General features: G+C 57.2%; 47 protein-coding genes (1 of these 47 running past the window's edge). 23 read left to right on the top strand and 24 right to left on the bottom strand.

Going from position 1 to position 57,671, the window contains the following annotated elements; translation table 11 throughout:
* The first annotated feature begins 27 nt into the window (after positions 1-27).
* Both mnmC2 and JM93_RS04765 read left to right on the top strand, forming a co-directional pair.
* Complete coding sequence (mnmC2, locus tag JM93_RS04770) at positions 28-786, top strand: tRNA (5-methylaminomethyl-2-thiouridine)(34)-methyltransferase MnmC2 (RefSeq protein ID WP_145340901.1); 759 nt, start codon at positions 28-30, stop codon at positions 784-786.
* Positions 787-901: 115 nt separating this feature from the next.
* A complete protein-coding gene (locus tag JM93_RS04765) occupies positions 902-1,708 on the top strand; it encodes a mechanosensitive ion channel family protein (protein ID WP_145340899.1) in 807 nt (268 codons plus the stop codon).
* Between the two features lie 22 nt (positions 1,709-1,730).
* On the opposite strand, the gene JM93_RS04760 is transcribed toward JM93_RS04765, so the two are convergent.
* The 3 genes from JM93_RS04760 to JM93_RS04750 all read right to left on the bottom strand — a co-directional run bounded on the left by JM93_RS04760 (position 1,731) and on the right by JM93_RS04750 (position 6,345).
* Complete coding sequence (locus JM93_RS04760) at positions 1,731-2,483, bottom strand: SDR family oxidoreductase (protein WP_145340897.1); 753 nt, start codon at positions 2,481-2,483, stop codon at positions 1,731-1,733.
* A complete protein-coding gene (locus JM93_RS04755; RefSeq protein ID WP_145340896.1) occupies positions 2,480-5,326 on the bottom strand; it encodes a cation:proton antiporter in 2,847 nt (948 codons plus the stop codon). The genes JM93_RS04760 and JM93_RS04755 overlap by 4 nt, the downstream gene beginning before the upstream one ends.
* 101 nt (positions 5,327-5,427) lie before the next feature.
* Positions 5,428-6,345 (bottom strand): DMT family transporter, encoded by a 918-nt coding sequence (locus JM93_RS04750; RefSeq protein ID WP_155197468.1) that lies wholly within the window; start codon positions 6,343-6,345, stop codon positions 5,428-5,430.
* A gap of 250 nt (positions 6,346-6,595) precedes the next feature.
* Between JM93_RS04750 and JM93_RS04745 the strand changes: the two genes are divergently transcribed.
* The 3 genes from JM93_RS04745 (at position 6,596) to JM93_RS04740 (ending at position 10,928) form a co-directional block, all read left to right on the top strand.
* Positions 6,596-8,758 (top strand): malate synthase G, encoded by a 2,163-nt coding sequence (locus tag JM93_RS04745; RefSeq protein ID WP_145340894.1) that lies wholly within the window; start codon positions 6,596-6,598, stop codon positions 8,756-8,758.
* 200 nt (positions 8,759-8,958) lie between these two features.
* The gene (locus JM93_RS21670) at positions 8,959-9,135 is read left to right on the top strand and encodes a hypothetical protein (protein ID WP_155197466.1); all 177 of its coding nucleotides are present in this window, start codon (positions 8,959-8,961) and stop codon (positions 9,133-9,135) included.
* Between the two features lie 308 nt (positions 9,136-9,443).
* Positions 9,444-10,928, top strand: coding sequence for a methyl-accepting chemotaxis protein (locus JM93_RS04740; RefSeq protein ID WP_482822441.1), 1,485 nt, complete (start codon positions 9,444-9,446; stop codon positions 10,926-10,928).
* Positions 10,929-11,095: 167 nt separating this feature from the next.
* Here JM93_RS04740 and JM93_RS04735 read toward each other — a convergent pair whose 3' ends face one another.
* The 5 genes from JM93_RS04735 to JM93_RS04715 form a co-directional block, all read right to left on the bottom strand.
* On the bottom strand, positions 11,096-13,999 hold the full coding sequence (locus tag JM93_RS04735; protein ID WP_145340890.1) for a hypothetical protein: 2,904 nt from the start codon (positions 13,997-13,999) through the stop codon (positions 11,096-11,098).
* Between the two features lie 732 nt (positions 14,000-14,731).
* Complete coding sequence (locus tag JM93_RS04730; RefSeq protein ID WP_145340888.1) at positions 14,732-15,871, bottom strand: adenine nucleotide alpha hydrolase family protein; 1,140 nt, start codon at positions 15,869-15,871, stop codon at positions 14,732-14,734.
* A 66-nt stretch (positions 15,872-15,937) separates the two neighbouring features.
* Positions 15,938-16,135 (bottom strand): hypothetical protein, encoded by a 198-nt coding sequence (locus JM93_RS04725; RefSeq protein ID WP_145340886.1) that lies wholly within the window; start codon positions 16,133-16,135, stop codon positions 15,938-15,940.
* Between the two features lie 16 nt (positions 16,136-16,151).
* On the bottom strand, positions 16,152-17,426 hold the full coding sequence (locus JM93_RS04720) for an MFS transporter (protein ID WP_145340884.1): 1,275 nt from the start codon (positions 17,424-17,426) through the stop codon (positions 16,152-16,154).
* Between the two features lie 291 nt (positions 17,427-17,717).
* On the bottom strand, positions 17,718-18,422 hold the full coding sequence (locus JM93_RS04715; protein WP_145340882.1) for an ArsR/SmtB family transcription factor: 705 nt from the start codon (positions 18,420-18,422) through the stop codon (positions 17,718-17,720).
* Between the two features lie 80 nt (positions 18,423-18,502).
* On the opposite strand from JM93_RS04715, the gene JM93_RS04710 reads away from it, so the two are divergent.
* The 5 genes from JM93_RS04710 to JM93_RS04690 all read left to right on the top strand — a co-directional run bounded on the left by JM93_RS04710 (position 18,503) and on the right by JM93_RS04690 (position 20,479).
* Positions 18,503-18,820, top strand: a complete 318-nt coding sequence (locus JM93_RS04710; RefSeq protein ID WP_145340880.1) for an NIPSNAP family protein — start codon at positions 18,503-18,505, stop codon at positions 18,818-18,820.
* Positions 18,821-18,825: 5 nt separating this feature from the next.
* Complete coding sequence (locus tag JM93_RS04705; RefSeq protein ID WP_145340878.1) at positions 18,826-19,173, top strand: antibiotic biosynthesis monooxygenase family protein; 348 nt, start codon at positions 18,826-18,828, stop codon at positions 19,171-19,173.
* A gap of 35 nt (positions 19,174-19,208) precedes the next feature.
* Entirely contained in the window at positions 19,209-19,604 is a 396-nt protein-coding gene (locus JM93_RS04700; protein WP_145340877.1) for a (R)-mandelonitrile lyase, read from the top strand.
* 22 nt (positions 19,605-19,626) lie between these two features.
* A complete protein-coding gene (locus tag JM93_RS04695; RefSeq protein ID WP_170230518.1) occupies positions 19,627-20,130 on the top strand; it encodes a GNAT family N-acetyltransferase in 504 nt (167 codons plus the stop codon).
* Positions 20,131-20,239: 109 nt separating this feature from the next.
* A complete protein-coding gene (locus JM93_RS04690) occupies positions 20,240-20,479 on the top strand; it encodes a CDGSH iron-sulfur domain-containing protein (RefSeq protein WP_145340873.1) in 240 nt (79 codons plus the stop codon).
* Between the two features lie 64 nt (positions 20,480-20,543).
* On the opposite strand, the gene JM93_RS04685 is transcribed toward JM93_RS04690, so the two are convergent.
* The gene (locus JM93_RS04685; protein ID WP_145340871.1) at positions 20,544-21,104 is read right to left on the bottom strand and encodes a hypothetical protein; all 561 of its coding nucleotides are present in this window, start codon (positions 21,102-21,104) and stop codon (positions 20,544-20,546) included.
* 626 nt (positions 21,105-21,730) lie between these two features.
* Between JM93_RS04685 and JM93_RS04680 the strand changes: the two genes are divergently transcribed.
* The 3 genes from JM93_RS04680 (at position 21,731) to JM93_RS04670 (ending at position 25,406) form a co-directional block, all read left to right on the top strand.
* Entirely contained in the window at positions 21,731-23,359 is a 1,629-nt protein-coding gene (locus JM93_RS04680) for an arylsulfatase (protein WP_155197464.1), read from the top strand.
* A gap of 70 nt (positions 23,360-23,429) precedes the next feature.
* Positions 23,430-24,419: an HAD family hydrolase gene (locus tag JM93_RS04675; protein ID WP_145340869.1), complete on the top strand. Its 990-nt coding sequence runs from the start codon at positions 23,430-23,432 to the stop codon at positions 24,417-24,419.
* Positions 24,420-24,425: 6 nt separating this feature from the next.
* A complete protein-coding gene (locus JM93_RS04670) occupies positions 24,426-25,406 on the top strand; it encodes a formylglycine-generating enzyme family protein (RefSeq protein WP_145340867.1) in 981 nt (326 codons plus the stop codon).
* A 57-nt stretch (positions 25,407-25,463) separates the two neighbouring features.
* On the opposite strand, the gene JM93_RS04665 is transcribed toward JM93_RS04670, so the two are convergent.
* From JM93_RS04665 to JM93_RS04655, 3 genes are all read right to left on the bottom strand, one after another.
* Positions 25,464-25,889 (bottom strand): hypothetical protein, encoded by a 426-nt coding sequence (locus tag JM93_RS04665; protein ID WP_145340865.1) that lies wholly within the window; start codon positions 25,887-25,889, stop codon positions 25,464-25,466.
* Between the two features lie 216 nt (positions 25,890-26,105).
* A complete protein-coding gene (locus JM93_RS04660; RefSeq protein WP_145340863.1) occupies positions 26,106-27,545 on the bottom strand; it encodes an ATP-binding protein in 1,440 nt (479 codons plus the stop codon).
* On the bottom strand, positions 27,546-28,271 hold the full coding sequence (locus JM93_RS04655) for a response regulator (RefSeq protein ID WP_145340861.1): 726 nt from the start codon (positions 28,269-28,271) through the stop codon (positions 27,546-27,548). It abuts the gene before it with no gap.
* A 237-nt stretch (positions 28,272-28,508) separates the two neighbouring features.
* Between JM93_RS04655 and JM93_RS04650 the strand changes: the two genes are divergently transcribed.
* The 6 genes from JM93_RS04650 to JM93_RS04625 all read left to right on the top strand — a co-directional run bounded on the left by JM93_RS04650 (position 28,509) and on the right by JM93_RS04625 (position 33,386).
* On the top strand, positions 28,509-29,510 hold the full coding sequence (locus JM93_RS04650; RefSeq protein WP_145340859.1) for an EF-hand domain-containing protein: 1,002 nt from the start codon (positions 28,509-28,511) through the stop codon (positions 29,508-29,510).
* Between the two features lie 208 nt (positions 29,511-29,718).
* On the top strand, positions 29,719-30,711 hold the full coding sequence (locus tag JM93_RS04645; RefSeq protein ID WP_145340857.1) for a hypothetical protein: 993 nt from the start codon (positions 29,719-29,721) through the stop codon (positions 30,709-30,711).
* Positions 30,712-30,903: 192 nt separating this feature from the next.
* Positions 30,904-31,233 (top strand): hypothetical protein, encoded by a 330-nt coding sequence (locus JM93_RS04640; RefSeq protein ID WP_145340855.1) that lies wholly within the window; start codon positions 30,904-30,906, stop codon positions 31,231-31,233.
* Between the two features lie 89 nt (positions 31,234-31,322).
* Positions 31,323-31,622: a hypothetical protein gene (locus JM93_RS04635; RefSeq protein ID WP_145340853.1), complete on the top strand. Its 300-nt coding sequence runs from the start codon at positions 31,323-31,325 to the stop codon at positions 31,620-31,622.
* A gap of 90 nt (positions 31,623-31,712) precedes the next feature.
* Entirely contained in the window at positions 31,713-32,525 is an 813-nt protein-coding gene (locus tag JM93_RS04630; RefSeq protein WP_145340851.1) for an SDR family NAD(P)-dependent oxidoreductase, read from the top strand.
* A 117-nt stretch (positions 32,526-32,642) separates the two neighbouring features.
* Positions 32,643-33,386 carry an HAD-IA family hydrolase gene (locus JM93_RS04625; RefSeq protein ID WP_145340850.1) on the top strand — a complete coding sequence of 248 codons (744 nt, stop codon included), beginning with the start codon at positions 32,643-32,645 and terminating at the stop codon, positions 33,384-33,386.
* A gap of 319 nt (positions 33,387-33,705) precedes the next feature.
* On the opposite strand, the gene JM93_RS04620 is transcribed toward JM93_RS04625, so the two are convergent.
* Positions 33,706-35,448, bottom strand: coding sequence for a hypothetical protein (locus tag JM93_RS04620; protein ID WP_145340849.1), 1,743 nt, complete (start codon positions 35,446-35,448; stop codon positions 33,706-33,708).
* Positions 35,449-36,192: 744 nt separating this feature from the next.
* Between JM93_RS04620 and JM93_RS04615 the strand changes: the two genes are divergently transcribed.
* The 3 genes from JM93_RS04615 (at position 36,193) to JM93_RS04605 (ending at position 39,807) form a co-directional block, all read left to right on the top strand.
* A complete protein-coding gene (locus tag JM93_RS04615) occupies positions 36,193-37,323 on the top strand; it encodes a type III PLP-dependent enzyme (RefSeq protein ID WP_145340848.1) in 1,131 nt (376 codons plus the stop codon).
* A gap of 15 nt (positions 37,324-37,338) precedes the next feature.
* Complete coding sequence (locus tag JM93_RS04610; RefSeq protein WP_145340847.1) at positions 37,339-37,890, top strand: GNAT family N-acetyltransferase; 552 nt, start codon at positions 37,339-37,341, stop codon at positions 37,888-37,890.
* Positions 37,891-38,421: 531 nt separating this feature from the next.
* Positions 38,422-39,807 carry a homospermidine synthase gene (locus JM93_RS04605; protein ID WP_145341070.1) on the top strand — a complete coding sequence of 462 codons (1,386 nt, stop codon included), beginning with the start codon at positions 38,422-38,424 and terminating at the stop codon, positions 39,805-39,807.
* A 76-nt stretch (positions 39,808-39,883) separates the two neighbouring features.
* Here JM93_RS04605 and JM93_RS04600 read toward each other — a convergent pair whose 3' ends face one another.
* A complete protein-coding gene (locus tag JM93_RS04600) occupies positions 39,884-40,630 on the bottom strand; it encodes a hypothetical protein (protein ID WP_145340846.1) in 747 nt (248 codons plus the stop codon).
* A 42-nt stretch (positions 40,631-40,672) separates the two neighbouring features.
* Complete coding sequence (locus JM93_RS04595; RefSeq protein ID WP_145340845.1) at positions 40,673-41,320, bottom strand: hypothetical protein; 648 nt, start codon at positions 41,318-41,320, stop codon at positions 40,673-40,675.
* A 346-nt stretch (positions 41,321-41,666) separates the two neighbouring features.
* On the opposite strand from JM93_RS04595, the gene JM93_RS04590 reads away from it, so the two are divergent.
* Complete coding sequence (locus JM93_RS04590; protein ID WP_145340844.1) at positions 41,667-43,943, top strand: calcium-binding protein; 2,277 nt, start codon at positions 41,667-41,669, stop codon at positions 43,941-43,943.
* A 52-nt stretch (positions 43,944-43,995) separates the two neighbouring features.
* On the opposite strand, the gene JM93_RS04585 is transcribed toward JM93_RS04590, so the two are convergent.
* The 9 genes from JM93_RS04585 to JM93_RS04545 form a co-directional block, all read right to left on the bottom strand.
* Positions 43,996-44,907 carry a DMT family transporter gene (locus JM93_RS04585; protein WP_145340843.1) on the bottom strand — a complete coding sequence of 304 codons (912 nt, stop codon included), beginning with the start codon at positions 44,905-44,907 and terminating at the stop codon, positions 43,996-43,998.
* Between the two features lie 37 nt (positions 44,908-44,944).
* Entirely contained in the window at positions 44,945-45,742 is a 798-nt protein-coding gene (locus tag JM93_RS04580; RefSeq protein ID WP_145340842.1) for a Stf0 family sulfotransferase, read from the bottom strand.
* A 243-nt stretch (positions 45,743-45,985) separates the two neighbouring features.
* Positions 45,986-47,197, bottom strand: coding sequence for a hypothetical protein (locus tag JM93_RS04575; RefSeq protein ID WP_145340841.1), 1,212 nt, complete (start codon positions 47,195-47,197; stop codon positions 45,986-45,988).
* 478 nt (positions 47,198-47,675) lie between these two features.
* Positions 47,676-51,452 (bottom strand): hypothetical protein, encoded by a 3,777-nt coding sequence (locus JM93_RS04570; RefSeq protein WP_145340840.1) that lies wholly within the window; start codon positions 51,450-51,452, stop codon positions 47,676-47,678.
* Positions 51,453-51,691: 239 nt separating this feature from the next.
* Complete coding sequence (locus tag JM93_RS04565) at positions 51,692-51,892, bottom strand: hypothetical protein (RefSeq protein WP_145340839.1); 201 nt, start codon at positions 51,890-51,892, stop codon at positions 51,692-51,694.
* Positions 51,893-51,959: 67 nt separating this feature from the next.
* On the bottom strand, positions 51,960-53,819 hold the full coding sequence (locus JM93_RS04560; RefSeq protein WP_145340838.1) for an adenylate/guanylate cyclase domain-containing protein: 1,860 nt from the start codon (positions 53,817-53,819) through the stop codon (positions 51,960-51,962).
* Positions 53,820-53,932: 113 nt separating this feature from the next.
* Positions 53,933-55,513, bottom strand: a complete 1,581-nt coding sequence (locus tag JM93_RS04555; protein WP_145340837.1) for a SulP family inorganic anion transporter — start codon at positions 55,511-55,513, stop codon at positions 53,933-53,935.
* Between the two features lie 312 nt (positions 55,514-55,825).
* Positions 55,826-56,359: a hypothetical protein gene (locus JM93_RS04550; protein ID WP_145340836.1), complete on the bottom strand. Its 534-nt coding sequence runs from the start codon at positions 56,357-56,359 to the stop codon at positions 55,826-55,828.
* A gap of 357 nt (positions 56,360-56,716) precedes the next feature.
* Positions 56,717-57,671 carry the 3' portion of a hypothetical protein gene (locus JM93_RS04545; protein WP_145340835.1) on the bottom strand. 176 nt of this gene lie beyond the right edge of the window, so the window shows 955 of its 1,131 coding nt (coding positions 177-1,131); its start codon lies off the right edge, out of view; it ends in the stop codon at positions 56,717-56,719.

Below are 57,671 nucleotides of genomic sequence, written 5' to 3'. Positions count from 1 at the left end.
TGGCAAACGATTTTGGATCAAAATGAAATGAATCTGCCTGACCATCCCAAGTCTTTTTCAACACCTGATCTGGATTGGCTCGAAGATGGGGTGCCAAAAGCAAGCCGGTTTGATGATACGTATTTCTCACGAGCCGGGGGATTAAGCGAAACGCGCCATGTGTTCTTGGCCGGCAACGGATTGCCGGACCGGTGGTCCGATCGTGCCTGTTTCACAATCGGTGAACTGGGCTTCGGAACCGGGCTGAATTTTCTCGCTGTCCACAAGGAAAAGCAAAAATCTCATCCGGATCTCAAGCTGGTTTACGTCAGTTTCGAGCTTTATCCAATGTCGAAGGAACAGTTGGCAAAGGCCCTTGGCGCGTTTCCGGATCTCGAAGATGAGGCCGCGCAACTCTGCGCGCGCTGGGCGCCGGCCTTAGGCTGGCAGGTGCTTGAATTTGCAAACACCCGGCTCGTTCTCGGCATCGGTGACGCCCGTCAGCTGATCAACAACCTCAAGACTGCATCAGATGGCAGCGCGCAACTGGAACCCAATGTGATTCCGCACATCGACGCCTGGTTTCTCGACGGGTTCAGTCCGGCGAAGAACCCGGAATTGTGGGAGGAAGACCTGCTTCGAACTGCAGCCAGCCTGACAGCGCCGGATGGGACCTGCGCCAGTTATACGTCGGCTGGCTGGGTCCGCCGGAACCTTGCCGCAGCAGGGTTTGAGGTGGAAAAAACCAACGGTTTTGCAGGCAAGCGCGAAATGGTAACCGGCCGCCGCTCGGGCCGCGGAAGCTGAACGGTCTGCGTCGAACAAAGCGGTGCAAGCGAACGCGGCAGCTCCTCAAGCCCTTGTGTGCAATGGAAAACCTGTGCATCTTCCCGCTAAAATTGCCAAGCGGGAGTTACTGGGTATGGATGGAGTTGTCGACCAGGTGAGCGTTTACACGCCGCTTATCATAAACGCGGTCAAGGCGTTGATTGTCCTGATTGTCGGCTGGATCCTGGCAGGGTTCCTGTCCGGCCTCGTCAAGCGGCGCATTGTCAGCCACCCGAAGATCGACGATACGATCGGCAGCTTTGCGGCCTCTATTGTCAAATGGCTGGTCCTGCTCGTCACGTTCATCGCAGTCCTCAATCTGTTCGGCATTCAGGCAACCAGCCTTGTTGCCGTGCTCGGTGCTGGTACACTTGCCATCGGGCTCGCGCTTCAGGGGACACTGAGCGACATCGCCGCCGGCGTGATGCTGATCATCTTCAGACCCTACAAGGTCGGTCAGTTTGTTGATATTGGCGGCACCAGCGGAACGGTGCAGGACCTCAACATCTTCGTGACCGAACTCGTCACACCGGACAATGTTCAGATCATTATGCCCAATGGCAAAGCTTGGGGGGCTATCGTGACCAACTATTCGGCACACAGCACACGCAGGCTCGATCTGACCTTTAACATCGACTATGCCGACGATCCTGATACGGCGATCAATCTCATCTTGGATGTGGCGAAAGCTGACCAGCGCGTTCATCCCGATCCGGAACCGTGGGTCCGGCTGGTTAATCTAGGAGACAGTTCGGTCGATCTCGGGGTCCGTCTTTGGTGCAATGCTAGCGACTATTGGGAGCTGAAATGGCACATGCTCAAGGCGGTCAAGGAGAGCTTCGACAAGAACGGCGTTTCGATCCCGTATCCGCATTCGGTTGAGATCCAGAAGGCGGGCTGAACTGCCACAGGGTGGGGCCGGTTTAACCGCGGGCGATAAAGGGCATCTTTGTCGCCATCAGGGTCATGAACTGAACATTGGCCGACAGCGGCAGGCCGGCCATATTCACGACCGCATCGGCCACATGGACAACGTCCATCACGGGCTCCGGTGCGATCGTGCCATCGGCTTGCGGCAGGCCTTGTTCGAAATGGGCGGTCATCTCGGAGGCTGCGTTGCCGATATCGATCTGACCGCATGCGATGTCAAACGGCCGGCCATCCAGCGAAAGCGTTTTGGTCAATCCGGTGATTGCGTGCTTGGTTGTCGTGTAAGGGACCGAACCCGGGCGCGGAACATGGGCGGAGATCGACCCGTTGTTGATAATGCGGCCGCCTTGCGGCTGCTGTTTGCGCATCATCGCGAATGCGCCGCGCGCAATCAGAAACGCGCCGTGCAAATTGACGTTCAGCACTTTCAGCCAGTCTTCGACCGGGATTTCGTCAATCGGCGCGGCGGGAACATTGTTTCCGGCATTGTTGAACACAACATCGAGACGCCCGAAGCGTTGCTCAATAACGCTGAAAAGACCATCGACCTCATCGGCATTAGAGACGTCGCAGGCATGGCACAGCGCGTTTTTAGTCCCGGTTGCGGCTGCCGTCTGTTCAAGCAGGGACAGCCGCCGCGCGGTCATGACCACGTGCGCCCCGGCGCCCAAAAATGCTTGCGCGGTCGCCTTGCCGATCCCGGAGCTGGCGCCCGTTACCAAAACCACTTTGCCGCTGACACTCATTGGGCTGGCTCCACCTGCCTGATGGTCTGTTTGTCTTTTTGCGTGTCGGCCGCTGGTTCCGTCTGATCCGAAGCAGCATGGTCCGGCATAGGCAATTCGGCTTCACGGAGCGCAGTATCATCCGCAATGGAGGTCTCCGGCGCTCTCTTTGGGGGGGCGCCGGTTTCGCCGGTGTCAGCTGGAGGTGCTTCAGCGGTCTCTTGCTGCACCGGATCCGCCAAAGCTTCGAGCTTGGCGTCTTGCGGTGTTTCGGTGGGGGGCGTTGATTTGGCTTCATCCGCACCTTCTACCGGCGGAAGGTCTGCGGCAGGTTTGGTTGCCGCCGCCTCCGGTTCGCGATGGGAATCAACCACATCGGCAATATTGTCGGTGACGGCCTGACGCATTTTGGAGACTTCCTTCACGCGCTGCTTGATGTCGGGCGCCTTTTTCATCAGCTCGCGGAAGTCATTGGCTTTGAGACGAAGGAGTTGGCAATAGCCGAGCGCAATCACGTCCGCGGTCCGGCGTGCGCCGGTCAACAGGGCGATCTCTCCAAAGATATCGCCGCGGCCAAGCCGGATGGTCTGGTTCGGCAGTCGCACCTCAACCGCTCCAGACGCTATGAAGTAGGCAGCATCGCCGCGGTCCCCGCGATTGATCAGCTTTTCCCCCGGCGTCGCAAAATATGGCCTGATCTTTTTCATGATCATTTTTTTGCGTTTGGCCGAAAGCCCCTCGAACAAGGGGTGGCTGGCGACGAGATCCCGTGTCTTCAGACCCAGGTCCAGATTAGGCCTGCGATAGGTTTGCGCCCTGACCCGGTCGATATCCCGGGAGAGATCGTTGTGCAGCTCGGCACCGATCAGGGTTTGTTCGCGGGCTTCAGCATAGGCTGTTTCTTCCAGCCGAAGGCCAGTCTTGCGCAGGAAAAGGGTTTCAAGCGCATCGGCATAATCCGGATATTGGAGGCGCAACGCTTCGATCGCCTTGTGAATGTCGTCCCGTCGGGCGCATAGCGTGTCATGAAGAATGTCGCCCACCCGTTCGCCGACGAGCGGGCGGATACGGGTCCGGTTGAATTCGATCAGCTCGCCGGCCATGATCCGGCAGACGAGCAAAAACTCGAAACGGTCGGCAAGCAGCGTCGCCAGCGGGCGCTTGATCTTTAACCGGCGCTGAAGCCACTGAGCCAAACGGAAGCCGCGTGAAAATTTCAACGGCATGCGGCTGGCGCGGTTGTAGCCGACGCGGCCTTCACTGCGTGTCAGATCGCTGATCCGCCCGGTGACGGTGAGGTGCAACGAGACCGCGCGGCTGGCTATGGTTTTTTCGTGGAAGTGGTCAAGCACGAGTTGCCGTTCACGGTCGGCCAGCGCGATGAGGCCGAGAGTTACCCGGTCCTTGTCCTTCAGTTCCTCCAGAGCTGCCGTTTCTTCGAGGGCCGAGGCCGCCCGCGTGTCGTAATCCCGGGTCACGCGTTCTGTAATGCGCGGTTCGATGTGGTAGGCCTCGGCCGCATTTTCCACACCCTGTTTGACGTCGGACAGCGCCAAGGCAAGAAACTGGCTGCGAATGGCCTGGTCGCGCGGGCTGAGCTGGTCGAGACCGAGCAATTTGATAAGCGGCTTCAGACTGATCCCGTAGACCAGCAAGGTGAATAGAACGAAGGCAGTTGACAGCTTTGCCACATATTCGGACACATCCTGCGCGAGTGACGGATGCTCTGATACGGAAAGAGCGAGGGTCAGCGTCACGGCTCCGCGCATGCCACCCCATAACATGACCGTCTTGTATTTGTGGCTGACGGACTGACCGGCCTTGATCAGCGACAGGACCGGAAGAAGGCCGAAGATCACCACTGCACGGGCTGCAAAGGCCGCGGCTACAAGCACCGCAAGCAGCAGAATGTCGATTGGGGTGAAGCCATTGACCAGTTTGGGAATCAGCACGGCTGCAAGGATAAAGATCAGCGACGACGCCCAAAACGCGATCTGTTCCCAAACATCATGCAGAAACTCCCAGCTTTCCGGGGCGATGCGGGCCGGGCCGTACAAGTTGAACAGGATCCCGGCGCTGACCACGGCGACCACTGCCGATACATCGGCGAACTGATCGCTGAAAACATATATTCCGTAGGGAAGGGCGAGACTGAGTGTCACCTGTGCGAGCGGCAGATCGCGCATGATCGGCAACATCATGACGCCAATTCTCGCGCAAATGGCGCCGACGATGACTCCGCCCAAAAACGAGCGGAAAAACGCCATTGTCGCCTGCGCCGCATCCGGCTCTTGCTGTCCAGTCAAAATGCCGAGCAGAATCACGAACAATACGATAGCAGCCGCATCGTTCAGGAGACTTTCGCCTTCCACAATCCGCCCAAGGCGCGCCGGCGCACCGATGTCCCGGAATATGGCAACAACAGCGACCGGGTCGGTGGTGGCGACGATCGCACCGAGCAGCAGACAAGCGACCAGTGGAACACTCGACAGCGGATAAAGCGCAAAGCCTATAAACGCAGTCGCGACGAGAACCGCAACCACTGCCATGAGCAGGATGGGGGCGATGTCCTCAAAGATCCGCCGCACATCCAGGGTCAAAGTCGTCTGAAACAAAAGGATCGGCAGAAAAATATACAGAATCATCTCCGCGTCGAGCGGAGGGTCCACAAAAACAAGCGCAACAGCGTTAAACGCATTGGTGTCCGGGGTGTAGAGTAAATATGTCGAAACAACGCCGATCAGGGTGCCGACCATTGCCAGCAAGACGCTCGGCGCAACGCCAAAGCGCCGTGCCAGCGGTTGCAGCAGCGAGATGATAATAAGCAGGCCGGCAAAAGAGCCTATGACGATCGGTGTTTCCATGCCGCCAATGTGCGCTCGAAGAACGTCAATTCCAAGCGCACATCGCGGTCTTTTTTCGACAGGACATTGAAAACACACAGATCCGCCGGTTTGACGGCGAGCTAAACCCGCTTTTGCTTGCGCTCCGACATCCAGATCCCGGTCAGCACGAGAACCAACGCAACACCGTGGTGCCACTCAAACGGCTCGCCTAAAATCCCAACCGCCAGGATGGGGGCCCAGATCGGCACCAGATTGATAAACACGCCGGCCCTTGCCGGTCCGATCAGCTCAACTCCGCGCATGAAAAAGATCTGGCTGAGGCAGGACGGGAAAATCGAGATGTAAAGCACAACCAGCCATCCGTTGAATGTCGGCCACTGTGCCGTCCCCTGCACCACTTCATAGGCCGCTACCGGTAGGGAAGTGATGGCGGCGATCACCGAAAGCACGGTGAAAAACACAAGCCCGGAAACCTGCGGCCGGTTGCGAAGTGCAAGTGTGTAGCCGGAATAAAGCACGCAGGCCATCAGCATGATGCCGTCACCAGGATTGACCGATAGGCTTTTTAGAACCTCCAGACTTCCCTGGGAGGCAATCAGCACCACTCCTGCCACGGTCACGAAGATACCCAGCGCTTGGACAAGGCCGACCCGGGTGCTGAACGCGATCACCGAGCCGATCAGTACGAAAACCGGCATGGATCCTTGAATGATCCCGAGGTTGATGGCCGTCGTGCTCTGGGCTGCGATGTAGAACAGCGAGTTGAAGCCTACGAAACCGAAAACTGCCATCAAGGCCATCTTGCCGATGTGCGGCCGCATTATCGGCCACTCTCGCAAGACACGGGGCCACATGAAGGCCAGCATGACACTTGCAACGATAATCCACCGCAGGGCCACCACAATCAGCGGGGAGACCTCACCAATCGCCAAGCGCCCGGCAACAGTGTTGCCGCCCCAAAACAGGGTCGTTAGTACCAGAAGCAAAATGGCATTTGCGTAAAGCCCATTGCCAAGCCGGGAGGCGGCAGAAAACATCAGGATACCTTATCAATTTCCATGTGGCTGCTAGACATGGCGCAACTGGCCACCTGCGGCAAGGCCGTTGGGGCATCGAAGTGGCCGCAACACGAGCGATTGCCGAACAAATCAGAGAAATTGTTTCCAAAAGCGAAAAGCTGATTGCGCGCGTCAGGCGATTGACCTCACATCGCCCAGGCGCCAGAAAGAGCCAAATGCCAGACATGCGCTATCCGCCGTTTTGGGGCGCGATAAGGGAGAGACAAGAATGAGCGAACGGGTGAATGCCAACGGGCTTCAGGTTGCGCGCCAGCTGTATGACTTCGTCAATGACAAGGCTTTGCCGGGCACTGGTGTTGAACAAGATGCCTTTTGGGCGGGGCTTGCGGCGATCGTCGAAGACCTGGCGCCAAAGAACCGTGCTCTGCTGGAAAAGCGCGAGACGCTGCAAAAACAGATCGACGAATGGCATCGCGCCCATCCGGGGACGCCGGACATGGCCGCATACAAGTCTTTCCTGACTGAGATCGGCTACCTGGTGCCGGAGGGCGAGGCTTTTTCCGTGTCTACGGCGAAGGTTGATCCGGAAATCGGCCAGGTTGCGGGGCCGCAGCTTGTTGTTCCGGTCATGAACGCCCGCTACGCCCTGAATGCCGCCAATGCGCGCTGGGGCTCTCTTTATGATGCGCTTTATGGCACCGACGCGATGGGCTCCAAGCCGGAGGCCGGCGGATACGATCCCGCACGTGGCGCAGAGGTGATCGCCTATGCCCGCAAAGTGCTGGATGAGGCCGCCCCGCTTGCCGGTCAATCCTGGTCCGAAGCGACCGGTCTCAGCGTGGTTGATGGTGTGCTGCAAGTGCAAACCGGAGGCGCTACGACCGGACTGGCCGAAGCCAACCAGTTCGCCGGGTATAATGGCGCAGCCGACGCACCGACCAACATCCTTTTGGCCAAAAACGGACTGCATCTGGACATTGTCATCGATGCCAACCATCCGATCGGCAAGACCGACAAGGCGCATATTTCCGATGTCGTTTTGGAATCGGCCATGTCCACGATCATGGACTGCGAGGATTCGGTTGCCGCGGTCGATGCCGACGACAAGGTCGTCGTCTATTCAAACTGGCTTGGCCTGATGAAGGGGGACCTTTCCGAGACCTTTGAAAAGGGTGGTAAGGCCGTCACCAGGACCATGAACGGCGACCGCCGCTACACGGCGCCGGATGGCTCGGAACGAAACCTGCACGGCCGCTCGCTTTTGCTGGTGCGCAATGTCGGCCATCTGATGACCATCGATGCGGCCTTGGACGCGGACGGCAACGAGGTGCCCGAGGGTATTTTGGATGGCATGATCACGGCGCTTATCGCCCTCCATGACATTGGTCCGAACGGTGTGAACAAGAACAGCCGGTCCGGCTCGGTCTATATCGTGAAGCCAAAAATGCATGGCCCGGAAGAAGTGGCCTTTGCCTGCGAGCTGTTCACACGTGTCGAAGATGCGCTGGGCATGGCAAGCAACACGCTGAAGATGGGCATCATGGACGAGGAGCGCCGCACGACGGTGAACCTCAAGGAGTGTATCCGCCAGGCCAAGGACCGGGTGTTCTTCATCAACACCGGGTTCCTTGACCGCACCGGCGATGAAATGCACACCTCCATGGAAGCCGGCCCGATGATCCGCAAAGGCGACATGAAGGCTGCGACCTGGATCGGCGCTTATGAGACCAACAATGTCGATGTGGGTCTGGCCTGCGGCCTGCCCGGCCATGCGCAGATCGGCAAGGGCATGTGGGCCATGCCCGACCTGATGCATGCCATGCTGGAGCAGAAGATTGGTCACCCGATGTCCGGTGCGAACACGGCCTGGGTACCGTCGCCGACTGCGGCTACGCTCCATGCGCTGCATTATCACAAGGTTTCTGTTTCCGCGCGTCAGGCCGAGCTGAAAACCCGTGAGGCGGCCAAGCTGGAAGACATCCTGTCGATCCCGGTTGCCGAGCGCCCCAACTGGGCACCGGAAGATATCCAGGCCGAGCTCGATAACAATGCGCAGGGCATTTTGGGCTATGTGGTGCGCTGGGTCGAGCAGGGGGTTGGCTGTTCCAAGGTGCCGGACATCAACAATGTCGGCCTGATGGAAGACCGGGCGACACTGCGGATCTCTTCACAGCATATTGCCAACTGGCTGCGCCATGGCGTTTGTTCAAAGGACCAGGTTGTGGAGACCATGAAGAAAATGGCCAAGGTGGTTGACGGGCAAAACGCTGGCGATCCGCTCTACCGCCCGATGGCGGCGGATTATGAGGGATCGGTCGCGTTCCAGGCAGCCCTCGAGCTGGTGCTGGAAGGGACGGTTCAGCCAAGCGGCTACACCGAGCCGGTGCTTCACCGCCGCCGGATCGAGTTCAAAGCCCGCCACGCGGCATAGACCAAGCGTCTTTGGTCACTTTCTGAGCCCTGCATCCTGAAAAGATGCGGGGTTTTTTTATTCGGCAAGAACAACGTCCAACGTGTTTCACACGCCGCTTCATGGGAAAGGCGCACAGAATGCGCTTGAAAAGTGCACAATGTGCGCTTATATTGAGCTCAGTTGGGTAGAACAACCATAAACAACCCGAGGAGCCAACAATGAACATCTACACGGCCAAGTGCTTTTTGGTGGATCATGGCTTGAACTATCATCGCGATCGTTTGCCATGGTTTTCTCAAAGCCTGTATCGGCTGAAAATCGAGGCTGAACCCATTGCCGACACTGGGCGTTTGGGACGGCCCTTCTGGGATCGGGCACCTCGATCCCCGCACTGAATGAACGAGACAAAAAACCCGGCGTAAAGCCGGGTTTTTTGATATTGGCGGCATGCTGTGCGCGGAGCTTCAAGACCTTGCCAAGCCGGTTCCGGACAAAAGCTGATAGCCAGTTTCGCCCTGCCGCGGACCGGCGGCGCGCAGTATCCAAATGAATTTCTGCAATTTTATTCTAATTCTAAGATCCGCTTTTTCCGGAAGACTTCACAGTATCTGAGTTGACGCGGAGGATAGAAAAATGACAATAGTAATTCTTTATTAATTCTCCTTGGCATAATTATCGATAACGCGGCTATCGAACAGGAATTATGCTAATGCGCTACTTGTTTCCGGGCACCAGTCAGGCAGCCTTGGACGCGCTGAGCCAGTCTCAAGCGATGATCGAGTTCAAGCCGGATGGAACGATCCTTACGGCAAATGACAATTTCCTGGCGGCAATGGGCTATTCTCTTGAGGAAATTCGGGGTCAGCATCACCGGATGTTTGTAGATCCCGACTATGCCGCAAGCGCTGAATATCAGCAGTTTTGGCGAAAGCTGGCTGAAGGCACATTCGAAGCTGCCGAGTTCCTGAGGTTTGACAAGCAGGGAAATGAGGTCTGGATCCAAGCTTCCTACAATCCGGTCAAAAACAGTGCGGGCAAAGTTGTCAAAGTGGTCAAGACAGCCACCGACATTTCCGAACGGAAAAAGCAGAACGCGGATTTTGAGGGGCAGATCAACGCCATCAACAGATCGCAGGCAGTCATCCACTTTGATCTGGATGGGACAATCCTCGACGCCAATCCCAACTTTTTGAATGCGATGGGATACACGCTCGATGAAATCAAAGGGCAGCACCACAGCTTGTTCGTCGAGCCGGAATATCGCGCCAGCGCCGAGTATGGAGAGTTTTGGGCAGAACTCGGCCGCGGCGAATTCAAGACCGGACAGTTCAAGCGGCTGGCCAAGGGCGGGCGCGAGATCTGGATCCAGGCATCCTATAATCCGATTTTTGATGCCGCGGGCCGGCCCTTTAAAGTTGTGAAGTTTGCGACAGACATTACGGCTCAGGTGCAAGAACGCCAGAGACAGAAGGAAATTCAGGCGCGTATTGACGGTGACCTGGAAGAAATTGCGCATTCGATAGCCAGTGCGGCCCAGCAGGCGACGAATTCAGCCTCAGCGTCCGAACAGACCTCGTCCAGCGTCCAAACAGTGGCGGCAGCCTCCGAAGAACTTGTTGCCTCCATCAAGGAAATCAGCCGCCAGGTGCAGGTGGCTCTGGACGTGTCGAAAAGCGCGGCCGGTGAAGCCGAGCGCTCAAGCCAAATCATGTCCGGCCTTTCTGAAGATGCAAAGACCATCGGTTCGGTGATCGAGTTGATCGACGGGATAGCGGACCAGACCAATCTTCTGGCTCTGAATGCGACCATCGAGGCCGCGCGCGCAGGTGAGGCGGGCAAGGGGTTTGCCGTTGTGGCGTCGGAGGTCAAAAGCCTTGCCTCGCAGACCAGCAAGGCAACCGAAGAGATATCGGCTCAGGTCAATTCGGTTCAGGTGACCACTGAAAGCGCGGTGGGTGCGATCGCAAAGATCATTGGCGTCATTGGCAACATCGGCGAGATCGCCGCCAGCATTTCGTCTGCGGTGGAGCAACAGGAAGCCGTGACGAATGACATTTCGGCAAATATGCAATCCGCCGCCCAGGGTGTTGAACTGATTACCACGAACATGCAGGCAATATCCTCCGCGACAGCGCAAATCGACGCCGCAACGCAGAATGTCAGGGAAGCGTCCAGCACATTGAATTAAGCGGTGTATGACCGCAGCAATCGCTCTCACATGCGCAGTCCTCTGCAAGGGGCGTTGCAGCTGGCATGCCGGACGCAAGCGGATGCCCCGCTGATAGCCGCAAGGCCACGCTCAAGACAAATTGCGGTTCGATCCGAGCGTGGTTGCGATATGACCGCTATGTGGCCTTATTCGATTTCAGCCGCCAGGTTTCGTGCCTTTTCAAAAACAGCAGCTGCAAAAGCAGCCTTGTCCGATTTGTCCGGACGCTGGTTCTTGTTGGGAAACAAGGCCGTTAGAATCTTTTGCGGCAGTTTTGCAGTAAATGTGTCTGCGGCATTCCTAAGGTCATCGGCTTTTGGAGGCTGATTGTTCGAGAACACCTGCTCTGCAATGGTGTTGACCAGAGACGCTGCAACTTGCGCTGCGTCATCCTTCGGCAGTTCCAGTGTATTTAGGCTGTCAAGCTTTCGTCCAAGGACGCGCTTCTCATTGTCTTGAACGCTGATCTTGAACCGGCTCTCCTGTTTGAAATCAGCGTAGCTGTTGTAGTTCAGGCGGTTCATGGAGTTTTCGACGTGTCTGCTGTCGAGGGTGTCACTGAAGCCGATATGCAGGGTCCCTATTGTGTATTCATTGTTGTTTGTGTTGTGCTTTGCCTTGATTTGAACGGAAAGCGCGCCGGGATGGCTGGTGCTGTCATGTGACCTGGCAACAAAGTGATAGTTGTTTTTGTCTATGACGGCGTCGCCGGAAGGGTCGCGAGTGTTGAACACGACACCATTCCGGTCGTTTTCTCGAGCCGCGGAATCGATCAGCACTGCGTTGCGGGGCAAGGTCATCGCTTTGTTTGCGGTGCTGTCATAGTCTGAACGGATCTGGGTTTCCATGTATTTGGGCGCATGAAAATAGGGGCCGTAGCTTTGCCCAAAAACGAAGGCTGGCCCTTTGGCAGGGTTTCCGTGCTGATTTGCTCGGGCGTTGTGGCCGTATATATTCGTGTCTGGAATATTCCGTGTTTCCTTAGCGATGGTCTTTTTGAGTCTTTTCTCGTCCCGTTGGACGATGTGCTTCCCATGTTCGTGCAGCTCATGCCCCAAGCTCCTGTTGAGATCATTGTAGACCTCGGCAAGGGCGTCTTCTGCGGTATCGACAATGCGCTGCTGGATCTTCTGATAGTTTTCGGTGCCGCGGTTTCGCGGGTTGAAAAGCTTGAGTTGTGTTTCCAGATTTTTGCACCGTGTGCGGACAAGGTGCAGTTTGTCCCGTTGTTCCGAATTCAGTCCATTGAGAGAAGTATCTTTCAAGAGCAGGTCAATCTCACGCACAGACTGATTGACCTGCGCATCCAGAGCCTTTGAGTGCAGAACATGTTTTCTGTGATTCTCATTCGATTTCTGCAAGTCAAGCTGAGAAGATAAATTCGGAATCTTGTCAGTTTTCGTTTTGCTTAGCAAACGTTTACTTTTTTCCTGAATATTTTTGTTTGAACGGGAGCGCTTACTTGTCCGCTTGAATTTTTTGCCGATTGTATCGTCGTTGGTCTTCGACTCGTCGCCGTATGCAGGGGCCGAAGAGATCAGTGACTTGTGCTGAACCATCTCATTGACCGGCAGAAACTTGAGTCTGTTGTCAATTCGGTGTTTTGCGTCCTCATACTGGGAAATGAACTCTTCGCCGCGCGCCAGCGCTTTTGATGAGTTTTTGAGGACTTCGAAATTTTTTTCGATGTCGCCTTTGACGAAGCCGTGTTGAAGCATGGCATCGAGCAGGCCAGCGTATAGGTGCTTTGCCTGCTTTTCCGCATCGGTGTCATTAGGCGGATTTTTGTTCTGCTTGATGTATTGTATGACCAATTTTAGGTCGTCAGGATTAAATTTGGGTGCTTGTTGAAAGACATTGTAGGCTATTTGGGGGGATGTGGCTGAAAAGTCTTCAAACTCCCGCGTTTTTTTCTCAACAAGTTGCTGCAGCTGTATTTGTTGCCTGTTGAGAGGCTGTAGTTTTCGGTTGGCATCGTCAATTTTCTCTTGATGCGTCTCACTTTTACTTTTTGCCAGCTGAATTCGTTGCGCAAACGTTTTGCTCGTTTGTTGGAGGCTGTTAGCAAGCATCGATTGCGCTTTGTCGATATCGTTTTTGCCGCAATTGATCAGGCAGACTTCGCATTCGGATATCTGTCTGCGAGTCAAAGCGATGTCGTTCTCACGTCTTTGAGCAACGGCTTGTTTTTCTTCTAGTTTTTGATCGAGCTCTTTGATTTTACAGTCGGCTTTCTTGGCTACACTCGTCCAGCCGCCTTCATGTTTGCTTTCGTCTCGCCTGGAAATATTTGCGAAATTTTCCGCCATGTCTTTGTTGTGAACGAGTGTTGCCCGCTCAATTTCGAGTGCTTTGATATCTGATCTCGCCGTGCTTAGAACGGCAATTGAATTATCGAGATTCTTTTGCAGTTTCTGATGCTGCGTATGGAGGGTCTCCGGATCCGGATGCGCTTTGGCGATTTGCAGGAGGCTGTCTTCAACGGAAGCTTGGGAAAAAGGTTTTAGAATACTAGGGAATAATTCTGGTGGGATAGAATTCTTTGGAGGCGCATTGAGGACAGTCGGATAGTGCAGAGCCGCGGACCCGATGTAGGACTGCGCGCGTAGGGCATGATCCTCTTTCCTTTGGTCGATGACCCATTTCTCGTCCTTCCTGATTTCCGCCATCACGTTCGACATGCAGTTGCGGAAGTCTTGTGCTGAGGTGAATGTGGAAATCGGTTTGTCGAGATCGGCTGCATTTTTGTAGCCATTGTCATTCCGGTGGCCGAGCCTGGTCTTGACGTGCACGGATATGGCGCCGAACAGATCATTGTCACATTCGCGGATAATCACTTCACGCAGGGTTGTGTTCTTGGTGTAAGCCTTTGGGGCATTTGCGGAGTGTTGGCCGAATTTCAGATGCCCGGTCTTGCTGCCATTCGACGAAGGTCCGATCCCGTTTGATTTTTGGTTGCCAACTATCCCGTTGTTTTCGGGTGTGTTTCCTTGTTGGAATGTTGACGGAAGCCAATTTCTAAAATTGGGAAGGTACGAATAAAAAGACATAATGCACTCCTGAGCCACAGTGAGTGCCCGGTTCGGAACGCCCACCTGTAAAATTTTCGTCCTTCGCATTAACCACAGAGATGCGGGCTGATAATTTTGTGTTTTTCGAGTTGTTTCAAATATAGAAAGTAAATTTTTATGTAGATGCTCAGTGTGGCAATGCGCACATTAAGCATAATAAATAGAACAATATAATTGTGTTATATATTGATGCTGATTATTTATCTTGCTGTCGCAGCGGCAAGGTTATGCGATGCGGGCGCGGCTTGAGCCGTGCGGAGAGAAACTGGCGGGTTTTTATCTCCGGCCGGTCCGCAGAGTTGCTATTGTGTGCTTGGGCAAGGCTTTGGAGGCGCAACCGGCTGCCGGCAGCTCGCGGGTTCTTGTGAAACTGAGCAGTGGTGTCATAGGCACGATTGGCTCGGTAAAATATACTTGCCCGGATGAGAGACCATGGTGCCGAGCTTGATCTTAGCGACAAGATGTCCATGAAGATTTGCCGCGACAGTTTCGGGCGCAAATAGGGTTTGGTCAGGCCGGACAATGACCGCTTCGACGCTGGATCGGGCGTGTTCGCTGTTTCGGTTTGCAGGATCTGCTTTCGAACTGAGGCGAATTTGTTTTCGTGTCTGACGCGAAAGACATGAAAATGAACCGTATTTCCAAGACTTCGCTCCTGGATGAAAAACAATTCGCCTCAACCCGTTTCAACGTTACGTTTGCGGACGTCCGCTAGGACGGCCCGGCGCCTGCGGCTGTTGGGGCAGCGGCCGCCTTCGCGTTCGCATTGAGCCAATCCAGAATGTGATCGGGATCATCAGCGGCAAGGGCTGCGCCGGAAAAGATATCCGCAAGAGCCGGGAATTGTTCGCAGATGGTGTATGCCATGAAGTAAAGGGAAGACCGGAGGTAGCTGACCGAAGGAACGCGGATCCCGTAATTGCGCAGCGAATTGTCAATGTCCATGGAGTCAAGCATGCGCTTTGGGACCTGGGCCAGCGGGGCAATGATTTTCAAGCCATTCATATCCCGCACCGGATAGTTCGGCAGACGCATGTCCAACATCAGCTGGTAAAGCTTTTCCGCAATAACATCCTCTTGATTGTAACCGAACACCAAAGCGGCAGCGCCGGTTTCTGCAGCGACTTGCTTGTTGATTTCCTGCAGCCAGTAGGTGCCCAGCACTTCGAGCTCGTCGCGGTCGTGGGTTGTCGAGTACTCCTCGATAATCTCGTTGAAATCTTTATTGTATCCGAGTTTTTCTGCGCCCGTGCGAATGTCATAAGACGTGTGATTGAGGCCAAACTCCTGAGCGATTTTTGCCGCGTTGGTCAGAAGGTCGTATTCGTCTTCAAATCCGTTTGCGATGCTGATGCAGTGATAGTCACACGTGCCCTTTTCGCGCATGTGCCGCTGGATGCACTCTGCCAGAACACGGCTGTCCCCTCCAGAGCTCATGGACACCTGCAAAAGAGGGGATCCGGTGCCGCCGAGCTCTTCCAATGCATGATCAACGACTGTTTCGAACGAGCTGTAGATATAGTCGAATGCTTCTTCCCGGGTGTATTGAACGATGGCAAGGTCTGCCGGATTGGTCAGTGGCCGGATCAGTTCCGTTGACAGATTGTCCCGCTTGATGAGCGTGTATTCAGGATTGATCGCATCAAAGTCGGGATTGCGCAGGCTGTAGGCGTAAACCGTCTCATGAGGCTGCAATATGGCGGTAATGGACACCGGTTTTCGATCGGCATCGACAATCAGAGAGCCTTGCAGCGGGATGTTCAGGCGCCTGAATGTCTCAAGTATGGTTTCGTCATCGCGTGTCTCGATCGAATAGTCTTTTTCTGTCGTTGCAAACTGAATGGCGCCCATCTCAATTGTCCCTAAAGAATGAAATGAAAGGACCATTGCCCGTGAGCAATGGTCCGGTTTGTGCTGCTACATGGAAGCAATTGCACTCGTGCAAATGTGCTTGGTCTCAAAGCCGGACCGGGTAATGAGACGCAGGTTGCTCTGTCCATCGACCTTGCGGAAAGCGACCGTGTTGGCCTGCATCGATTTCAGATCCGGTTGTTTGAACTTTGTGGTCCAAGCCGGGCTTTGACGATCAGCGATTGTTTTCAGATTGTGCTTCATTTCTGTTCTCCTTCGTTCAGGTTGGCAGGGACCGGAGCCGCGCTCCCAGCCTGAAGCTGGGGATGACACCGGCGATCGTGACCGCAGAGGCGGCCGCGATTAGGGGAAGGGGGGCATTGATGCTGAGGGCCAGAACGGCGAAGCCGGCACAGGCGTTCTGCCACATCCGGCTCATGGAATCGGCCGTGGCGATGACTTCCGAAAGCATCTGCTTCGGCGTCAGGATTTGGCCCGAAGTCTGGATGAAAAGGCGCAGAATGACTGTGCCGAGCGCACTTAAGATGCCGCCAATGCAGTAGATGACGAAAGACGCGGGGGCTTCACCGGTTGGTGCCAGCAGCCAAAGCCCGAGCGCGCAGGCAAGAATGGCAAAATAGCTTTGCACGGCCAAAGGAGCGGTCGTTGCCAGTTTCGGAGCCGCCATCGCGCCAAGAACGGTCGTGACCGACACGAGGATCGTGAAACAGGCATAGAGCGTGGAGAACGCTTGGTTCGCATCTGTAAAACTGATCGCCCCCACCAGCGGGGTCCCGGTCAAAAGCGATGCCAGCTCGGTCATTCGGTATGTGACCAGAAGCCAGAACACAGAAAGTGTTGTCAGCGCGCACAAACGCAAAAAGATGATGCTCTGCTGCACACGGTCTTTGAACACATAGGCGTAAAACTCGGCGGGCTTCTTGCCCGTGGAAGACAGCATGAGAGCCGGCATTTTTGCCAGCAGCAACGCACTTGCCAGGAAGGTCACAGCATCCAAGGCGAAAATCAGCTGCAGCGGCGCGGCCAGCAGCAGGGCAGCGCCGAGGCCTCTGCCGAGCAGGTCTCCGGCGAAGGTCATGTATTGAAACCGCGCATTTAGCGCGAGCCGGTCACGATCGCTGGCAATGTTCTGCAGGATTGACGCGGACAGCGAGAGCGAGATCGCCTCGAGCGTGAAAATCGGGACGCATAACGCCAGCAATACCCATATGTTGCCGGTGAAGATCGGCAAAACAATCAGAGCGGCGCGGAGAATATCAAGGCTGCGGTACACAAGGATGCGGTTATGGCCGGTCCGCAAAAGTCCAGGTACGATAAGGCTTGCGAAAAAGCTGCCGAAGATCTTCAGCGCAGCAACCAGGATCACCAGGCTTGCCGAATTCGACAAACTGAAGGCCAGCGTCATCAGCGCGATGTCGGTCAGGCCGTCCCCGAATTTTGACAGCGACACTGCCGCTAAAAACTGCTTCTGGTGCCGTGCCGTTGCCTCGAAAGGTCGAAAGGATGCCTGCAAAGGTGAGCTTGTGCGAAGCATGGGGCGCTGGCTCAGGAAGGTGCATATGAAAGGAAACGGGGAAGCTCGATCGTCGTCATTCAGGCCCTGCGCAACGGATTTTCGAACACGTGACACGTCCATCGGCACGCGTGACGATCATAAATGCACTTTATTAGTGTATAATCAAATATTAAAATTATTAAGAGCATATCTGAGCAAAGTTCCTCCGCCCAGCGCTGATCGCTGTGACAGCTTGGTCCGGCTGCGCCTATCGGGCCAACAAGGGATTTCAGGTCTGTTCTGGGGAAGCGGAACCGAGAGCCGGCCGGATCAGATTTTGATGTCTGCCTGGATAGGGAACCATTCTGTGATCGCGCGCCCGCCAGCGGGAGAAACCAGAATGGCACGGCTGTTCACATCGCGGCGGGCCCAGCCAAGGGTCTGCATGCGCTCAAACAAGGCGGCGCCAAGTGCGCCGGCCAAGTGGCTTCGGCGCGCGCTCCAGTCCAGGCATGCCCGGCAAAGCGGCCGCCGGCCCTTCTTGAGCGACAAAAGGTCTATGCCGAAACCTTCAATGAAATCGCTGCCCGAATCGGTCAGTCCGACGGCGGTTCCCTCAGGCTGGACCGTCAGGAAACCGCGCTCGTAAAGGCTGTCAAACAGTCGGACACCGGTGTCGCCGGCCAGGTGGTCGTAGCAGATCCGTGCCTTGCGCAAGGCGGGGTCTTTCGGGCCGGTTCGCGTCCTCAAGTGGCCGCTTCGGGCGGCAAGGCCCATCAAGGCTTCCAAAACGTCACTGACCTGGGAACCGGCCAGGGTGAAGTACCGGTGACGGCCCTGTTTCGTTTGCGTGACCAGTCCGCCGTCCTGCAGTTTCCCAAGATGAGAGCTCGCAGTCTGCAACGTGACACCGGCTTCCGCGGCAAGTTCTGTCGCGGTCAGCGCTTTTCCGCTCATCAGGGCCGTGAGCATGTTTGCGCGTGCTGGATCCCCGATCAGCGAGCCGATGCGGGCGATGTCAGGTCCTTCTCTCATGGTTCGATCATAGTCGAAGCATTCGTGCCCGTATAGAGCGCATAAAACCCCTGGTGATTTCATCTCGAACGGAGGTTTTCATGATCACGTGTTTCATCCGCTATCACATCGACCCCACGAAGCGGGAGGCTTTCAAGACCTATGCCCGGAACTGGGGTGTAGCGATCCCGCGCTGCGGCGCCGACCTAATCGGGTACTTTGCGCCCCACGAAGGCTCTTCGACATTGGCCTACGGTGTCTATACGATTGAAAGTCTTGCAGAATATGAAGCTTATCGGGCGAGGCTCGCCGCCGATCCATTGGGCCGCGAGAATTACGCGTTTGCCCAGAAGGAGAAGTTTTTGTTGCGCGAGGACCGGACTTTCCTGAAGTTGGCTTCAACGCTGGTAAAGGATTGAGCGCGATGATTGCCGTGATTTTCGAAGTCATACCGCATGACGACAAAAAGCAGGCTTATCTTGATATGGCTGCCGACATGCGGCCCTTGGTCGAACAGATCGATGGGTTCATATCGGTGGAGCGGTTTCAAAGTCTGACAAATCCGGAAAAGCTCCTGTCTGTCTCGTTTTTTCGCGACGAGGAGGCTCTGAACGAGTGGCGCAAACTGACCCAGCACCGCAAGGCGCAAGCGGCCGGGCGGGGCAGTTTCTTCAAGGACTACCGCTTGCGGGTCGCCAGCGTTTTGCGGGACTACGGCATGTTCGAGCGGGACGAAGCGCCCGCCGACAGCCGCGCGACCCATGGCGGTTGAGCGTCGGTAGAACCGGACGAGGGAAAGGACAAGGTATGGATATCTTCAAGGCGGGCCAGCGGCCGACAAAACGCGCCAATCCGGACTATTTCACCGGAACGGTCTGGCAGGACCCGATTGTCATGGCTCCCGCGCCGGCAAGGATCCAGGCGGTCCGCGTGGCCTTTGAACCGGGGGCGCGCACGAACTGGCACACGCATCCTCTGGGCCAGACGCTTTATGTCGTATCCGGATGTGGCCGCATCCAGGTAAAGGGCCAGCCGATCCGCGAAATCCTGCCGGGCGACACCGTTTGGATCCCCCCTCATGCCAAACACTGGCACGGGGCGGCTCCGGACAATGCGATGGTCCATATTGCTATGCACGAGGCCGAGGATGGCGCGGCCGCGGATTGGCTCGAACCGGTCTCCGATGCGGACTATGCAGGTTAGGCAAACACGCGGGCAGGGTGGCATGGAGTTCTATTTAAGACGCCTGGCAGAGGCGGATTTGGCGGTTTACAAGGCGCTGCGCCTTGAGGCCTTGCGGGACCATCCGGATGCCTTTGGAACAAGCTTCGAAGAGGCGGTTGGTCTTCCAGACACGGTTTTTGAACAACAGCTTCGAAGCAACCTGATACTGGGTGGCGGGTTTGAGGAAGAACGCTTTGACGCGTTTGCCGGGTTTGTTGTGCCGCCGGAGGAAAAAGTCCGCCACAAGGGCATCATATGGGGTGTCTATGCGCGCCCGGAAGTCCGGCGGGCGGGCTTGGCCAAAGCCCTCATTCAAACAATTATCGATGCGGTGCAGGGCGGTATTGAGCAGATTCAGTTGTCGGTTGGCGCCGGAAACGGGCCCGCTGAACGCCTCTACAGAAGCCTTGGTTTTGAGCCGTATGGTCTTGAAAAAAATGCACTGAAGACCGGCGGCCGCTATATCGATGAAATTCTCATGGTTTTGCATATGCGCCAGGATTAGGAAGCGCTGTTATAATGCGGTGCCAAGTCCCGGGGAGTTTGTTGTTCCTACGCCTGTGCCCCAAGGACAAGTCCTCTATCTGTTCGGGAAACAACTGAGAGGAGGCAATATGAGTGAACCTGTTATTGCGCAAAAAGCGCCTATCGCCGTCGATGTCGAAGCCGGCAAATCGTATTTCTGGTGCTCGTGCGGGCGCAGCGGCAAGCAGCCTTTTTGCGACGGAAGTCATGCGGGAACCGAATTCGCACCGGTCAAATACACCGCAGAAAAAGACGGCAAGGCCTTCTTCTGTGCTTGCAAGCACAGCGGCAAGAAACCGTTGTGCGACGGCTCGCACGCCGGTTTGTAAAAGCCGCAAGGCGCCGGCGACCGGGCTGTCAAACGAGCGTGCGTGCACAGCCGCCAGCTGTCCTTCAGACACTGTACTTCGGCGTATGGGCGTTGGTCAGGTAACTGTCGTCACTGATGTTGTCCAGATCATCGTCCAGCTCGTCCAAATCAGCAAGAAGGTCGGTCTCGTTGAGTTTCTCAACGCCGTATTTCTGATCGAGCATCTTTGAGTGCGCGTCTTCAAGATAGCCGGTGTCCGTATCGTCAAGCGCGTCCAGAAGATCGGCATCTTTGGTCACGGAGACGTTTTGCGGCCCGTGTTCCGCGTTCCAACGCTTCTCAAAATCGGAGAACTTGGTCACTCCAGTATGCTGGGAAGTCTGCTTGGCTGTTGTGCCTGTTTGAGTGGAGGTCCCGGTATTCTGTCGTCCAGACGCCTTCCATTGCGCTTCGAAGTCTTTGAATGAACGAAGTCCGGTTGAGGTCTTCTCCGGGCTTTTGTGCGTGCTTTTTTGGGTGTCCGGACGTGCGTGGCTGTTTTTCTTGTAGGCCCGCTGTTTGTTGAGCAAAGCCTTTTTGTTTTCAAGCCGTTTGTTTCTGTAACCTGTTGCCTTGTTGATCAGATCGTCAGACTCGAACGTCATTGTCTGGAGGAATTTGTCCAAAGCAGAGAGCTTGTCGTTTATCTGAGCCTGCTTTCTGCTGAAGCTGGCAAGGGATTTCGTCGTTGACAGACGGCCTATGCCCGCCGATGGCAGGGAGGTCTGGAGACTGCGATGATTTGATCGCAGTCTGCTGAGGTTGGTTTGCGCGGTTCTGACGCTGCGGTTCAGTCCCTGCAATCTTGAGAATAGATTAAATGACATTGAATTTTCCCCAACCGCAATTTGAACCTTTACGAGGTGACGATGATAACGCTGCGTCTCAGCCGGGGATAGTAATCAAGCCATAACCAAAACCATGAGTGTCTCAGCGCCGCATGCGGCTGAGCTGGGTGCGTATTTGGCAGCTCTCGCTCCTCTGGCTGGCAGGTCGCCGGATCATTTAATGGCAGCCTGTGTGCGATCAAATGGGCAAGCTGGGGGGCTCGACGCGGATAGTCCGCCGTTGCCCGGTGCGCTCATATGAAATCTCGACGACCTTACACTTTTTGCTTTTTGAAGGATTGAAACTTCCCTAAGGTTAAATCGGGCGGGGCGACGCTCCGATAGAGCCATAAAATTGAGATAAGTGTCTCTTCGCTCGAGGAAAATGACATTGGGAGTTTTTCATGAGTTTCACGACAACCGGGCCGCGGGGTTGCGCGGCCGTTTTCGGGCTCGCCGTGGCAATTGCCGCCGCACCGGTGCCCGCTTTCTCGCAAGAAGAGACCAAGCCCAACATTCTTGTCATCTGGGGCGACGATGTCGGGCAATCAAACATATCTGCTTACACATTCGGTCTTATGGGTTACCAGACGCCCAACATCGACCGGGTTGCCAAAGAAGGCATGATGTTCACGGACTATTACGCCGAGCAGTCCTGCACGGCCGGCAGGTCCTCCTTCATCATGGGGCAATCCGTGTTCCGCACGGGGCTCTCCAAAGTCGGTCTTCCCGGTGCCGAAGAAGGCATGCAGGTCGAAGATCCGACGATCGCGGCGCTTTTGAAAGATGAAGGCTACGCAACTGGTCAGTTCGGCAAGAACCACCTGGGGGACCGGGACGAACACTTGCCGACCAACCACGGCTTCGATCAGTTCTTCGGCAATCTTTATCACCTCAATGCCGAAGAAGAGCCCGAAAACGAGGATTATCCGCGTGATGCAGTGTTGCCGGACGGGCGAACCTTTCTGGAAGCCTTCGGTCCGCGCGGCGTGATCCGCTCCTCCGCCTCATACGACGGCGGCACGATCACTCAAGAGATTGAGGATACCGGCCCGCTCAATATCGAGCGGCAAAAAGTCGTCGACGACGAAACCTCGTCTGCAGCGATTGCCTTCATTGAGGAAAAAACCGCCGAAGGCACACCGTGGTTCGTCTGGTGGAATGGCACGCGGATGCACTTCCGCACCCACGTCAAGGACGAGATGCGCGAGACCGCAAACGGCCTGACAGACGGTGTTGCGGATGAATACACCGCTGGCATGATCGAGCACGACATGCATATCGGCCAGTTCCTCGACAAGCTTGACGAGCTCGGCATTGCCGACAACACGATCGTGTTCTATTCGACCGACAACGGCCCGCACATGAACACTTGGCCAGATGCCGCAATGACACCGTTCTGGGGCGAAAAGAACACCCAGTGGGAAGGCGGCTGGCGTGTGCCGGCCATGGTCCGCTGGCCCGGACAGATCGAACCCGGCACAGTGTCGAACGAAATCGTCCATCATATGGATTGGCTCCCGACCTTCCTTGCTGCCGCGGGCAATGAAACCGTCAAGGAAGACCTCCTTGAAGGTGTCACCTCCGATACGATGGGCCGGGACTACCGGGTGTATCTGGACGGCTACAATCTCTTGCCGCTGCTGACAGGAGAGTCTGAGACCAGTCCGCGGGAAGAGATCTTCTACTTCACCGATGATGGCGATCTGGCTGCTTTGCGCTACTCCAACTGGAAGATCACCTTCCTGGAGCAAAAAGCCTGGGCGACGTTCCGGGCCTGGATGGAGCCGCTCACGCCGCTGCGCGTGCCCCTGATCACCAACCTGCGCCGCGACCCGTATGAGCGGGCCTACCGGACCTCCAACACCTATTACGACTGGATGCTGGACCGGGCCTACATGCTGGTTCCCGCTCAGCAATATGTTGCGCAGTTCCTGGACACCTTCCAGGAGTATCCGCCGCGACAGGAAGCTGCATCTTTCAGTCTCGATAAAGTGATGGAAAAACTGAGCCAGCCCGGCGGCGCACAGTAGTCTATGCCACAGGATGGCGGGTCCGCCCGCCATCCGCTCTCAACAACCGAATACTTGCTCAGGAGCCCCCATGAGGCTTGCCATTCTGATCTTTGCCTTCGCCTTCAGCATGGGAGCTGCGCTCGCAGATCCACTGCCGTCCTGGCGGGATGGCGAAGCCAAATCAAACATCTTGTCTTTTGTTCGCGAGGCGGTCCAACCGGGAAACCCAGCTTATATCGTTCCGGCCGAGCGGATCGCTGTCTTCGACAATGACGGAACGCTGTGGGCTGAGCAGCCTTTTTACTTTCAGCTTGCCTATGCCATCGATCGTGTTGGCGAAATGGCAAAAAACAATCCCGATATGCTCGCACAGAACCCGGTCTTGGAAGCCGCAGCGGAAGGCGACATGCAAGGGGTGCTCGCCAGCGGTCATGACGGACTTCTGGACGTGATCGCCGCCAGCCATTCGGGAATGACGACCGGTGATTTCAAACAGTCCGTCGGCGAGTGGCTTGCCTCCGCGCGCCATCCCACATCTGGCCAGCGCTATCATCAGATGGTGTACCAGCCAATGATCGAGCTGCTCGTGTATTTGAGGGACAACGACTTCAAGACCTACATCGTTTCGGGAGGAGGCATCGATTTTATCCGGGTGTTTTCCGAACAGGTCTACGGAATTCCCCCCGAACAGGTGATCGGATCCAGCATTCGCTCCGAGTTTCAGGTCACGGAAACAACCGCGGAAACGGTTAAACTGCCGGAGCTGTTTTTCTATGATGACAAGGCGGGCAAACCGGTTGCGATCAACCATCACATCGGACGGCGGCCCGTGTTTGCAGGCGGCAATTCCGATGGGGATCATCAAATGCTGCAATACACTGACCGGGGCGGGGACCGTCCGGGCTTTGCGCTTTTGATCCATCATACGGATGCCGAGCGTGAGTGGGCTTATGACAAGGGCTCGACAATTGGCGGTTTGGACAATGCGCTGACCGAAGCGCGGGAACGTGGCTGGACTGTGGTTGACATGAAGAACGATTGGCGCACGGTGTTCTCCTTTCAACTCGGAGCGCAATAGAGCTTCATGAAAACAAGAAGATATATTGCCGCCGCTGCGACCGGCGCAATCCTGCTGGCGGCATCTGCCCGTGCCGACAGCTCCGCGTTTGTCGCGCTTGAAGGCGGGACCTTCACCATGGGGTCGAACGACCACTATCGGGAGGAAGCCACAGAGCGGGAGGTTACGGTCAGCCCGTTCCTTATCAAGAAAACAGAAGTCACCAATGCCGAGTTCAGAGCCTTTGTTGAGGCGACCGGATATGTCACCACTGCGGAACGGGATCTGGACCCGAACGAGAACCCCAATCTTCCCGAGGAGCTGTTGCGCGCCGGGTCGATGGTGTTCGCCCAGCCACCGGGGAAGGTGGATCTTTCGGATTTCAGGGTTTGGTGGCGCTATGTTCCAGGCGCGAACTGGCGGCAACCGGAAGGCCCCGGCAGCTCCATCGACGGCAAGGATGATCATCCGGTGGTGCAGATCTCGCCGCAAGACGCGCGCGCTTATGCCGAATGGGCGGGTGGCCGGCTGCCGACGGAGGCGGAATGGGAGTTTGCGGCGCGCGGCGGGTTCGATGGCGCGGAATACACCTGGGGCGACGGCTATGATCCGAGCCAAGGCTGGAAAGCCAATACCTGGCAAGGCCTGTTTCCAAGTGTCGACACCAAGGAAGACGGGCATCACGGATCGGCTCCGGTCGGATCCTATCCGCCAAACGCCTACGGTCTTTACGACATGGCCGGGAATGTTTGGGAGCATGTGTCCGACTGGTGGGTTCCCGGCCACCCCAGCCCTGCCTCTACGGATCCCGATGGACCACCTGAGATCCTCGCAGCCAGCTTCTCCCATCCCGATGTCGGCGCCATGAACGTTGTCAAAGGCGGGTCCTGGCTCTGTGCCCCATCCTACTGCCTGAGATACCGGCCCGCCGCCCGGCAAAATGCCGAACGCAGCCTTGGCACCAACCACATCGGGTTTCGGATTGTGAGAGACACGCCTGAGCACTGATCGAACGGCGAGCTCGTGACCCGCAGGCCTCGCGGGCCACGGCCTTTATGGCTCCTGCTATCTCAGCCGGTTCATGTCGATAAGCATTTCGAGCCTGTCTGAGAGGACGTCCATCCGCTCCTCAAACCGGCGGACGGCGACTTCTTCGGGCGTGTCATCCTCATCCGGATCTTCAAAGGCGATCGTCGCGAATTTGCTGATGGCCTTGCCATCAAAGGTCCATTGGTATCTGACCCGTTTCGGCGGCACCAAGTGTGGTGTCTTCACACGTACTTTGACCGTTTCCCCCTTCGCCACCTCGTGCTCGCCAATATCCGACTTTCCGCCGGTTTCGCTTAAGGAATAGTCCGCTTTCGGGTCGTCCGGCTTGATCCCGTCGACTCCGATGATTTCGACAGATGTGATCCCCCAGATAATGTGTAGATCATTCGCCTTCGTGCCGCTGTCGTTCTTGAATTTGTATGTCTTGAATGAACGCGCCATGCCACCCTCCCATCAGTCTGCCAATCGGAAAATGCGTGGGGTTTCTGAGCCCTCTTGATTGCGTGGGCAGTTTAGCCATTCCCTTAGGGAAAGTCGAATCTGATTGCACTGAAAAATGAAAACAACTTAAAGGTGTTTTCGGGTTGTGTTTGGGCTGTTGCAGAGGACGGACCGTTGGCTCGGGCTGCCGCTTGGTCTGCTGGACAGGGGCTTGTTTCAGCTGCTTCGGGGAAGCCGTATTTCCGCCTCCAGGCCGCTGTCGGTCCGGTTTCGCAGATAGATCCTGCCACCATGGGCGTGGATGATCGACCGCGTGATCGCGAGGCCAAGACCAATTCCGCCGGTTTCCTCGCTGCGGGATTCCTCCAGCCGGACGAACGGTTCGAACACATCCTTGAGACGGTCATCGGGTATGCCGGGCCCGTTGTCACGCACCAGCACAATGGCATCGTCCGCGTCGCTGGACAGGCTCAACTCGGCCTGTCCGCCGTATCGGATCGCATTGTCGATCAGGTTTCTGAGGGCCCGTTTCAACGAGACCGGCCGGCAGGTCACGATGATACGTTCCGCTGGTTCCAGAGAAACGTCATGGCCCATGTCCTGATGGTCGGAGGCAAGACTTTCCAGCAGACTGTCCAGTGCGGTTGGTTGAGCGTCTTCCTTTTTCGCCTCGTCACGGGCAAATGCCAGCGTTGCCTCGGTCATGGCGCTCATCTCATCCAGCGTCGCGATGATCTTCTCCCGGTTTTCCTCATCTTCGATGAACTCGGCCCGGAGCCGGAGGGATGTGATCGGTGTTCTCAGGTCGTGGCTTATGGCAGCAAGCATGCGGGTTCGGTCGTTGACGAACCGGGTCAGCCGGTCCTGCATGTCGTTGAAAGCCGTCGTCACGGCCCGGACCTCGCGCGGTCCGCCAACCTTCAGGGCGGGAATATCCTCGCCGCGGCCCAGCTTTCCTGCGGCCGCAGCAAGATCGTGCAAGGGCCGTGCAATGCGACGGGCGGCCAGCCCCACGATGACGATGATCGCCAGGGCCATCAATGTGAGCTGAACGAGCAGCGGCAACACCGGCTGCGGAGGCGGACGGTAGCTGGTCGCAACATTCAGCCATTCACCGCTGTTCAGCGGGATTGAAAGGGTCAGGTCAATTTCCCGGCGGAACACCTTGCGAAGGCTGCCATCCCGGCGTTTGCCGTCTTGAGAGTGCCAGTCGCGGCCGCCGGTGTTTTCGGCCGCACCGGTTGCCGGACTTTGCCGCTTCGGACGTTCTTTGTCCGCCCCCTCAATTCGAAGCAGAACCTCGCGAGGTGTTTCGAACCGTTCGCCGAGATAACTCCGCAGCCTTTGTTCCGGCGCGGAATTCCCGTTCTCCGTGACAACCGGGTTGGCAGCGATCCAGAAAGAAGCGAACCGGCTGCTACTGGCCGTCAGAACCCGGTCATGGATCGCTGGAGGGGTCTCTTCGATCAGTTCGGCGATTGAGATGGCGCGCGTCAGAAGGTTGTCGCGGGCAACCTGCAAAACTGCTATGCGCCGCTCGTCATGAAACACCCAGATGCTGATGGCCTGTGCAGCAACGATCGCGGCCAGCAACAGGGCAATGAGTTGACCTGCCAGGCTTGTTGGAACCAGCCGCCGCCACGAGAACCAGGTCATTCAGGCACCGTCCGACACATCGGCGGTGAACATATAGCCACCGCCCCAGACGGTTTTGATCAGTTTCGGGTCTTTCGGATCCTCTTCAATCTTGCGGCGAAGGCGCGATACCTGATTGTCGATCGACCGGTCGAACACGGTTGGTGCACGCCCCGTTGTCAGGTCCAGAAGCTGGTCCCGGTTCAACACCATCTTGGGCCGTTTTAAGAATGCGCAAAGCAACTGAAATTCGCCGCTCGACAACGGCACATTGACGCCGGACGGGTCAACCAGCTCGCGTCTGGTTACGCTCAGTGTCCAGCCGTCGAACAACATCTGTTCCTGGTCGATCGGATCGCGCTCCTTCGGCACCTGGCTGGTGCGGCGCAGGACAGCCCGGATCCGTGCCAGCAGTTCACGCGGATTGAACGGCTTGGTGACATAATCGTCCGCGCCGATTTCAAGGCCGATCACCCGGTCCGTGTCCTCGGCCATGGCAGTGAGCAAAATAACCGGCAATGAACCTGTTTCGACCAGGTGACGGCACAGGGACAATCCATCTTCGCCAGGCATCATGATGTCGAGCACGACAAGATCGACCGAGGCGGCCTTTAGGGCTTTTCGGGCATGGGCCGCGCTTTCTGCTGTCGTCGCGCGCAATCCGTTTTTGACTAAATAGCGCGCCAGCGTTTCGCGAATATCGCGGTGGTCATCCACCACCAATATGTGAGCGCTCGGTTCGTTCACGCGTCTTGCTCCGGTTGCCGTTGGTCTCCTGAATAGAAAATGGAGAGCTTCTTGTCTGCACCTATCCCAAAATCCGCAGATTGTCCGTGAAAGGTGTAACAGGGTGTAACAGGTTTGCCCGATACGACAGCTGGCGACACATCGGGTCGTTTCCGCCCGTATTTTTGCGACAAGTCGTGCCTACCTTCAGCTCATCGCAGTGAGGAACTGCACCCACGAGCCCAAGGAGTTTTTGGGATGAGAAAAGCAACGAAGATTGCAGCAGCAGCAATGGCTGCCCTGATTGCCGGAACTGCGTTGACCGCTTCCATGGCAAGTGCACAAAGCCAGTCAGCCCCACCAGCACCAGCCGCAACGCAAGCGGACTCCCATGACGCGGGCAAGCCGATGCGCATGTCCCATCGCGGCGAAGGCAAGCGTTGGGGCGGCCGTGGAGAACAGCGCATGGAGCGCCTGTTCGAGCGCTTTGATCTGAACGGCGACGGCTCTTTTACCCAGGAAGATGTCGATACGGTCAATGCCGAGGCCTTCGCCAAGGCCGACACCACAGGGTCGGGCAGTTTGACACTTGATGAGTTCAAGGCCCACTTCATGGATCGCAGCGCGGACCGGCAGGTGAGAGGTTTTCAGCGTCTCGACCGGAACGGTGACGGAGTGGTCACACAAGAAGACTTTATTGAAATCACCGACCGCATGTTCAACCGCTTTGATCGCAACGGCGATGGCGAACTGACGCGGGTTGACCGCCATGGCCAGAAGGCGGGTGAAAACGGCAAGGGCGGCGGCCGTGATGCCGCGCGCGGCAAGGGACGCCACCACCACGCCCACGGTCCGCGCGGTCAAATGCGGGCGGTGTTCAATTACATGGATGCGGACGGCAACGGCACGGTGACCCGCGCCGAATTCGAGCAGGCCCGTGATGCGCTCTATGCATTGGCCGATCCCGATGGTGCCGGCAGCTTCCAGCTTGATGGGTTCCGGAACATCTTCGCGGAAGTCAGCAACGACCGTGTGGTGCGGATGTTCCAGCGCCTCGACAAGGATGGCTCGCTGGAAATCACCCAGGAGGAGTTTGCAGCCCCGACTTCCAATCTGGTCGAGCGTCTTGACCGCAACCAAGACGGCGTCGTGACAAAGGCCGACATGCAGCGCGGCAAACACGGCAAGAAGCATCGCCACGGTGAACACCAGCGCGGCGACGCCCATCACAAGAAACACGGTCAGACAGGACGAGGCTGACCCAAGCTCGGGGATTGACGCCGGTCGCCGAAAAACGGCCGTCCCCGTTGCACCTTCCTACACCGCTCCCCCACCCCGTGTGCGGAAGGTGCTATTGGGGCCGCTGTCGCAGCGGCCCCATTTTTTATCGTGTGCGCCTTATCGAAAAATCAAACCTTGTCCCATAACCTCTTGCGGATGTGAGGACGCGCGGGGGCTCAGGAAGGCGATGGAACTGGCAGCATTTGTAGACACAAAGATTGCAGACGGCGCGGTTTCGGCCGAGGACATTCTTCAGGTGCGCCGCTACATATTCGGAGACGGGGCAATCTCCCTTGAAGAAGGAGAAGCGCTGTTCAGGCTGAACAATGCGGACTGCACCTATGCCGAGGGCTGGTACGACTTGTTGCCTGAGGCGGTTTGTGTGCTTCTTGTCGAGCAAGCCCGGCCGGAGGGGTATGTGAGCGACGACCACGCAACCTGGTTGATCAATCAGATCACCGCGGATGGTCATGTGTGCACCCGCACCGAGTTGGATGTGGTCCTCAAGGTCCTGGAGAAGGCAACAGAAGCACCGGCTGCGCTGGAACGGTTTGCACTTGAGGCGGTCAAGCAATCGGCCCTGACCGGGAGCGGCTGTACCCGGGCGGGGCATAAGTTGAAGCCCGGCGTGATTTCCGATGGGGAAGTCGAGCTCTTGCGGCGGATCCTTTACGCCTCTGCGGGCAGCGCCAGCATTGCGATTTCCAAAATGGAAGCAGAGATCCTGTTCGACATCAACGACGCCACCGTCGAAGCTGAGAACGCCCCGGCATGGTCGGAACTGTTTGCCAAGGCGGTCGCGAACTATCTGATGGCGCTGTCCGGCTATCAACCGCCCTCGCGAGAAGTGGCATTGCGGCGCGAAAACTGGCTTGAGCAACCCGGCGGGTTTGAAGGTGGTCTCGGCGGGTTCTTCAAATCGATGTTTACCGGCGGAACCGGCGGGGTCCGGTCAGGTCTTCAGCGTGAGGACAGCATTGCCGCGCAGCGCGGCGCGGCGATGTCTGCCGAAATTGCCGCGAACGAAGTGGTGAGCGAAGACGAAGCTCACTGGCTGGTCAACCGGATCGGCCGGGATGGCCTGATGCACGAAAACGAAAAAGCCCTGCTGCGGTTCCTGCGTGAGGAAAGCCCCACCATTCACCCCGCCTTGCAGCCGCTGATGGAGAGGACGTTTTAACAACCATTCAAAGCTCAGCCGGACGGCTGCCGAAGCGGGGGATCACCAAGTCAAGGTGTAAATGCGTCCATAATGATTGACTGCCTTATCTGTCTCGTTTGATTGACATACTTTTTGTTTTCGGCGCTTGATCATTGAGGCGCCTGGCATAGGTCACGTGTCATAAGATACTAATACACGGGACAGTGCATCATGTTTTGGGTTTTTCTTGTCGGACTGGCGTTCACCTACGTAATTTCTCACTGGGTGGGCCGGCTTCTGGCGCGTTTTTTGGGCGGTATAGAGTGGATTGCAGGCACACACGGCGTGTCGATTGTGATTGCGGCGGTTCTGACGACTCCCGCAGCCTCGGTCTACGGATTTGCTATTTCGCCCATTTATCTGTTGTGCGCCTGGTTTTTGCCCCAGTGCGTGTGGTTGTTCAAGGATATGACGCGGTTTACGGTCAAGGAGATCAAGGCGTCTTCATTCGCCGACTTGGACCAGCGCGGTCTCAAAAAAGCATCCGGGCCCGCCGAATAACATCCGTCCCGTCAATTTGCCGCATGGCTGGACTGGACCGCCAGGTGCGCTGCCGCGTAGCTACCTAAATCAATGACGAGGCAGCAGTCGTGTGGCAACGATATTTCAAACCGGGTGGGCGGCTTTATGTCGGCGCTCTGTGTGTCTTGACCGTTCTCACCGCGGAAGCGGCAACCTTCGGTCTGGGACTGACAACGTTTGTCATGCTGTTTCCGATTGTTGCCCTGATCAGCGGCATAGAAACAATATTGACCAAATCCGCGCAGCAGCCTGCTTTGAAGGGCATGGTTACGCTAAGTCTATCGATTGTCTTTTCAGCGGCTGTGAGCGCGGCGCTGTGTGCTGGTGTACTCGCTGCGGTCTGGGCGCAATCAATCGTCTTCAGCTAACGGTATTTTTCGCTCTCTCAACGGTCGGACATGGGCCAGCCGGATTGGCCGCCCTAGGTAGCTGGTGACACAAGTTCGAAAGGACACGCCATGAAGAACGCACCAAAATCAGCCTTGATCACCGGAGCCAACCGGGGCATCGGTGCGGCTTTTGCAGGTGCCTTGCCGGCAACGACAGACCTCCTCTTGAGCGCCCGCAACGAAGCGGATCTCAAAGACGTCGCGGACCACCTGGAATTGCCGGGCCGCAGCATTGAGGCATTCCCGGCGGATCTGAGTCAGCCGGCAGCGGTTGAGCAACTCACCGCCGAGGCAGAGGCACGGAATGTCGATCTTTTGATTTTGAATGCAGGTGTCGGGCACTTTGGTGCGTTTCTCGACCGTGATTTTCAAGACCATCAGGCCGTTCTCGATGTGAATATCCGCGCAGTCATGTCCCTTGCCCACAGCTTGCTGCCAGGCATGATCGCCCGTGCAAAGGCTAACAAGCGCCGGGCGGGAATCATCATCATGGGCAGCACCGCCGGGTTTGTGCCGGTGCCGCAACTTGCAGCATACGCGGCGTCCAAGGCCTTTATCCTGTCCTTTAGCGAAGCGCTTGCTGCCGAACTGGCGCGCCAGCCGGTGGATGTGCTTTGCGTTTGCCCCGGAGCCGTGAAAACCGAATTTGCCGATGCAGCAGGCTATGGCGGGAGCACAATACCAGGTGCCCAGTCACCAGCGACAATCGCAAGCGATGCGCTGTCGGCCCTTGGGCGCCGCCGGACTCTGATCCTGGACCCGGCCGCAAATGCGGCTTTAAAGCCGGTCGCGCTTGCGCGCGCCGCGCTGGCGGAGGCCATCAAGCATGGCATATCGGCCCTCAAACTCCGCGACCGCGCCAAACGGCGGTCACGCCGCTAATAAGGGATTGTTAAGCGGAACCGGCGTGCAACGTGAATTAATCAAGCCTGCCGCAGATCGGATTTGGGCGCCCTTGCGTAAACGACCCACACAATCAAACAAGTCAGGGACGCAAACATGGCCTTTCCAAAAGCAGTGCTGTTCGGTTCTATCGGGACACTTGCCGAGACCTCCGAACTTCAGCGGCAAGCCTTCAATCAAGCCTTCGCCGCATGCGGCATGGATTGGCACTGGGACGTCGAAACCTATCGGGCGCTCTTGAAAAAATCCGGTGGTTTGCGGCGCGTCGCCTCCTACGCCGAAGCGAAGGGCCAACCGGTCGACGCGGCCGCGGTGCATGCGGTAAAGACGAAAATATACCATCAGCTGCTTGAAAATGCTGAGGTCGCGCCGCGTGACGGGGTGCTCGAGTTGATGTCGTGGGCGCGCAAGAGCGGTGTTCAGATCGGTCTTGTCTCCACCACCAGCAAAGCGAACATCGAGCGGCTTTTATCTGCGCTCGGTCCCGCGATTGATGAACGCGATTTTGATTTCATTGGCGACGGCAGCATGGTCACTCACCCAAAACCTTCCGGTGACATTTACGAACTGGCTCTACAGCGCTTGGGCCTGACCGAATACGAAGTTGTTGCGGTTGAAGACACGGCCGAGAGTCTGCGCTCAGCAACGGCGGCAAGCGTCGCTACGATCGCCTTTCCTGGCGCAAACGCTCAGACCGATGATTTTTCGGCAGCGGCTCTGAATGTTGGAGTTTTGACACCAGCCGCAATCACCAGCGTGTATGATATCAGGGTCGCGCAAGGTGATGGGATTGGCGGAACAGCAATCACTGTTGGTGGATCAATAGAAAATAGAATATAATAAAAAAATAGGCGGGGTTTCCCGCCTATTTTTGTGTTTACTTACTATTGCGTAGTGAATTTTCAGCGTATAGAAAAGCGACTGGCGCACCAAGAATGAAAAGATTGAGTAGTGGGAATGCAAATTCAGCCATTTCGATCTCCATTTTTTCCATGTTTGCGTAAACGTCATTTTTTATCTTTAATAACTTTACGTAAGATGTGTGTGGTGGATCGCGCGTGCGTCAGTTTGGCGCGATCAGGTCTCTCGCCGGGGGGGGCAAAAGCGGCACGTCTTCCGCGAGGCGGAGCTGAAACGGTCCAGCTCGGCCACTTGAGAACTAATATGTCTTTAGCTTGTTGCGGTGAGTTTCGATTTCCTGCAGTGCACTCTCCACCTTTCGCGCGTCAGTCACTCCAGCAATTCGCATGGCAGTTGCCAACAGCAGTTTGCTGTCCGGTGAATTTCGATTCTCCTTTAGTTTTGCTATCCACTTGCGTTTTTCGTTCTTGCGCTGCTGTTTCGGAGTGTTTTCGTCCAGTCCCGAAAGCTCATTTACCGCCTGATTGATCGCGCCGCCGATAAGCGTTGTCTCTTCTGCAAGCGCGCCGGGGGGAACAAACATGCTCAAAGCCGAGGTTAAGGATGCTGAAAGGGAGCCGAGCGTGTTCAGCGCATTCATGTCATTGCTGTCCAGGGTTTCTTCGAACAGAGCCTTTGCAAACAGCACGCTGCGCAAGGTTTGGTCCGAGAGGGACTTCTCTCTCAAGCAGTCCCTGTCAGCCGGGCAAAGATACATTTCCGCCATGGAGAAGGCCTTGGCCGGGATTTCCAGGGTGTCGTCATATCCCCACTCACGCCCGGCTTCAGTTGCTGCTTTGTATTCAAGATCCGCCAGCTTGCTGGATGCAGCACTTTGGTGAAACAGGTTTTGAACCAGCCGCCGCGGTGAAGTCGATCTGCGGAGGTCATCGAAAACGGCAACCGCTGCGTTTTTCGCGTCTTGCGTGGAACCTATCCGGGCTTCGAGGCCGTATTTCAGGGTTTTCTCAAGCTTTGCACGTTCTTTGTCCAGGCCCGGATGCGGAGCACCCTTTTCCATCAAATGACGTTTGTTCAGCGCGCGCAGATGGGCGCTGACGAAGTTTTTGGTCGCGACCGGAGCATTGGACATACGGTTTTCATTGTGCTTGTGCCCCTTGTGGTTAAAGCCACTGACGAAAGCGCTGTCTTGTTGATCCACCAGCTTTTCATGTTTGCGTTTGGCATTGCTGATTTTCTGGGCCGCGTGGCGGATTTTCACCAAATCAAGAACTGTTATGCCCTCTGCCATCAAGGTGTTGACAGTTGTTCCCTTTTCCTTGGCGACCCGTTGCAGGACCGAGCGCGCCGCTGAAGCGGTTCCGAGTTGGTTCATCAATGCCTGAAAAACGGCTTTGGCGCCGTCCGCCCGGCGGCGTTGCGCCGACTTGAGGGAAAAGCGGTCCTGAAAGCTTCCCTTGCTCAGCCTTCCCTGGTTGACGTAAACGTCCTTGCCGTTGTCCGACCGGATGTGCCTGTTGCCATCTTTTCCCAAGTCGCCCTGGAAGATGCGGTCGATCGTCAGGCCTGGCATATGGCGGATGAACTGCAACGGCAGCGTTTCGTTTCCAAACTGCTTTGTTCTTTTAGGCTGACTTTTGTCAGCCCTTGGCGCAGACCCGTAGGGGATATCTTCGGTCGGCCTTCGGTATGGATCGGCCTTCTGCAGCGTATTGGGTTTTGGCGGGGTGATGCCGGTGCCGGAGGCGGTCAGGTGGTGCTTGTCTTGCGTGAAACCCGAGTTCTCTGACTTGCTGGTCTCATCGAATTCCACAGGATCCAGAGACCCTAGTGAAGTTGATCTGTCTTTACGGTGGAATGACTCCTGGCGCGGTGTGGACAGGCTCAGCTTTCGCGGGTTTTTGCTGGTGAATCCCTGCTTTAGGCTGCTGGCAAACTCTTCTGATCCAGAATCGTTTCCGTCGTCGAATGAAGACTGGCTTGGCTCATTGCTGAATGAGTTAAGCAGAAAACTCACACTGCCGCTGCTGCTGAAGCTCATGTTTTGCCCCTCAATTTTTGCGTGTTAAAACGTGGCAAAAAGATGGACGTTTATCAAAATAAACTGAAATAACAGGATCTTATCACTGTATTACCGTCCTGTAATGAAGCTTCTGGTGGTGGTTCCGTGTCCTTTTTGAAAGAAGTGGCTGTGCTCTTGGCGGCTTATTTGGGTGATCCGGTCTGACCTGCGCCGGGCGCTTTTTCCGTTTGGCCGTACAAGCCAGCTGCGTTGAATTGTGGCGCAAAGATACTGAGTGTCTTGCAAAATTGGCTCTTGCAATCGGCCGCGAATTATTGCATCACCTGCTCGCCCAAATTCGCACGTGCCCGAGGTCGTCCATGGAGTTCAGGTTGAACTTCTTAAGGGGCCGCTGCCATGAACAACCGCCAAGGGGCGGGGCAGAAGATCCGGACGGCTTAAAGCAACGACGTAAGAGGGCTTTTTTGGTCTCTGCCGGGGTTTCCAACCTCCGGGGTCACTGAAGAGGCACTTGTTACATCATTGTCTGACGTGCGGTTCGGTCTATCCGATCCAATCAGGCATTTCCGACGCGGGAAAGCACTGCGCTCACATTCTTGAGCTGCATTGCCCAACCGTCGCTGCGTGATGCAGTCCACCCTCCGGCTCCAAACCGGGGGCGGCCGGGTTGCACATCCAGCACCCTGCGACGTGAAACTGCAGCGCCCGAAACAAACAACGAGTGGGCGGCCGCAGCAAGTTATTGGAAAGGGGAGCCCCCCGATGAGCCAACGTATCCGCGATTTTCTCCGCCGGCGCGACGAGGATGGCCCGTGTGTTGTGGTCGATCTCGATATTGTCCGGGACAACTACGAAGCCTTCGCCCGGTCCTTGCCCGACACTTCGGTCTATTATGCGGTAAAGGCCAACCCTGCGCCCGAAATCCTATCCCTTCTGGAAAGCCTCGGCTCGTCGTTCGACTGCGCTTCAGTCGGCGAAATTGAGATGGTGCTGGCGACCGGTGCGGATGCATCGCGCATTTCTTATGGAAACACGATCAAGAAGGAGCGAGACATTGCAAAAGCTTATGCGTACGGAGTCCGTCTCTTCGCCGTCGACTGCGTCGAAGAAGTCGACAAAATTGTTCGGGTCGCGCCTGGCAGTAAAGTCTTCTGCCGGGTCCTGTGTGACGGCGTTGGCGCCGAATGGCCGCTCTCCCGCAAATTCGGATGTGACCCGGACATGGCCCCCGATGTCCTCGAACACGCCCACCGGAACGGTCTCACCGCTCACGGAGTTTCCTTCCATGTCGGCTCGCAGCAAGCCAACCTCCAAGCCTGGGATTTCGCTCTCGCCATGGCAGCCGGGGTCTTCCAAGAGATGGCGCTTCGCGGGATAGAGCTGAAGATGGTCAATATGGGCGGCGGGTTCCCGACCCGCTACCTGAAGGACATCCCGGGAGTTCCGACCTACGGGTCTGCGATCTTTCAGGCGCTGACCAAACATTTCGGCAATCGACTGCCCTCGACCATCATTGAGCCCGGCCGCGGCATGGTCGGCAACGCGGGCCTGATCGAGGCGGAAGTTGTGCTGATTTCCAAGAAGCACGACGATGATGCGGTGCGCTGGGTCTATCTCGACATCGGCAAGTTCCACGGACTTGCCGAAACCATGGACGAGGCGATCCGTTATCCGATCAAGACGCCGAGAGACGGCGATGCGACCATGCCTTGTGTTCTGGCGGGACCAACCTGTGACAGCGTTGACGTGCTTTACGAAAAGACCCCGTATGAGCTGCCGGTCAGCCTGTCGATTGGCGACAAGATCCTGATTGAAGCCTGCGGCGCCTACACGACGACCTATTCGTCCGTCGGGTTCAATGGTTTCGCGCCGCTTGCCTCCTACGTGATCTGACGCAGGGTCCCAGACATGATCTCAATCGTTGACGAGGCACCGGCTCATATCGGTGCCCGCGAGGCCCTGCTTGACCTGTCATTCGGACCTGACCGGACCCTGAAAACCTCTGAGCGTTTGCGGGAGGGCCGTTTGCCTGTCTTCGCCTATTCGGCTTTGGATGCCGATGGCAGGCTGACGGGGACCGTTCGTCTTTGGTCGGTCAGCGATCCGCAGGGCAACGAAACCTTGCTGCTTGGCCCGCTGGCCGTGGACCCGTGCATGCGGGGCCACAAGGTGGGCGACCGATTGATGCGACATGCTTTGAACCAGGCAGCTCTGGGCGGATATGGTTCGATCCTGCTGGTCGGCGATGCCGCCTACTACAGCCGGTTTGGGTTCGAGCCCGGTCTTTTGGACGATGTTTGCCTGCCTGGACCCGTCGAGCGGGCCCGGTTTCTGGCGGTTGAACTCGCCCCCGGGCATCTGTTTGGCCTTTACGGTGAATTGCGGGCAGCCGGTTTCGGCGACCCGGCCGCAAACCACGGCGCGGATCCGCAGAGCGTCTTTGCAATTCAGAGGCTCTAGCCGCCGGATCCAGCTACAGTCCGCCGCGCGGGGCGGGCACGGTGTGTCCGGTCCAAAGGAAACGGTTGCAAAAGCGCAAAATGTGCGCTTTTTTATGGGCGTTTTGTTAGGACGCGTGGCTGGCCCGGACGGGCTGCCGGCTTTATTGGGGGAATGCATTTCATGAGCGACGAGACCACAGGCAAAGCGCCGAAAGCTGCAGCTCCGCAAAAACCGGCAAAAAAACCGGCATCTGCGAAACCGGCAAACGGCCGGTCCGCAAAGGCCTCTACTCCCCAGTCTTCTGAAACAAAGTCTCGCGCAACAAAAACTTCGGCCGCAAAAGCACCGGCGCAGAAAAAAACGGCCCGAGCAAAAGCTGTCCCTGTTGACCCCGCATCGGCGGACAAGGCGGTAAAGAAACCGGCGGCAAAACCGGCGGCCACCAGAACAACAGCCGCCCGCAAGACGGCGGCTAAAAAAACCGCGCGCAAACCCGCGCCGCATATCCGGAAAGCTCCGGTGCACGGCACCATAACCGGTCCGTTGGTGATGATCGGCCTTGGCTCGATCGGCAAGGGCGCGCTGCCGTTGATCGAGCGCCACTTTGAGTTCGATGCCAAGCGTTTCACCGTTATAGATCCGGTCGATACGGATGCCAAACTGGTTACGGACCGGGGGTATGCCTTTCAGAAAGCGGCTTTGACGCCGGACAATTATAAAGAGATCCTGACGCCGCTTTTGACCGAAGGCAAAGGGCAGGGCTTTGTGGTCAATCTGTCAGTCGATACGTCTTCGCTCGACATCATGAAATTGTGCCGGAAACTCGGCGTCCTTTACATCGACACTGTTGTTGAGCCCTGGCCCGGGTTTTATTTCGATGACAAGGCGTCCGCCGCCGACCGGACGAATTACGCGCTGCGGGAGACCGTGCGCAAGGAAAAGAAGAAAAATCCGGGCGGCACGACGGCGGTGTCCTGCTGCGGTGCCAATCCGGGCATGGTGTCCTGGTTCGTCAAGCAGGCGCTTTTGGACATTGCGGCCGATCTTGGATTGAAGGCCAAGACGCCGGACAGCCAAAAAGGCTGGGCAAAGCTGATGAAGAAGGCGGGCGTAAAAGGCATACACATCGCGGAACGGGATACCCAGCGCGCCACGGCGCCGAAGCCGATGGACGAGTTCTGGAACACATGGTCCGTAGAAGGCTTCTTGTCGGAGGGCTTCCAGCCGGCAGAGCTGGGCTGGGGCACGCACGAGCGCTGGAAACCGAAAAACGCCCATGAACACAAAAAGGGCTGCCGTGCCGCGATCTACCTGGAGCAGCCAGGTGCCAGCACGCGGGTGCGCACATGGTGCCCGACACCGGGCGCTCAGTACGGCTTTCTCGTGACCCACAATGAGGCTATTTCAATCGCCGACTATTTTACCGTGGAAGAAGGCAAAAAGCTCAAATTCCGCCCAACCTGCCACTATGCCTACCACCCGGCCAATGTGGCGGTCCTGTCTCTGCACGAATTGTTCGGCTCGGCGGGAAAGGTTCAGGACAAGCTGCATGTGCTGGACGAAAGAGAAATTCAGGACGGCACAGATGAGCTTGGCGTCCTGCTGTATGGTCACAAAAAGAACGCTTATTGGTACGGCTCGCAGCTGTCTATTGAAGAAACCCGCAAGCTTGCGCCCTACCAGAACGCCACCGGGCTCCAGGTGACATCCGCGGTGCTGGCGGGCATGGTCTGGGCGCTGGAAAACCCGGAAGCGGGCATTGTTGAGACCGATGAAATGGACCATGCGCGCTGCCTGGAAATACAAAAGCCCTATCTAGGGCCGGTTAAAGGGTACTACACCGACTGGACCCCGCTCGACGGCCGTCCGGGCTTCTTCCCCGAAGATCTCGACGAAACCGATCCCTGGCAATTCAAGAATATTCTTGTGCGTTAGCGCAGCAGGGAGGCGACAGTCGCGTCGGAGAGCATGGCAATGTCCAAAAAGAATGGAATGTGCGGCTGGAAATTAGTCAGGCCGTTGTGTCCGTGATGGATCCGGAAAAGCCACCAATGCCGTAAGCGTTTTCGAGCGCGCCCATGCGCGCGACCGCGTCTGTTGCCTTCTGGGAGGCCTGTTCTGCCAGTGTCTTGCGCTCGCCTTCACGCAGACCATCGTCAGATCCCTTTAAGGTTTCTCTCAAGCTTTCCAGCCAGGACTGCTTCTGTTGTTCAGAGGTCGGAACGCCCTGGGCGTTGACAGTGACTTGTCCATCCGGCTCGAAATTGTAGCGCAGCCCTTCTGAAATGAAGGCAACCAGGCCATTTTCAGACTGGATATTGGGTTCAACGCCCTCAAAGCGGCGACGCGCCTCTTCGGCTTCTTCCGTATCCAGCACGCGCGCGGCAACAGGCTCCGTCTTCTCAATCCGGTCGTAGAGTTCTTCGAACGCCTTGAGAGCTTCCTCCGTGCGGTCATTTGCCCAAATAGAGCCAGCTTCCCTGTTGGCCTCGGACCATGCCTGAAAAGCTGCGCTATAGTCTTCCACAAGTTCCAAGCTAGCAAGGCCCGACCCGTCCGACTGCTGGCGTGTGTTGAGCGGCTGATCCGGTTTGGCCAAAGCCGACAGATCAACCGCCTCCTGTGCGAAGGGCGGAGGCGTTGCCGCCTGAGTATTCGCCTTCTCTGCCCGCTCTGCTTGGGCCGCTTGCCCGGGTTTCACGGGTGTTTGGCTGGCTGGAGTGCGGAGCGGTGAGGCAACTGTCGCGTCGGAGAGCATGGCAATGTCCAAAATAAAATGGGATATGCGGATGGACGATCGTTAGGCAGACTTGTCGATCCGCGCACCTGACAGCGCCTTGGCTTCATTCGCCCGGTAATCAGCTTCAGCGGCAAAAAAGCGGTTCACATCAGCAAGGCTTTGGTGTGCATGCTCCAGCCGCATTTGTCCGTTTTCTTCGCTGGTGGCATAGCGGGGGTCGTGTACGGTTGCCCCGCCGCCTTTGGTGAAGGTGTAGGCGAGACCGTCGAGCATGCCGACGTAAATCCCGTCCTCGCCGAAGCTTGGGCTGCTGCCCGCTTCGGCCAGGCGCTTGAGCACATCTTCGGTTTCGTCCTTGGACAAGGCGACCGGTGCGACCGGGTCGTTGTTTTCCAGGAAGGTAATTTCTTCCGTCAAAAGCTCCCGGATGCGCATAAACCGCTGACTGAGCCCTGGTATGTCGAAAGCACTGCCAGTCTGCGGCCGTTCGTCGGGCGCCGGTGGGTTTCGGGTTTCTAACGTATCGTTTGTGTTTTTATCATTTACCACGCTAACTGCAACTCTGACAGCCTCAGCGGAAAAGGCATATTTTTTGATTTCCGCCTTCTGTTGCCCGTTGTTTGAAAGGGCCTTCGGTGGCTTTGCCTGATCAGATAATTGGCTGGCTGGAGTGCGGAGCGGTGAGGCAACTGTCGCGTCGGAGAGCATGGCAATGTCCAAAAAAATGCAACTATTGAGGGTAATTTAGCCACAATCCCTTAACAAGGTCCTAATTATTTGATTGCGTAATAGGGTAAAATCTACCTATACGGGATAAATTTGTATTTTTATCAGTGTTAGAATCGCGCATATTCAAGCATGAGTTGCTAGAATTTGTATTACTCTCAAAATAGGTGGGTTGTGGCGGTTCAGGGGGTGTTGGAACCGGGCGGCAAATCGCAAGCCCACATCGGGCGTGTGATTGAGTGGAGTGGCGTCCTTCTGCAGATCCGCAATCCAGGCACAGTCAACCTTTTGAGCTAGCAACTCTGTGTTTTTTCAAGCAGAGGTCAACATGGCGATTATTAACGGCACAGACGGCGCGGACACAAAACTCCCAACGACCGAACAAAGTGATACGGTTTGGGCACGGGGCGGCGATGATTTTGTGCGCGGATTTGGCGGCGGAGACTCAATTTATGCCGGAAGCGGTGACGACATTGTAGATGGCGGGGCCGGTGATGACCGGATCGATGGCGGGGATGGGAATGACGAACTTTTTGGCGGAACCGGCAACGACCGCATCAATGGTGAAGTCGGCAAAGACTATATCGAAGCAGGGCTTGGCCGCGACACCATTTCGGGCGGCGGTGATGACGATATCATCTATGGCGACAATGACGACAGCACGACGCTTGGTGACAAGGACAAGATCTATGGCGACCGCGGCAGCGATGTGATCTTCGGCGGCGGTGGAGACGACACCATTTATGGCGGCCAGGATGACGACAAGATAAAAACGGGGACAAATCAGTATGTTGGCCTGTCGGGTGGATCTGGAAATGACCAGATCAGCGGCGAAGGCGGCGATGATTTTATCGATGGCGGCATTGGCGATGACATTCTAGACGGCGGCACTGAAAATGACATCATCCTTGGCGGCGATGGCAATGACATTATTCTTGGTGGCCGCGGAAAGGATCAGCTATCCGGTGGGATAGGCGATGACTTCATTGATGGCAATGACGGCGATGACAAGATCTTCGGCGATGAAGGCGCGGACGATGTCGATGGCGGAGACGGCGCAGATGAGATCTTTGGGGGGACCGGTAACGACACCCTGAAAGGAGACGCAGGCAACGATACCCTGCGCGGTGGCGACAACGACGACAAGATCTACGGCGGTGCCGACAACGACGTTCTTTATGGCGATGACGGCGATGACAAGCTCTATGGCGGCATCGGTGATGACACGCTGGTGGCCGGTGAGGGCGCGGATCTGCTGGACGGCGGTGATGGCGTCGACACGGCCAATTACAGCCTTTCCCAATCCGGTGTGGTTGTCGACATGACCGGCGGCACGGCCGGCGGCGATACGCTGAAAAATATTGAGCGCATTGTCCTGTCCGGCTTCGGCGACACCTTTACCGGCGACGCGGCCGCCAACGAGGTTGTCGGCGGGGCTGGCAATGATGTTCTGAGCGGCGGCGCTGGCAATGACACACTCTACGGTGATGCAGGCAACGACACGCTGAACGGCGATGACGGTATCGACACGCTTTACGGTGGTGCTGGCGACGACCTTTTGAACGGCGGCCTTGGCAACGACATTCTGGTCGGTGACGCGGGGGCTGACACGCTCGAAGGCGGCGGTGGCCTGGACACGGTCAATTACAGCCTGTCGACGGCAGGCGTAACGGTCAATCTTTCCGACACGCTGGCGGAGACCGGTGGATTTGCCGAAGGCGATACCCTGGTCAACATCACCCAGGTTGTCGGAACCGCCTTTGCCGATACGCTGGTGGGCGATGACGGTCAGAACGTGTTTGCTGCCGGGGCCGGCAATGACGTCCTGAGTGGCGGTGCGGGCAACGACGTTTTGTCCGCCGGGGCCGGAGACGATCAGATATCTGGCGGTGACGGGGCCGACCAGATCGACGGCGGCGACGGCATTGACTGGGTCTATTACACCAGCTCGACAGCCGGTGTGATTGTTGATCTGAGCGATGGCCAGCCGGAACAAAACGGCGCCGCAGCAGGCGATGTTCTCACCGGTATCGAAAACGTCTATGGCTCGGAGTTCGGAGATCTTCTGTCCGGCGATGATGTCGCCAACACCTTGAACGGTGCGGGGGGCGATGACGTTCTGATCGGTTTTGCCGGCAATGATGTCATTGCTGGAGGGGCCGGTTGGGACCAGATCGATGGCGGCGAAGGCAACGATGTCATCGGCAGCGGCCTGGGCGGCGATCTGGCCGGATCCAACCCGAACAAATACGACTTCCTGTCGGGCGGGGGCGGCGATGACCAGATCATCGACGAGTCCGATCAGCTGGTTGCAGCCGAGGGCGGTGCTGGAAACGATACGTTCCAGTTCGACAGTCTTGGAAAGATGCTGATCACGGACGGGTCAGGTACGCAGGATGTTCTGGCCTACAAGGGCGTGGATGTTTCGCAGATCCAGATCAACCAGTTCGGCAACGATCTGGTGTTCTATACTGCAGACGATGCTGCGGATGGGTCGCTGGACAACTATGCCCAGCTCACAGGCTGGTTCGGTGCGGAAGATCATGTCGAGTATCTGTTGCTCGACAGTGGCCAGGCGTTTTTGTTGTCGGATCTGTTCGCTTAAGGGCCTTTGGACAAACCGGGCGGCGCCCGCCACCCGGTTTGTCCAGAGGAGATCAGCGGCCTTCGCTTTTCAAAGGAGCGGGGGCTTTTTTCACGGGCCAGACTTCCAGAATGCCGGCGGTCAGGACCAGCAGGCCTCCGGCAAGTTCCAGCGGCCCAAGACGCTCGCCCGCAAGAACGGCAGCCGAGACGGCGCCGATCAGCACTTCGCTCATCAAAAGTATGCCGGTACGCGCAGGTTCCAGCTGCGGTGCTGCCCACATGAGGGCTGCGTTGGCTGCGCCCCACCACAGACCGCCTGCCAAAAGGGCAATGCCGAAAGCGGTGCCGAGTGCGCCTAAGCGCAGTGTGTCCGGGAGAGGTGCGAGGAACGGTGCGAAGGCCAGAACACCGGCCAATGCGCCCAGGGCGAACACAAAGCTGGCCGGACCGGCTGGAACCTTTGGCCGGACGCGCAGGCCGGTGGTGGCAACAGCCCATAAAAAGCCGGAGACAAGGCCGAGCCATTCGCCCAAACCCTGCGGCATTGGCACCTGGCCGCCCGCGCCAAGCATCAGGCCCAGCCCGGCAAGACCTGATGCAATTGCGGCGATGCGCAGTCTGGTGGCGCGCCAGCCAAGCACGAGGCGGCCGATCAGCGTGCTCCAGACCGGCGTCAGGAAAAACAGCAGAACGATGATCGCAACCCGGCCATAGACAAAAGCGGCCGAATACAGAACGAACGCAAAGCCGCCAAGCGCTACAAAACAAAGCGCAAGCCGGTCGGCTTTGAGGAGCGCCGACGGCCGGGCAAACGCGAAAGGCGCGGTCAAAAGCGTCGCGGCGGCAACGATTGCTGCTGATCCCCAGGCGCCTTGCAGACCGGCGGCCTCGAGCTGGCGGACCGGGAACCAGTAAAGCCCCCAAAATGCACCGGTCGTGACAACGGTCAGCGTCGCGAGGAGGCGTGTTTGGCTAGGCGGCATAAAAACGTCCTGAGTCGGGCAGGGCAAGCCCCGCAGGCTATCTGGATTTTGAGAGGGGAGAAACAGGCCTGGCTTGCGCACGCTCCATGTCCGCCTTGAGCCGCAAGGTCCATTCTGCGCTGGTCTTGTCTGCGAGTTTCGCAGTTCCCGGAGTGATCCCTTTTGCAGCTTCCGGATCGAGGCAAAGGGCCTCCAGCACCCGGGCGAGAGTGGCCGGTGGATCTGCCTCAAGCTCGGAATAGGTGATCTTGATCGGTTTTATGGATTCGCGCTTAAACCAAGCTGTCCAATCACGGTCAAACGCCGTGAAACGGTGATAAGCCTCACCGAGTGCACCGGCGTCATAGGCTGGGGGTGAAGGGGGTGAAAGCCGCTCAAGCTCGGTTCCATCTGGAGCTTTGTGCCAGAGTCCGGTTTGCTCTGCCTTGACGAAGGAAACCGCCTGCGCCGCCTTGTCTTCCCGGGTCAGGTGAATGAACCGGATAGATCCGAATGCCGCCTCAAGTCGTTCAGCATCGCTGCTGCTGCCGGGATACAGGAACGCCAGCTGATCCATGAAAAAGCTGAAGCTGTGCCGCTGCAAGCGCAACCCGAAAAGCGGGCCGCCGTCACGGCCCTGCGCAACAGCTGCCGCAAACGTTTCTCTCACATGCTCGGCCGTTGAGTGTTGCGCCTTTGGTGGGAGACTGAGATAGGAGCACCATTCGGAAACATCGGGTTTGTGAAAATAGGATTTTGGATTCCCGGCAAGACCGGTGTCCTTCAAAAGCTTGCACAACAAAGTGCTGCCGCTGCGGGGTGAGGTGCACAAGATGTAAGCATTTGGGGGGAACATCAAAAAGCCTTCGGAAACGAGCGCGCGCGAATCCCAGGTCGGTCTCTCACATTTGGCCCGACCTGACTAGGAAGGAAAAGCGGTTTCTTCGGGTGGCGCCCTGATTAAACCCCGTATTCTGGCCGGCCCGAACCCGTCCCAGATCCTGTTGGGCAGGGGCAAGGCCGAGCAGACTATCTAGCGTTTGAAAGGGATTGGAGCATGGGTTCCCAGCTCCGCGGCCCCCGGTATTAAAGGAGGGGCCTACTGGATCAAGCAGCTGCCAGAATCTTTGCTGGCAGGTTTGGTTTGCTTGATTTTTTCATCAAGTGCGCGAACTGTTTCGCTGGTCAGTTTGACCTCCCGCATCCCGAATTTGGTGTTGTGCTTGGCCCGGATTTTCTTGAGGACGTCACGGTCATCACAATTCTTGACAGACGGAGACAGATCCCAACGTTTCCTCTGTGTCCGCGGGGCCAGCGGCGGGAAATTGTTCAAGCACGCATCCACCGACCGGCTATCGCCATTCGGGTGATTGATGATCTTGTGTTTTGCCTTGTGATCGTCCTGCGATACGTTCTCCGCGAGCGTCTTCAGGGCGTCCGCGCTCACCTTCTCGTTGGCGAGCAAACCACGGGTGATGGGCAGGTAGGCCTGGTCGCGAATGGTCAGTAGACCGACCGTGCCTGCCAGATGCTCCTGCTTTTGCGGATGCAGGAACGGGCTTTGGGCCATTGCATGCAAAACATCCCGGTTTTGTACGTTCTGTCTGCAGTGGTTCTCCAGCCAGCGCGCCGTTTGTTTGGTGATCTGCACGGGCGGCGAACCAACGCGGCCGATCAGGAAAATTGGCTGACCGAGTTTGTTCGCCGGGTTGTTCGGGTTGAAGAACTGTTTCGGGGCATTTGTGTGCATGGCAACAAACAGCTGGATCTTTGGAGACTTGGACCGGGCGAGTTTTTCCAGTTCAGGTGCCGAGAAATTCGCAGCTCCCCGTGAGCGGATGTAATCGAGCTGGAGATCTTCCGGAGCATCGGCGATTCTGGTTGCGGCATCATGCAGGCAGAATTTTTCGTTTTGGCTCTTTCCGAACACCAGCTGCTGATGGTTCCGGTCAATGGCAGCAATTGCGTCGGCATCCAGATCAAACAGATAGGAGAACAATACAAAAGATATGTCGCGGTTAAAACCGTGAGGCGTGAAAACGGTTTGGGGTTCCCGGAGGTCTCGCTGTTGGGCGGAGGGCGTTGGAGCAGGTGAGGTGGCAATTGGAGAGGGGGAGGCTAAGAATTGCTGGTTCGGAGAGTTAAACCGGACGAGGGCCAGGGGTGCCTTGGGGGCTGGTTTTTGAGAACCGTTCGCTGCGGTTTGCCCGCTCATTGGAGAGCTGGTGCCGGTTCCATTGTTTTCGGCGGCAGGCGGCAGGGAGCCTGACACTTTCGCTGCGGTGTTCTTTGGGGGCGTTGGTGTAAACATTTCGGCGTCCTGTCTTTTGGGGATGCAGCGTCCTAGCGCAGCTCCGTAGGGTCACCTGAAATTGGAAAAGCTGATCTCTACATGCCGGGTCCTAATGAGTTTTTATGAGCATTTTTTGCTGGCTGTCCCTCGTTTGCGGGCAAGCTGACGGATTAAGTCAACAGGCTAACGGGATCATTGCGAGGGCGCTTTCAGAGGTCTCCGCCAGCTTTGAACTGCTGTGTGTGAGCGGCTCAATGCATTCTCGTTTGACCGATGCGCTCACGTTGCGATTGAAGCCGGCAAAGCGATGATAGGATCCGCGGCGTGGGTCTCCTGAAAAAACCAGGGTGTGATCACGTCGGGAGCTGCTTCGGTTCACCGCGGTGCGGATCGCCAGCATTTTTCCCGGCTACACTGTTGTGCGGCCTGCCTGGTTTGTTAAAGGTATGTTCAAGCACAGTTGGAGCGGCGGCTTGCGCCGCCGCTTCGCCGGTGACTAGTAAACCGGAGCCTGTCCGCCCGGCAGGTCAATCTGGAACCGCTTTGCCAGAATTTCCATGGCCTGACCGGTGCCCAGTTGCGCGATCGCCTTGATCTGGACCGGGTCCTTGTAGAATGCGCTCAAGGCCTTGATCGTTGGGGCATGGCCCCAATGAGCGCTGTCGACATTCTCCACTTCGTGTTTCAGCCGTTCATGGAACTGGGCAAGAGCGAACCGGACACTTTGTTTGGTCATGGCGGCAAGGGCATGGTTTTGAACCACTTTCCGTGCAGCCAAATCCTGTTCGTTGTTCAGCTCCGGTAGATCATCGTGGCGTTGGGCATACGCTTGCAGGGCCTCCCAGTCACCGGTCATGACTTTCCGCAAGGCTTCGTTTTCCTTCGCAGCGATGTATTTTTGGGCGTAATTGTATGCCGTTAGCCCAATTACGCCGACGGCGCCGACACCCAAAAGCGCCCACCCAACCGGGCCGGCTGCCGCGGCGATGCCAACCGCGGTCGCCCCAGTGGCAAGTGATGCGCCAGACGCAATACCGCCCGCAATATAACCGGCGGCCAGTGTTGCCTCACCAATCGCCTTTTTGGTTTTCTTGCCGGACAGGTCGGTGTGGTGCTTGGAGACCGTTTCATAAATTCCGGCAAGTTCCGGGTCGCGCGGCGCAAGAACGCTGTCGTTGGTCTCATACTGCCCGTTTGCCTTCACCGCAGACAGCTGCTCGGTCTGCTTCATGAAGACATTTTTGACATCAGAAGCCTTTTGAGCCGTTTTCTTGTCTTCGTGAGCACCGTGTGCCTCGTGAATGGTTTCGTAGGTCGCAACGCCTGCGCCAATCGCGCCGGCGACAAGCCCAAGCGCACCGCCGGCGACCTCGAGCGCGGCCTTGGTTGCCTCCTTCATCGGTAGATCGTGGAAGAAGTGCAGGGCGTGGAGCGCGTCTTCACCAAGCTCGGCCACGTATTTGATCAGGTTTGCCGTCGCAATCCCAAGTTCTGCCTTGTATTCCGAGCGCATGGCATCGGCGACTTCCTGATTTTTGCCATAGGTCGCAACCATCTTGGACATGGTCTTGTTGGCTGCGTCGGCGGCGCGTTTTTCGGTGCTCAAGTCCCGTAGCAGCCGTTCCTTGGCGTTTTCGAACGGTGCGAAGCCGAGTTGCGAACCGTCATTCAAGCCATTCGAGACTTCGCGCATCAACTGAGCGTAGGCGTTCTCGCGAAGGTTCGCGTCTGCATTTGTCAAATAGGTTTCAAGATGCTGTTTGCCGCGTTCACTGAGATCTGGCGACAGTGCCAGGACAACCCGTTTGAATACGGCTGCATCTCTTGGCTTGAACGTGGCCGGGGCATGCTGGCCCTTGTTCAGAGCAGCAGCGAAACCGCCAATCAATTCCTCGGGCGGCACCATGTGTTTCAAGCCCTTGTCGATGGTCTTTACAGCAAGTGAAACTTCTTTCCAGTTGCTATCGGCCTGCTTGAAGGTGCGGGCGGCGGTCCGGTAGTCGTCGCGCACCTTTCCTGTGACATGAAGGTGATGCGAGGCGTCCTTGGCAAGCATGACAGCCTGTCCGAGACCCAAAATGTGTTCGACGCCTTTCAAGCCGAGCGCCGCTGCATCGACCTTCAGATCGAAATGCAATTCCTCGTGGAACAGGTGTTCACGCTGATGAGCAATTGCGTCGCCGAGAAGAAGCCCATTGTTGGCTGCCTTGAAGGCGTATTTTGTCTCGGTCGCACCGAGTACCTTGCCAACAGGGCCTGCCTCGTGATCGTGGCCGTGTGCGCCATGTTCATCGTGACCGTTTGCTTGGGCCTGACCGTTGATCTGTACCTGGCCATTGACTTGTTGGTTGTGCCCGTTGCCGTGTCCTTGTCCGCTTGCCATAGCAATAAGTCTGTCAAACCGGTCTTCCTGCCAAAGCCGGCCTTTGGCGCGGATCTGAGACCGCGCCCGGCCTTCATCAAGAGACCGGTCCAGATCCTTGAAAACGTCTCTGTTTGCTGACGCCATCATTTTGGCAAGGTTTTCGCCCCGCAGCTTGAGCTTGGTTTTATCGGGATCGTCCTGTTCGAGGAGCTCCTTGAAGCCCCGGGCCCGGCTAGGCAGGCCTGCATGGCCGGCCCAAAGGCTCGGTTCACCTAGAAGCTTGGTGAGCTTTTCAGTCCTTTCCGGCGTCAAAAGGTCCGGGTTTTCAATGGCTGCAAGGATCAGCTGGTAAGCTGCATGGCGTTGGCGGACCGGGGCGAGTTCCTTATCGAAGCCTTCGGCAGCTGACAGTCCCATAGTATCCGCACCCTTGGAGCCGGAAATCGGCTTCAGGTTGAGCTTGCGATCGGTCAGGATGTTCCGGTCTTCATTCGCCCGCATCAAATCCTGTTTGACGTCCTTTGGATCACGCCGTGGCACGGATTGATTGAACGCTTTTTTCAAGGCATCCCGATCAGTGATGCCCGCGCGGTCCATCATCCAGTCAACCAGCGGAGCATGGGGAGACGTTTTGTTGAAGATGGCATCGCCGTGAAGGCGATAGTCCTCGCACAGGTTTCTGACCTGATCCCGTGAAAACCCACCGTCCTGAAGAAGTGTCTCGAACCGGGTTGCATCCCGCAGATGACTGAGCTCCTGCATCCGGGAACCGGAACGGCCCTGAGGCATGTCCGCTTCGCTGCGGTAGACAAGTGCTGTGACCAATGCGCTGGAACAGTGCAAGTGACCATTGTCCTGCTGGGCATGTGTTCCACCGCTGTGCAAAAGCGCATGAAGCCCTGCGGCCGCAATCGACAGCCGTGCGGGGCCATTCATGCCCATGGCGTTTTTGTAGGCTTCGTTGGCTTGGGCGGGCGTGAGGGATGTCGCACTTGTGTGAGCGGCCTGGCGGGCCTGGAGGGCGGGGTCCGCATTTCCAATATCATCGAGCTTGGCCTCAAAGGTTTGGTCATACTGTTGCGCGGCCCCGTTGGTCAGGTTTGCAGTATTGAGCGAAGCGTTGACCAATTTGATGCTGTTGCGCACGAACAGTGTGGCCGGATCCCGGCCGCGTTTCGGGGCACTGGCACTTTCATTGGACAGGCTTGCAAACGCGTCTTGAGCAGCTTTTTCCGATTTCTGCCAGGCGTTTTGTAGGGCGTCCGGTTCATCGCCCGGATAGACCAAAGGCGAGGTTTCAGCGATTTCGTTCAGATCCGGGTCTTGATGGTTGCCTCCGGCGCGTGCCGCTTGCTCCAGGGCGATGCCGGTGATCCGCCGTTTGACAAACTCCTGGTTTTCGGGGTCTTCGAGAAAACCGCGTTCATCGGATGCTCTCTCGAAGTCGAAATTCGCCTCGAAGTGCTCGACGCTGCTGTTCGCATTTCGAAACACCAATTCTGCATTTACATCCGTCTCGGGGCCTTTCGGCGCTTCGTGCCCGGAGGCGATCTGAAGCCCGGGATACGTCGTCTGAATGTGTTTTCTGATCGCCTTGATGTCCTGAACGGTCACCTGGTGACGCAAATCATGCTGACGACGCTGCCCCACCTTGGTCAGGCTTTCATTGGCAATTTTCACACCATACTGGTTGACCAGCGCGCGGTAGACCGCAGCGGCCCCGGCCTTGCGTTTTGCATCACGTTTTTCGCGCCGTGCAGAGCTGAACCCAAAAGACCATGAATTGTGCAGGTAGACCTTGCTTTGGCCTTTCTTGCATGCCGCTCGGACGTGCTGGTTGTCTTTTCCGTCTTTTACTTGGCTATATATATTGCAAAAGCTTTTGTTTGGATCGAGTTTACTGAACATAATTGTCCCCATATCTGACAGGGCCAATATAGGTCTAACTTCGATAAGTGGTTTTTATATAGATATTTGTCGGACATGCACTGCGGGCAGGCCGAAGGCTAAGCAGCTGAATACCTATGGGAAGGGGAGGCGGCCGGACCGGGGGAATGCCAAACTGTCGCAATCAGATGGCAATCCGCCAAGCGCCCCTGCCTCAGAGGAAGGCTTGCGTCAGGTCCGACCCATGCGGACTGGAACTGTCACAGCAGACGAAACCACTTCATCAGCCAGTAGGAACCAAGGGCGGCAAACGCGACGATGAAACAAATGGCGCCAACCAGAATGCCGGTTAGAGGCCACAAGTTTCCCCCGGCCGCGAACGCAAACATAGCGCCGGCAACCAATCCTGTGCTGCCCCAAATGGCGGAAAACAAGAAAATTTCAATGGTTTTCGCCAGCATGGTTCAACTTTCAAACGCGCAGCTTAGGTGAGGACCCTTTGGTCAATGCAGAATAAAGGTATTGCTGTCAGGGATGTTTTCCAGCTTTGGCGGCCTCGTCCCGCGCCTCATGGCCGCTTGAAAGCCGGAACGCTTCGACCGGGACATCCTTCCCTTTGACCTTGCGCGGACCAATTGAAACCCGGGCCACGTCGTCCGGCAGCTTGTCGGCGATGTCCGACGACACGATGATGATCGTCTCCGCCGTATCGTCGATTTCCTTGCCGAGGCTCTCCAGCCGGGAGGCGACATTCACAGTATCGCCGATCACGGTGTAGTTGACCCGCTCCGGGGCGCCGATGTCACCGACAACAAGCGGACCAATATGGAGGCCGATCCGCACACGGACCGGATCTTGCCCCGCCGCCCGGCGCTTTTCGTTGTCTTGATGGATCGCCGCCGCCATGCCAAGGGCTGCGCGCGCGGCCGGTTCCGCGGGATTGTCAAGTGTTTCCGGCGCACCCCAAAACGCCATCACGCTGTCACCGATATATTTGTCGATCGTACCGTTTTGCTTTCGGATTTCGGCGCCGAGCAACGACAGGTGGTGGTTGACGAAAGACGCAGTTTCACCGGCGGTCATGCCTTCGCTCGTCGAGGTGAAACCGGCAATATCGGTAAACAGGACAGCAACAATCCGTTCTTCCGGAGGTGCATCCGAGCGTCCTTCCGACAGAAGCTTCATCACCAGTGTTTTTGGCAAATAGCGGTTGAACGCCTTCAGGCCGCCGACCATGGCGTTGAACCCGCTGGCCAGGTCGTCAAGCTCGCGGATCGAGCTGGGTGGCAGGGGGGCGACATTGCCCAAGCTCAGGTTGGCGACATGTGTGGACGCGGCTGAGGCGCGCTGTATGGGGCGGGCAATCCGCTGGGCCAGAATGCCGGCTCCGGCCAAAGACGCCAGAAGCAGACCGGCCCCAATGATCGCGGCGCCAATCAATGCCTGGATCGGGTGATCGAGATAGTCTGCTGGAAAATGAACACCAATGCGGACCGGAAGGCCAAAGAAATTTTCGTTGTAGTCTTCAATGATCAAGAACCGCTTATCGCCGAAATCATCATAGCCGGCAAAAAGCCTGTCCCGGTCTGAGATGTCATACAAGCCGTTGTCGATCTGCTGGAGATCGTGAAATCCGGCCAGAAAAGGATCCGGCACTTGCTCGACACCAATCAGGGTCTGATGCGTGCCGAGATCGTCAAACTTCTCTTCCAGATCGGGATGCGCGACGATGTCCGTGCTGTTTTCGCGCATGAGAAAAACAGTGAGCTCATCATCCGAAACGTTCCACGTCACCTCCGACATGCGGTAGAGAGACATGCCGACCATCACGCTGCCCGCATACGCCCCGTTTTCATGCCGGGGCTTCACGTAGACCATGTAGGTGTGCTCACGGTCCGGTATATAAAGCGGATCGCTCCAGAAGGGAGCGGTTTCCGTCCCGGCTCTGTCGAACAAGGGTTTGACGAGCGCATCATCCGCTGGAATGTCAATGGTTTGTGCCGACAGCGTGCCGTCGGCATCTCCGCGGTTCACCAGGATTGACCGGCCTGAAGGGCTGGCCGCCAACACGAACGAGACATGCTCCATCGGCGCAAGTGCCCCGAAAAGATAGGCCTTCATGGCCTGCGCATCGTCTTGGCGGACGCTGCCTTTTTCCAGCGCAAGCGCTGTGTATTCCGCCGCTTCTGTCACGGCGTAGAGCTGTTCGATGAATGCCGTTTCCAAAGCTTCCATTCCGACATCGACCAGCTCGCCGCCGAGTTGCCGGACCACTTCCTGCGAAGTCAGCGCCTGGACCAGGAACACCGCACCGGCTGTAACCAGCACGAACAGGCCGAGCACGGTGGTCAGGGTCGGTGTAATGAAGAACTTCTTGGGCAGGGACACGGGCCTTGGATGCCTCCGGACTGACGCTTGGAAACGCCTTTCTTTTAGAGATAAAAAAGCCCGCAAGGTCAACGGCCTTGCGGGCTTTGAAAAACGTTGGGGCGGGCGCCGGATCAGCCGGCCTTTTGCGCCTCGTCGAACTTGTGTCCGTAGTCGACAGCGATTTCGTAGTCCGGGTCTTCCAGAACCGAGACCTCGACCATGTTCCCGGCCTTGGCCAGCAGCTTTTTGCAATCGGGCGACAGGTGGCGCAGGTGCAGGCGCTTGCCGGCAGCTTCATACTTGGAGGCCAGCGCGTCGATCACTTCCAGTCCCGAATGGTCAACCACGCGGCTGTCGATGAAGTCGACAACAACATCCTCCGGATCGTTTTGCGGATCGAACAGATCCGTGAACCCGGTGGTGGAGCCGAAGAACAGCGGGCCGGACAGCCGGTAGACCTTCCAGCCTTCCTTGCTGGTGCCAATGCGGGCGCTGATGCGGCTCGCAGCGTTCCAGGCGTAGGCCAGCGCAGAGATGATGACCCCAACCACAACGGCAACGGCCAGATCGGCATAGACCGTCACGCCGGTCACGATGATCATCACGATCGCATCGGTCATCGGGATCTTGTGCATAATCTTGAGGCTGGTCCAGGCGAAGGTGCCGATCACGACCATGAACATGACGCCGACAAGAGCCGCGACCGGGATCTGCTCGATCAAGGACGAAGCGAACAGGATGAACGACAGCAGGAACAGGGCCGCGGCAATGCCGGAAATGCGGGTGCGGGCGCCGGACTTCACGTTGATCATCGACTGGCCGATCATGGCGCAGCCGCCCATGCCGCCGAAAAACCCGGTGACGATGTTGGCCGTGCCCTGGGCCATGCACTCTTTGGAGGCGCCGCCCTTGGTGTTGGTCATGTCGGCCACAAGGTTCAGCGTCAGCAGCGATTCAATCAGGCCGATTGCCGCGAGAATGACCGCATAGGGCAGGATGATCTGCAGGGTCTCCAGATTCAGCGGCACCATCGGAATGTGGAATTGCGGCAGGCCGCCGGAAATGGATGCAAGGTCGCCGACCGAACGGGTGTCGAGACCGAAGCCGAGCGCCAACGCCGAGACCACAAGGATGCCGGCCAACGGGGCAGGGAACGCCGTTGTCAAACGCGGCAGGAACCAGATCACCGCCATGGTCAGCGCGACAAGGCCCAGCATCAAATAAAGCTCGGAGCCGGCCATCCAGGTCAGGCCGCCGGCGCCGTCCGGCACCTTGAACTGGCCGAGCTGGGCCAGAAAGATCACGATTGCCAGGCCGTTGACAAAGCCCAGCATGACCGGATGCGGCACCATGCGGATGAACTTGCCCCACTTCAGCGCGCCAACCGCGATCTGGATCAGGCCCATCAGAACGACGGTGGCGAACAGGTATTCCACACCGTGCTGGGCAACCAGCGAGACCATGACGACAGCCAGCGCGCCGGTGGCGCCGGAAATCATGCCGGGACGGCCGCCGATACAGGCAGTGATCAAGCCAACGAAAAATGCCGCATAAAGGCCGACCAGCGGATTGACGCCGGCCACAAACGCAAAGGCGACCGCTTCGGGCACGAGCGCAAGGGCAACGGTCAGCCCGGCAAGCAGTTCGATCTTGATCCGGTTCGGTGTGAGTTTTGTAGAAGCAGGCGCAAGGGCCTCGGCACGCGCGGTCAAGAAATACTCCAATCTATCTGGCTTTGTTGGGGCCGCGCCGCGTTCTGCCTGGCAGGCGCAAAAGCCCAAATCAATTGGGGGCGTTGTACTTGACTTTTTGCAATGCAGCAAGGTTGCCCTGTGGGCAGCTGCCATGCGGGCCTCAGGCGACCCGCGGCAAAACGCGCCAGGATACGCACCGGAAAACAGGCCCCGCAACACGACGGGCAGGGGCCGGCCACCTGTTCGAAAGACGGCGGGCAACCGTTGAACGGCTGCCCGCGCCGCGGACAAGGCGGTGATTGCACAGGCCCAATGTGCGTTTGGGAGCCGTTATGGCTCCTGCCGTTCCCGGCAAGTGTCAATCGGGTAACCGCGGCTGACATGGGTTCCGGTGGCCGTCTGGCCCGCCGCGCGGGTGCCAACCGGCCGTGTGCCCGGGGACAGCATGTCTCCTGCCGCATGAGCGGCCAGCATCTGCGACGGGATCGCGGTGCGCATTCGGCAAGGTTTTCCGGCGAACATCTTGCGCCCCGGATGGGCCCCCGCCAGGCGGGACGAAACGGCGGGCGGGGTTTGCGCCGCCTGAGAGTGTTGACCGGCAGGGGCAGCCTCAGAGCGTGCCGGGTTCAAGAGTGCCCTGCTGTCCCGGTTGGGGGCAGGGGTGTGGCCGGGGGACGCGTCTCCGGCACAGGTGTGTCCCATGGTGCCGTCCGTGTCTGCGGCAACGGCCTGTTCCAGCCGGGCGATGCGGCGCTTCAGCTCTTCCATGATGCGCCGGGCCTCGCTCATGCGGGCGTTTCTGGTATCGAGATCGGTGCGCAGGCTTGCAAGCTTCAGGCTGACTTCATGGACGGTAATGTTCATTGGCGGCGGCTCTTTGATGCGCGGGGGCGGAAGCGCCCCGGCGCACACAAGGCGTCAAGGCACGGCGGCAGACGGTCGTTCGGCCCGCCGGCGCCCCGGGCCCTCCGACAAGGGGCTCGGGACATGGCGCCAGGGCGCCGGCGGTCGGCAGGTGCCGGGCCTTGAGAACGGGGCCCGGCACGCGGTGGTCAGGAAATGGAACAAGGACACGGCCAGTGATGGTCTTTGGGAGGTTTGTTTATGCCCCCGGCGGGCACCGGAAGGTTGTTTTGTTATGATGTTACGGTGTGTCGCTTTTTTGTGCAATCATGAGTTTTTGTGTTGGTGGATTGCTAAGTATTTTGTTCTCGTGCCTCTCTATACTACGAGGGTCAAGCTGCCGCTCAAGGCTGATACAGAATAGGCACTTGATGAAACAGATGAACTGCTAACGCACAGCGAATCAGTCTCTTGTGAAATAACAGATGAGGCAGAGGTTACGGAACTACTCCAGACTTCTACAAAAGATAGGCTTGAGCTTGACGCTGTACTCGAAACCTCAACACCTGAAACTTCAGCTGATAAATCCTTTTTTTCAAAATCGAATTTCGTGATGCTAATTCCGGACAACTTGTAACCTATCGACATGATATCTGACTGAAGTGAGAAGGTCTTGATGGCAAAGTCTGCCGACAGGCTTATTGCTAAAGACGCGGCAAGGTTTAACTCGAGCTTACCTCCCATTGTGTAGAGGCGCTTGTGCCCCCAAACGATACCTGTCGAAATGCCATCCACGCGCGTCAGCGAATCTCCATAGGTTCTGGATTCAGTGTTCGCTTTGTACGTGGTTATTGTGTCGCCAGTCACTCGGGTTTCAGACTTGCCTTTGATGACGACGTCATGGCTCCGCGATCGTTCAACATAAGAAGCGTTCCCATCATCCGCTGAAATCACAATATCCTTTGCGCCGAGCTTGAAATCTTTTCCAAGCGAATCTTTCAGCTCGCTCTCTAGCTTCGCTCGGTCCAGCCGATCTCCAGTGACCAAGTTCATGCCACCATTTTCAGCTCTGATGGTGATGTTGTCCTCAACGTCAAGGTCATAGTCCCCCTTCACCTGGGTGAACAATTTCTCCCCGGCCTTGACCAGGATCCGACCATCGCAGGCGAGCAGAATTCCGTGCGAATCTGCCGGTTCTCCCGCGGCGGTCGCATAGGGATCTGTACCAGCAGCCTTTGCCTCATCGATATGGTGTTGAGGATAAATGTCCGTATACGCCATACTGAATTTTGTTTGTTCTTCGACATCCGAATACTCTCCCAGCCGCAGAAAC

The organism is Roseibium hamelinense (assembly GCF_007830545.1).
Classification (GTDB): domain Bacteria; phylum Pseudomonadota; class Alphaproteobacteria; order Rhizobiales; family Stappiaceae; genus Roseibium; species Roseibium hamelinense.
This window is presented reverse-complemented; position numbering and strand designations above follow the sequence as displayed.

Coding starts and splice junctions, on each gene's coding strand:
- mnmC2 (WP_145340901.1), top strand. CDS start 28: ATGAATCTGCCTGACCATCCCAAGTCTTTTTCAACACCTGATCTGGAT.
- JM93_RS04765 (WP_145340899.1), top strand. CDS start 902: ATGGATGGAGTTGTCGACCAGGTGAGCGTTTACACGCCGCTTATCATA.
- JM93_RS04760 (WP_145340897.1), bottom strand. CDS start 2,483: ATGAGTGTCAGCGGCAAAGTGGTTTTGGTAACGGGCGCCAGCTCCGGG.
- JM93_RS04755 (WP_145340896.1), bottom strand. CDS start 5,326: ATGGAAACACCGATCGTCATAGGCTCTTTTGCCGGCCTGCTTATTATC.
- JM93_RS04750 (WP_155197468.1), bottom strand. CDS start 6,345: ATGTTTTCTGCCGCCTCCCGGCTTGGCAATGGGCTTTACGCAAATGCC.
- JM93_RS04745 (WP_145340894.1), top strand. CDS start 6,596: ATGAGCGAACGGGTGAATGCCAACGGGCTTCAGGTTGCGCGCCAGCTG.
- JM93_RS21670 (WP_155197466.1), top strand. CDS start 8,959: ATGAACATCTACACGGCCAAGTGCTTTTTGGTGGATCATGGCTTGAAC.
- JM93_RS04740 (WP_482822441.1), top strand. CDS start 9,444: ATGCTAATGCGCTACTTGTTTCCGGGCACCAGTCAGGCAGCCTTGGAC.
- JM93_RS04735 (WP_145340890.1), bottom strand. CDS start 13,999: ATGTCTTTTTATTCGTACCTTCCCAATTTTAGAAATTGGCTTCCGTCA.
- JM93_RS04730 (WP_145340888.1), bottom strand. CDS start 15,871: ATGGGCGCCATTCAGTTTGCAACGACAGAAAAAGACTATTCGATCGAG.
- JM93_RS04725 (WP_145340886.1), bottom strand. CDS start 16,135: ATGAAGCACAATCTGAAAACAATCGCTGATCGTCAAAGCCCGGCTTGG.
- JM93_RS04720 (WP_145340884.1), bottom strand. CDS start 17,426: ATGCTTCGCACAAGCTCACCTTTGCAGGCATCCTTTCGACCTTTCGAG.
- JM93_RS04715 (WP_145340882.1), bottom strand. CDS start 18,422: ATGAGAGAAGGACCTGACATCGCCCGCATCGGCTCGCTGATCGGGGAT.
- JM93_RS04710 (WP_145340880.1), top strand. CDS start 18,503: ATGATCACGTGTTTCATCCGCTATCACATCGACCCCACGAAGCGGGAG.
- JM93_RS04705 (WP_145340878.1), top strand. CDS start 18,826: ATGATTGCCGTGATTTTCGAAGTCATACCGCATGACGACAAAAAGCAG.
- JM93_RS04700 (WP_145340877.1), top strand. CDS start 19,209: ATGGATATCTTCAAGGCGGGCCAGCGGCCGACAAAACGCGCCAATCCG.
- JM93_RS04695 (WP_170230518.1), top strand. CDS start 19,627: ATGGAGTTCTATTTAAGACGCCTGGCAGAGGCGGATTTGGCGGTTTAC.
- JM93_RS04690 (WP_145340873.1), top strand. CDS start 20,240: ATGAGTGAACCTGTTATTGCGCAAAAAGCGCCTATCGCCGTCGATGTC.
- JM93_RS04685 (WP_145340871.1), bottom strand. CDS start 21,104: ATGACGTTCGAGTCTGACGATCTGATCAACAAGGCAACAGGTTACAGA.
- JM93_RS04680 (WP_155197464.1), top strand. CDS start 21,731: ATGAGTTTCACGACAACCGGGCCGCGGGGTTGCGCGGCCGTTTTCGGG.
- JM93_RS04675 (WP_145340869.1), top strand. CDS start 23,430: ATGAGGCTTGCCATTCTGATCTTTGCCTTCGCCTTCAGCATGGGAGCT.
- JM93_RS04670 (WP_145340867.1), top strand. CDS start 24,426: ATGAAAACAAGAAGATATATTGCCGCCGCTGCGACCGGCGCAATCCTG.
- JM93_RS04665 (WP_145340865.1), bottom strand. CDS start 25,889: ATGGCGCGTTCATTCAAGACATACAAATTCAAGAACGACAGCGGCACG.
- JM93_RS04660 (WP_145340863.1), bottom strand. CDS start 27,545: ATGACCTGGTTCTCGTGGCGGCGGCTGGTTCCAACAAGCCTGGCAGGT.
- JM93_RS04650 (WP_145340859.1), top strand. CDS start 28,509: ATGAGAAAAGCAACGAAGATTGCAGCAGCAGCAATGGCTGCCCTGATT.
- JM93_RS04645 (WP_145340857.1), top strand. CDS start 29,719: ATGGAACTGGCAGCATTTGTAGACACAAAGATTGCAGACGGCGCGGTT.
- JM93_RS04640 (WP_145340855.1), top strand. CDS start 30,904: ATGTTTTGGGTTTTTCTTGTCGGACTGGCGTTCACCTACGTAATTTCT.
- JM93_RS04630 (WP_145340851.1), top strand. CDS start 31,713: ATGAAGAACGCACCAAAATCAGCCTTGATCACCGGAGCCAACCGGGGC.
- JM93_RS04625 (WP_145340850.1), top strand. CDS start 32,643: ATGGCCTTTCCAAAAGCAGTGCTGTTCGGTTCTATCGGGACACTTGCC.
- JM93_RS04620 (WP_145340849.1), bottom strand. CDS start 35,448: ATGAGCTTCAGCAGCAGCGGCAGTGTGAGTTTTCTGCTTAACTCATTC.
- JM93_RS04615 (WP_145340848.1), top strand. CDS start 36,193: ATGAGCCAACGTATCCGCGATTTTCTCCGCCGGCGCGACGAGGATGGC.
- JM93_RS04610 (WP_145340847.1), top strand. CDS start 37,339: ATGATCTCAATCGTTGACGAGGCACCGGCTCATATCGGTGCCCGCGAG.
- JM93_RS04605 (WP_145341070.1), top strand. CDS start 38,422: ATGATCGGCCTTGGCTCGATCGGCAAGGGCGCGCTGCCGTTGATCGAG.
- JM93_RS04600 (WP_145340846.1), bottom strand. CDS start 40,630: ATGCTCTCCGACGCGACAGTTGCCTCACCGCTCCGCACTCCAGCCAGC.
- JM93_RS04595 (WP_145340845.1), bottom strand. CDS start 41,320: ATGCTCTCCGACGCGACAGTTGCCTCACCGCTCCGCACTCCAGCCAGC.
- JM93_RS04590 (WP_145340844.1), top strand. CDS start 41,667: ATGGCGATTATTAACGGCACAGACGGCGCGGACACAAAACTCCCAACG.
- JM93_RS04585 (WP_145340843.1), bottom strand. CDS start 44,907: ATGCCGCCTAGCCAAACACGCCTCCTCGCGACGCTGACCGTTGTCACG.
- JM93_RS04580 (WP_145340842.1), bottom strand. CDS start 45,742: ATGTTCCCCCCAAATGCTTACATCTTGTGCACCTCACCCCGCAGCGGC.
- JM93_RS04575 (WP_145340841.1), bottom strand. CDS start 47,197: ATGTTTACACCAACGCCCCCAAAGAACACCGCAGCGAAAGTGTCAGGC.
- JM93_RS04570 (WP_145340840.1), bottom strand. CDS start 51,452: ATGTTCAGTAAACTCGATCCAAACAAAAGCTTTTGCAATATATATAGC.
- JM93_RS04565 (WP_145340839.1), bottom strand. CDS start 51,892: ATGCTGGCGAAAACCATTGAAATTTTCTTGTTTTCCGCCATTTGGGGC.
- JM93_RS04550 (WP_145340836.1), bottom strand. CDS start 56,359: ATGAACATTACCGTCCATGAAGTCAGCCTGAAGCTTGCAAGCCTGCGC.